Consider the following 56,045-nt stretch of genomic DNA (forward strand, 5'->3'; position numbering starts at 1 on the left):
GCCGCCCCGTTCGCCGGGGCGGTGACCGTGACGGTGGCCGAGGGCGACACCGTGGAGGCGGGCGGCCAGGTGGCCACCATCGAGGCCATGAAGATGGAGGCCTCCATCACCGCCCCCACCGGCGGCACGGTCGCCCGGGTCGCACTGACCGGGGTCACCCAGGTCACCGGTGGGGACCTGCTGCTGGTCCTGCGCCCCACCAACTGAACCCTTCACAACCCCGAACCACCCCGTCCCCTGCCCCCTGCTCTGGGCCCCCTGTCCCGGCAGGAGCTGGTCGGCCCTGACCGCTGATGTTCCTGCGGCCGGCCCGGCGGGCAGAACCGATCTTCAATCCACTGGCACCCCGCCTGGGCGGCGCCCACCGAAGGAGTTCTCCTTGACCTCTGTCCTTCCTTTCACCGACATCGACCTCTCCGACCTCGAGGAGGTCGGCGGCAAGAACGCCTCTTTGGGTGAGCTGATCCGCAACCTCAGCAGCGCCGGGGTGCAGGTCCCCGGTGGCTTCGCCACCACAGCCACCGCGTTCCGCCAGTTCCTGGCCGCCGACGGCCTGGACGACCGGATCGCCCAGACCCTGGAGGGCCTGGACACCGCCGACGTGACCGCCCTGGCCGCCGCCGGTGCGCACATCCGATCGCTGATCCGCAACGCACCGCTGCCGGCCAGGCTGGAGGCCGGGATCCGGGATGCCTACGAGAAGCTGGCCGGAACCCACCCGGCAGGGGTGTCCTGGGCAGTGCGCTCCAGCGCGACCGCCGAAGACCTGCCCGACGCCTCCTTCGCCGGACAGCAGGAGACGTACCTCAACATCCGCGGGGTGGGGAACGTGCTGGCGGCGGTCAAGGACGTCTTCGCCTCCCTCTACAACGACCGGGCGATCGCCTACCGGGTCCACCACGGCTTCACCCACGCCGAGGTCGCGCTCTCGGCCGGGGTACAACGGATGGTGCGCTCCGACGTCGGCGCCTCGGGGGTGATGTTCACCATGGACACCGAGTCCGGGTTCACCGACGCGGTGTTCATCACCTCCTCCTACGGGCTGGGGGAGGCGGTGGTGCAGGGGGCGGTGAACCCGGACGAGTTCTACGTCTACAAACCGGCCCTGGCCGCGGGGCGGCCCGCGGTGCTCAAGCGCGGGCTCGGAGACAAGGCCCTGCAGATGACCTACACCGACTCCCAGGAGCTCGGGGAGACCGTGGGATTCGTGCCCGTGCCGGATGAGCAGCGGGGGCGGTTCAGTCTCACCGATGCGCAGGTGGAGCAGCTGGCCCGCTACGCGGTGGCGATCGAGGAGCACTACGGCCGTCCGATGGACATCGAGTGGGGCCTGGACGGCACCGACGGGAACCTTTATATCCTGCAGGCCCGCCCCGAGACCGTGGTCTCCCGCCGCGGGGCCGGGGCCGTGGCCCGCTACCGGCTCCACGAGACCGGCACGGTCCTGGTCGAGGGGCGGGCCATCGGCCAACGGATCGGCGCCGGACGGGTACGGGTGCTGGAGTCGGTCGAGCAGATGGCCTCCTTCCAGGCCGGGGATGTCCTGGTGGCCTCGATGACGGACCCGGACTGGGAGCCGATCATGAAGAAAGCCGCCGCGATCGTCACCGACCGCGGCGGGCGCACCTGCCACGCGGCGATCATCGCCCGGGAACTGGGCATCCCCGCCGTCGTGGGCGCCGGGGACGCCACGACAGCGCTGGCCGAGGGGGACCCGGTGACGGTCTCCTGCGCCGAAGGCGAGGCGGGCCTGGTCTATGCGGGCCTGCTGGACTACACCGTGGAGGAGACCACCCTGGGCGCGATGCCCGAAGCACCGCTGAAAGTGATGATGAACGTGGGCACCCCCGAGCAGGCGTTCTCCTTCGCTCAACTGCCCCACCACGGGGTGGGCCTGGCCCGGTTGGAGTTCATCATCAACCGCCAGATCGGCATCCACCCCCTGGCCCTGCTGGCCGTGGAAAACGGGTCCCCGGATCTGCCCGCCGAGGTCGCCGGGCAGATCCGGGAGCGGATCGCCGCCTACCCCGGACCCCGCCAGTTCTACATCCAGCGCCTGGCCGAGGGCATCGCCACGATCGCCGCCGCCTTCGCCCCGGAGCCGGTGATCATCCGGCTCTCGGACTTCAAGTCCAACGAGTACGCCAACCTGCTCGGCGGCCCGCAGTTCGAGCCCGACGAGGAGAACCCGATGCTCGGATTCCGGGGCGCCTGCCGGTACCTCTCGGAGAGCTTCCGGGCCGCCTTTGAGCTCGAGTGCGAAGCGGTCGTCCACGCCCGTACCACCATGGGACTGACCAACATCAAGCTCATGGTCCCCTTCGTGCGCACCCTCGACGAAGCCCAAGGTGTGATCGAGCTGCTGGCCGCCAACGGCCTGCACCGCGGGGTGGACGGGCTGGAGATCGTGATGATGTGCGAGCTGCCCGCCAACGCCCTGCTGGCCGGGGCGTTCCTGGAGCACTTCGACGGGTTCTCCATCGGCTCCAACGACCTCACCCAGCTCACCCTGGGCCTGGACCGCGACTCCGCCCTGGTCGCCTCCTCCTTCGACGAACGCGACCCGGCGGTGAAGAAGCTGCTGGAAATGGCCATCACCGCCTGCAAGGAGCGCGGCAAGTACGTCGGGATCTGCGGCCAAGGCCCCAGCGACCACCCCGAGCTGGCCGCCTGGCTGCTGGGCCAGGGCATCGACTCCGTGTCCCTGAACCCCGACGCCGTCGTGGACACCTGGCTGGCCCTGGCCGCCACCACAGCACAGCCGGCCCTGTGAACACCCTGGTCCTGGCGCCGCCGGCGCCAGGACCAGGGCACCAACCCCCACCCGGACCACCGGACATCCCCACGAGAAGACAACGGAGGCACCCGTGACCGATTCCTGCCCGGTGGCGTTCTTCGTCTCCGACAGCACCGGCATCACCGCCGAGACCCTCGGCAACACCCTCATCACCCAGTTCCCGGCCCAGCGCTTCGAACGCCACACCGTGCCCTTCCTCACCACCGCCGAGCACGCCCACCAGGTCGCGGCCCGGATCACCACCGCCGCAGGAACCGGCCGCACCACCGTAGTGTTCTCCACCGTCGTGGACCCGCACCTGCGCGGCATCCTCGAGGCTGGCGCCGGATACTTCGTGGACCTCTTCGGCTCCCACATCCACCAGCTCGAAACCGCCCTGCACACCACCGCGAACCCCCAACCCGGCAGGGCCCACGGGCTCGGCGACGCCATCCGCTACCAGTCGCGGATGACAGCCGTCGAGTACGCCATGGAACACGACGACGGGCAATCCATCCGCGCCCTGGAACGGGCCGATCTGATCCTCATCGCCCCCTCACGCTGCGGCAAGACCCCCACCAGCATGTACCTCGCCCTGCAGCACGGCATCCGCACCGCGAACTTCCCCCTAGTCGACGAAGACTTCGCCCACCGGTCCCTGCCAGCACCCATCGCCGCCTACGCGACCAAGTGCTTCGGACTCACCTCCAAACCCCTGCGACTGAGCCAGGTCCGCCAGGAAAGACGCCCAGGCACCGTCTACGCCTCCCTGCCCCAATGCACCTGGGAACTGCGCAACGCCCAACAGATGTACGCCCTCAACGACATCCCCCACCTCAACTCAGCCTTCATGTCCGTAGAAGAAATTTCCGCCACCATCCTCCAGAGAATGGATCTCCAAGAAACCGGCATCGGCTGAAAACACCGAGGCACCAAGCCGTAGACGCCCCCATGTGTAGGTGCGGCCTTTATGGTGTCTCACGATGTGGACATGTCCCTCGGCTCCTGTATTGATTACTGGTGAGTAAGGTTACTAGTCTGTTTTGCATAGACAAACGTCTAGTGCTCGGCTCCAGGAGGCTCCCATGGCAGGAACGTTAATGAGCGTCGCCACAGGCGCAGGTGGTGTGGCCACTGCGGCGGCCATGATCCAGCTGAGCCTGTCGATCGGCACCAGTGGTGCGCTCGAGCCGGCGGCGATCGCTCTGCTCATGATCGGGGCGGTGGCATTGATCGCTCGTGTCGTCGTGGACTTCGAGTCCCAGTCGCGCCAGCACGTCGATCGGACCAGGGCACAGATCGAGGCCCGCCGACACCACCAGCAACAGCACCTCCTGGACGCACGGTCGTAGCTGCTGCTGCGGCCGTTCGCGTCCCAACATTTAGAGCCACAATGGCAAGTTCCTTTGAGAACTTCTCAACTACGGCTTTACATATGGCCCGGATACCGGCCAACGAGTCGCGGCAGTTACTGCATCTACTCCCACATCCCCTCCGGCTTCCTGAATCCGCCGCGACTGAGAACCGGCCTTGCGTCCCACATCCTGCACGTGGCTGCCGGCGTGGCGCAGCCTGTTGGGCTGGGTGCGCGAACTCCTGGCCGGACCAGCCAGCCCGTGGCGAGGCGCACTCGTTACCTCAAGACCGTGCCGGGCTGCACCAAGGTTGTCGCCACCTCCTTCTTAGGTAGACTGCTCTACCTAAGAAGGAGGCGAGCATGACGACACCACAGCACAGTCCCGCGCAGCGCCGCGGGTCGGCCCGACAGCGGCTGCTGGAGGCGGCCGCGGGCCGGTTCTACGCCGAGGGCATCACGGCCACCGGCATCGACGCGATCACCGCCCAGGCCGGGGTGGCGAAGATGAGCTTGTACAACAACTTCGCCTCCAAGGCCGCGCTGGTGGAGGCCTATCTCCAGGACCGGCACGAGGAGTGGCTGGGCCTGTACCGGGCCCGCCTGGGAGAGGCGTCCACGCCCCAGGAGCGGGTGCTGGCGGTGTTCGACGCCTACCTCGATCACGCTGGTCTCGCCTACGATCACGGTTTCCGCGGCTGCGGGTTGCTCAACGCCGCCGCCGAGCTGCCCGCCGGTGATCCGGGGCGGGCGGTGGTGCGCCGGCACAAGGAGCAGGTCGAGGACCTGTTGGTCGAGCACCTGGGCACGCTGACCGATCCGGCCGCGGCCCGCCAGTTGGCGGAGCACTTCAGCTTCCTGCTGGAGGGGGCGATGGCCCGGGCCGGGCTGGAGGGCGACCCGGCACGCCTGATCCATGCCCGGACGATCGCCGGAGGCCTTCTGGCCGGACTGGGGGCGGGGCGGTGAAGGGCGTGGCCGGGGGGATCGTCGCGGTCCTGATCACCGCGTTCCTGTGGGGCACCACCGGTACGGCGGCGACCTTCGCCCCGGAGGCCGGCCCCTTGGCGATCGGTGCCGCCGCGCTGGGAGTGGGCGGACTGCTGCAAGCAGGGATCGCCGTGCCCGCCCTGCGCCGGGCCCGCCCGATGCTGCGGGCCCACGCGAGGCTGGTGGCCGTCGGGGCCGGTGCGGTGGCGGTCTACCCGTTGGCGTTCTACTCCTCGATGCACCTGGCCGGGGTGGCCATCGGCACGGTCGTCTCCCTGGCCTCGGCCCCGCTGGCCTCAGGGGTGCTGGAACTGATCCTGGAGCGCAAGCCGCTGAGCCGGTGGTGGGTGCTGGCGGCGGTGCTGGGCATCACCGGCAGTGCCCTGCTGTGCCTGTCCAAGACCGGTCAGACGACCGCATCGACCACCGACACCGTCACCGGGATCGGGCTGGGCCTGGTGGCCGGGGCGACCTACGCCCTGTACTCCTGGGTGGTCCACCGGCTCATGGGCCACGGGGTGGGACGGGCGGCGGCGATGGGTGCGGTCTTCGGGACCGGCGGGGTCCTGCTGCTGCCCGTGCTGGCCGCCACGGGGGCGCCCCTACTGGCCTCGAGCCAGTCCTTCGCCGTGGCCGCCTACATGGCCCTGATCCCGATGTTCCTCGGCTATTACCTCTTCGGGATCGGGCTCACCCGGTTGCGCCCGAGCACGGCAACCACCCTGACCCTGACCGAACCGGCCGTGGCGGCACTGCTGGCGGTCCTCGTGGTCGGCGAACAGCTCGCGGTGCTCGGCTGGATCGGGCTGTCAATCCTGGCCGCCGCCCTGATCGTGCTGGCGCTGGCACCGACCAACACCACCGGACCCCGACCAGCCATCGCCGGCGCTTCCGGCGAGAGCATTCCCGCCGGCACGAGCCCAACCACCCAGAAAAGACCGGCCCAGGCCGCCCCGGCACTGCTGCCATGACGGCGGCGCCGGCACGGGACCGATGCCCCTGAGCGAACAGGACGCTGAACCGCACCCGGATGGGCGATGGTCTCCGCAGGCAATGAGGGTCCCATCGCCGCTTTACATATGGCGGACTACCGGGCGGGCTCACGAAGCGGTGGCGCAGTAGGAGTTGCCCTCCGCATCCGTGATCACCCGGACGCCGTCGGGGCGTAGCATCGGCCGGTGACAGCGATCTGACAGGAGAAGTGTGGAGGTGGGCCGCCGTTGGACGTGCTCATGGCGGCCCTGCCCATGGTCCTGACCTTAGGTCTGCTCCTCGTGCCGGCGCCGCCATGGGTGGCTCCCGCGGTCGGACTGGTGTCAGCCGTGGTGATCGGCCTGGCCTGGTTCGGCACCCCTGTGGCGGAGATGTCCTCGGCCTTCGGCGAGGGCTTCTGGATCCTGGTCGAGGTGCTGGCGATCATTGCCGGCGGGATCCTGCTCTCCCGCGTCATGGACCGGACCGGCGCTCAGAAGAAGCTGGCCCGGTGGCTCTCGGACGGCGGCGGCCCCACGGTGCTCTCGGCGCTGCTCATGGTGCACGGGGTGGTGCCGTTCATGGAGACCGTCACCGGGTTCGGCGTCTCCGTGATCATCGGGCTGCCGCTGCTGCTGTCCCTGGGGTTCACGCCGTTGCGAGCGGCCTCGCTCTCGCTGGTGGCGCTCATGGTGGGCCCGTGGGGCTCCATGGGCCCCGGCACGCTCCTGGGCTCCCAGATCGCCGGCGTCACCCTGCAGGACCTCGGGGTGGCCTCCGGCGTCCTGAACGTCATCGCCTTCCTGGGATCCGGTGCCGTGGCCGCGGTCATCGCCGGCCGGGGACTGCCCACTTCCGACGGCCGGCCCCGACCCGCTGACTACGGCGCCTGGATCGGCATGGGACTGGTCTCGGGCGTGGTGCTGTCCGTCCTGGTCCTCGCCGCCAATCTGGCGTTCGGCACGGCCGTGGCCGGTGCGGTGGCCACCCTGGTGATGTCCGCCGGCTGGGCCGGCGTGATCAGCCGCGGGCGGATGGGGCCCGTCCCGGGCCGCGCTCTGGTGCCGTACCTGGTGCTGCTGGGGGGCACCATCATCGGGCAGCTCCTCGAGGGCCTGCTGCCGCCCGGCGGGTTCGGCGCGGTGCTGGGCTCGCCGGCCCTGTGGTCCATCACCGGCGCCCTGGTCGGCGTCGTCGTGCTCTCCTTGGACAGGGAACACCGGCGGCGACTGCCGCGGGAGATCCGCCGGATGTGGCTCCAGGTGGCGGCGCCGACCGGCCTGTACCTGGTGCTGGGCAGCGCGGTCTCCGGGGGCGGGCTGGCCGAGGCGCTGGCCGCGGCGCTGACCGGGCTGGGGCAGGCCTACCTGTTCCTGGTGCCCATGGTTGGTGGTCTGGGGGGATACATCACGGCCTCGGGCACGGGCGCCAACGCCATGTTCGGCGGCACCCAGGACGCAGCCGCGCGTGCCCTTGGCATGGACCCGCTCTGGATGATGGCCTCCCAGAACGTGGCGGCCGGACTGGCCTGCCTGGCCAGCCCGGCGCGCATCGAGCTCGCCTACCGGATCGCCGGCCCACTTCAACGGGCGGACACCCCCGGGCCCGTCCTCACTCGCGGGGCCCTGGTGGCGAGGACCCTGCCCTTCGTGCTGGTGTGCTTGGTGCTGTGGGGCATCGGGAACATGCTCTGGATGCCGGCGGCAGGCTGACTCCCGCTCCGAAGTCCACGCTGTCGACCGCGGGCCGGTGGGGCGCTGCCCCGGACGAGCACGGGCGGCTCGTGCGCGCCATCGCCCGTGAGCACACGGAGACCGCCCCTCGTGCCGCGTCGTCGAGCCGTCCGTCCTGCGGTCGGCATCGGCCGGGCGCGTCGTCGGGTGCCGTCCGGGGTCTTGGCATCGATGAGTCCGGGGCGCATCCTGAACCCAGGCCAGCGGCGGAGCGGGGGAGGGGCGATTCTGGTGACGCGTCCACGGCATCGCAGGATCTCGCATCCTCGTGACCTGTGGGCGGACCCGCTGGGGCGGGCGACCATCCGGGCCCTGCAGGGGCTGGTGCTGCTGAGCGCGACGGCGGTGGTGGTCTACGGGCTGATCCAGCTCAAGCTGGTGGTGATCCCGCTGCTGGTCGCACTGATCCTGGCCGCTGCGCTGAACCCCCTGGTCGCCTCTCTGCGCCGGCACCGTGTGCCCGGGGCGCTGGCGACCTGGATCGTGTTCCTGGCGGCGATCGTGCTCCTGGGCGGGGTGGTCACCGGCATGGTCTTCGCGGTGCGCAACGAATGGAACGAACTGGTGGCCTCCGCGGTGGGCGGGCTGGAACGGCTGCGGGAGTTCATCGTGGCCGGGCCGGTGCCTGTCGGCCAGCAGGCCCTGGACGAGGCCATCACCGCGGTCGTGGACTTCATGGCCAGCCCCCAGTTCGGCGCCGGGGCGCTGCTGGGGATCTCCGCGGCCACCCAGGTGGTCACCGGCGCGGTGCTGGTGGCCGTGATCCTCTACTTCTTCCTCCAGGACGGGGCCCGCATCTGGGCGTTCGTCCTGAGCCGTTTCCACGGTGAGACCCTGGAGAAGCTGCTGACCTCGGGCACCACGACCCTGCACGTGCTGGGCGGCTATGTGCGCGGCACCGCCGTGGTGGCGCTGCTGGAAGCGGTGGTCATCGGCGTCACCCTGCTGGTGCTGCGGGTGCCCCTGGCCCTGCCCCTGTCGGTGCTGATCTTCCTGGGCGGCTTCATCCCCATCGTGGGAGCCGCCCTGATCGGCGGCGTGGCAGTCCTGGTGGCCCTGGTGGCCAACGGCCCGGTCGTGGCGCTGGTGGTGGTGGTGGTGGTGGTGGCCACCAACCAGCTCGACGGGAGGGTGCTCCAGCCGATGGTGCTGGGCCGGGCCCTGAGCCTGCACCCGCTGGTGGTGCTTCTCGCCCTGGCCGCCGGCGGGATCCTCTCCGGCGTCGTCGGGGCCGTGCTGGCCGTCCCGCTGACCGCGGTGGGATGGGCTCTGATCCAGATCTGGTTCCCGAACCCCCGAAACCCCGATGTCCTGTCCCGGCCGGCTGCGCGTCCCGGCGTCCGGCTGAAGCCACCGGCCCCGGACGCGCCCGTCGACGGGTGACGGCCTCGGGGCGCCGCAGGACCGGCAGCGTCACCGGAGGACGGGGGCGGATGGACGCCGCCGACGTGTTCCCTTGCGGACCGATCCACCGCCGGGCGGCGCCTTTCTGCGGTCAGGGCGGCAGCCAACTGGGTTCATGACGGCGTCCTGCCGGTATGAGTCGGTGATCCGGGTGGGGGCCGGACGGATGCACATCCGGATGTTCTACGTTGGCGAGACCTCCTCGGGGAGGTCAGCTCGACACCGCCTCCCATCACCGAGGACCCGCAGCGGGAGAACTCTCATCACCGCGGCGACGGTGAGCCCGAGCGCAGCAGCACCCCCGGGCTGCCACCAGCCACAGTGTGAACGGGGAAGCACCGACCCTGGGGTGCTCTCCCGGTACGCCCTTCACCAGGGACTCCCTGAGCTCTGCCGTTCCTGATGAGGTGGTGCAGTCGCTGATCCGTCGGGTCCTTCCCGCACGCTCGGGCGACTGCGCGGACGGGTCTCCCGCCACGTCCGCCCGATCCGTTCCGCCGCCCCCACCGCACCAGGAGACCCCTTGCTGACCGTCAACGCCTACGCCGCCCCCTCCGCCGACGCACCGCTGGAGCCGACCACGATCACCCGCCGCGAGGTGGGCCCGCACGACGTGCTGATCGAGATCGCCTACGCCGGGATCTGCCACTCCGACATCCACACCGTCAACGGCGACTGGGGGCCCCAGCACTACCCCCTGGTGCCCGGCCACGAGATCGTGGGCACCGTCGCCGAGATCGGCCCCGAGGTCACCGGCCACGCCGTCGGGGACCGCGTCGGGGTGGGGTGCATGGTCAACTCCTGCGGGCAGTGCACCAACTGCCGCAACGGGGACGAGCAGTACTGCGCCGAGGGCATGGTGCCCACCTACGGCGGGGCCGACCGGGACGGCACCATCACCCAGGGCGGCTATTCCACCCACGTGGTCGTCGACGCCGGCTTCGTGCTGTCCGTGCCCGAGTCCCTGGACTTCGCCGCGGTCGCCCCGCTGCTGTGCGCCGGGATCACCACCTACTCCCCGCTGCGCCGCTGGGGCGCCGGCCCGGGCCGGAAGGTCGCCGTCGTGGGCCTGGGCGGACTGGGGCACCTGGCCGTGAAGATCGCCGCCGCGATGGGCGCGGAGGTCACCGTGCTCTCGCAGTCGCTGAAGAAGAAGGAGGACGGGCTGCGGCTGGGTGCCGAGCACTACTACGCCACCTCGGACCGGGCCGCCTTCGAGCAGCTGGCCGGGTCCTTCGACCTGGTCCTCAACACCGTCAGCGCCGTGATCGACGTGGACGCCTACCTCTCCCTGCTCACCGTCGACGGGGCTCTGGTCAACGTCGGGGCCCCGGCGGAGCCGCTGAGCCTCAACGTCTTCTCCCTCATCGGCGGTCGGCGCACCTACGCCGGGTCGATGATCGGCGGCATCGCCGAGACCCAGGAGATGCTCGACTTCTGCGCCGAGCACGGCATCGTCCCGGAGACCGAGCTGATCTCCGCCGACCGGGTCAACGAGGCCTACGAGCGGGTGCTGGCCTCGGACGTGCGCTACCGCTTCGTCATCGACGCCGCCACCCTGGTCTGAGCCCGCGCCCAGGCGCTGGGCCTGCGGATCCCGCCGCCCGGACATCACCGAAAGGACACCATGGAACTGACCGATCTTCTGGAGGCGCTCGACGCCGGGCGCACCATCACGGGGGACTCGCCCCTGCACGAGGTCATGCACCGGGTCAGCCAGGAGGCCCTGCGCATCACCGGGGAGCTCAACGGCGGATACCGGGAACCGGCCCGGGTGCGGGAGCTGCTGGCCCAGCTCACCGGCAGGCCGGTGGACGCATCGGTGACGGTGTTCCCGCCCTTCCACTCCGACTTCGGGAAGAACATCACCCTGGGCAAGCGGGTCTTCATCAACTCCGGGTGCACGTTCCAGGACCAGGGCGGGGTGGTCATCGGCGACGACTGCCTGATCGGGCACAACACGGTGCTGGCCACCCTCAACCACGACCTCGCCCCCAGCCGCCGGGCGGACATGCACCCGGCCCCCATCGTGATCGGCCGCAACGTCTGGATCGGGTCCAACGCCACGGTTCTGCCGGGCGTGACGATCGGCGACGACGCCGTCGTGGCGGCGGCGTCGGTGGTGACCAAGGACGTCCCGGAGAGGTCCGTGGTGGTGGGCTCCCCGGCACGGGTCGTGCGCTCCGTGAGCGACTGAACCGCGCCGGGTGGGTGTCCTTCGGTGGACCCCGGCCCGCCCCCCAGCGCGGCTGGGCGGTCACGACATGCCGTCTAGGAGCCGCTGGTGAACGCTTCCGCTCCGTTCATCGCCGAGGCGACGAGGTTGCTGCGGACCGGCGACTCGCCGCCGGCGACCGCCCCGATCCAGGCGTCCGTGGTGGTGACCGCGGCGAAGTTCGACTGCAGCAGCACCATCAGGGTGCGGTGCAGATCCTCGGCCGAGACCTGACCGGCCTCGTTGGCGAGGTGGATCGCGCCGGTGGCGTCGGAGAGGATCTCGGCGGCGAAGCCGAGCCCCTCGGCCTCGACCGCCGTCGCCAGGTCGCAGTTGTTGGTCATGTAGCCGACGACCGTGATCGTGTCGACGCCGCGCTCGCGCAGCCACTCGGCCACGTCGGTGCCGGCGAAGACGCTGCCGTACCCCTTCACGACCTGCTTCCACTGCCGGTTGTCGAGCTGCTCGAGATCAGGGTGGAGCGGATATCCCGCCGAGCCGGGCGCGAAGATGGGTGCGCCCTCGTCCGTCTCGTGCTGGACCATGACGACCGGCATATCCTGCTCGGCGGCGACCTCGAGGACGCGGCTGATGTTGGCGAGCGACTCCTCGCGGGGCGGGTACTGGATGGACATGGGGCCGTCGAAGTACTCCATCTGGGCGTCGACGACGATCAGGGCGCGGCGGGGAATGGTCACGGGATCTCCTCTGAAGAAAGCGGTGGGCCAGCGGTGGTGCATGGCCTGCAGTCCATGTTCGGATCCGACCGGGTTCCACCGCGACTGGCCCGCGGGCATAATGACGATGAGATCGGGCCATTCTTGCTGCGCAGCGGCCCCGGGGGGAGGAACGAGGTCTGGTGCGGATCGCGATCCATGCGTTCGACGGTGTGACGATGTTCCACCTGGCCGTGCCGCAGCTGGTGTTCGGCGAGGTCACCCGGCTGGGCCTGGCCGAGGGCTGGGACACGGTGCTGTGGAGCACGGGCACGGACATGGTCACGACGGCGGAGGGCTACTCGCTGGGCCGTCTCGCCGGGCCAGAGGCTGCCGAGGACGCCGACCTGGTGGTGATCCCCTCCTGGCCCTATCCGCCGGTGGCCGTCGACGAGCCGCTGCGCGCCGTGCTCACCCGCGCCCATGCGCATGGGTCCGGTGTGGTGGGTCTGTGCATGGGGGCCTTCGCCGTCGCCGAGGCCGGTCTGCTGGGCGGGCGGCCCGCCGTGACCCACTGGGAGGGGATGGACGAACTCGCGTCCCGTCACCCGGAGCTGGCTGTCGAGGACTCGGTGCTCTACATCGACCACGACGACGTCATGACCTCCGCCGGCACGGCCTCCTCCCTGGACGCCTGCCTGCACCTGGTCCGCAAGCACCTGGGTGCCGCGGCCGCCAACCGGGTCGCCCGCAGCCTGGTCGTGGCCCCGCACCGGGAAGGCGGCCAGGCGCAGTACATCCAGCGCCCGGTCGCCCGGCCCGACAGCGGGGATCCCCTGGCCGCCACACTGGACTGGGCGATGGCCCGGCTGCACGAGCCCCTGTCCATCGACGAGCTCGCCGCCCACGCCCGGATGAGCCGCCGGACCCTGGTGCGCCGCTTCCGCGACACCACCGGCACCACCCCCGCCCGCTGGGTCCTCGCGCGACGCCTCGACGAGGCCCGCAGCCTGCTCGAGACCACGCGCTGGGGTGTCGACCGCATCGCGCTGGCCTGCGGCTTCGGCAGCGCGGTCACCCTCCGGCAGAACTTCGTCTCGGCCTACGCGACCACGCCGTCCGCCTACCGGCGGAGCTTCGCCCTCCGAGAGGCTGGCGGGGATTCCCGTTAGGTGCAGGCTCCGGAACGTCCGGAGCACCCCTTAGCCTGGGAGCACCACGACCGGCGCCGCGGACGTCCGGTGCGGGAGACGGGGCGGGGAGCACGAGATGGATGCAGGACGTGGGCACCCCGACAGCGACGAGCGGAGCCCGCAGCCCAGGGGCGGTGCCCGGCGGGCCACCGTGGTGCTGTGGGCGCACCGGTTCGGCTTCCTCGTCACCAGCGTGCTGGCCGGCTGGGGCGTCTACCACCTCGTCCTCGAGGAGATCGACGACGACGGGCGTCTGCCCTGGTTGTTCCTGCCCCTCTGGGTGCTGTCGGCCTATGTGCTCCTGCCGCGGTTGAACCGTCTGCTCACCGGCATCTACGTCCCCAGCTACTTCATCGGGCGGGCCCGCACCTCCGACGGCCTGCTGGGGGACCCGGTCAACCTGGCGGTGGTCGGCACCCCCGCGCAGCTGTCCGCCGCGATGGTCGGGGCCGGCTGGACCGCCGCGGACACCGACCGCGAGCGTGATCTCGTCGTCTCGTCCCTGCAGGCCGTCGGCGCCACGGTCCACGTCGTCGAGCAGTACTCCACCGGCTATCACGCCCGCAACGGAGGCGGGGACGCCATCGAGACGGACGGGGACCTGCCCATCATCGATGTCCGCCCGATTCGGTGGAGCGGGTGATCAGCGTTCCGGGTTGGGGGTGAAGGTGTGGCCCAGGGCGGTGGAGACCTCGGCGAAGATCCGTGTGGCCGGGGTGGCGCACGGCAGGGTCCTGGGGTCGTCGGCCAGCACCGGGGACTCCGGGCAGTGCCCGGAGGGGATGTCGCTGGTGGCCTGCACGACCACGGTGGTGTCGGTGGTGGTGTCGTAGTAGACGGTGGTGTTGTACCCGGGCTGCGTCCCGGTGTGCCCGACCCAGCCGTCGATGCACCCGAAGCCCAGCCCGTAGCCGGACTCGGGGGGCTGGAACGAGGTGAGGCGTTCTCGCTGGGCCTCCGGCTCCAGCAGTCCGTGCCCGGTGCCCAGGGCCCGGCCGTAGACCAGCAGGTCGTCCACGTCCGAGATCAGGGCCCCGGCGGTGGCTCCCCAGCTTGGGTTCCAGTGCGTGGCGTCGGCCGGCGCCTCCGGCGTCGCGGTGTCGCCCTGGAGCGTGAAGCCCCGCGCGTAGGGTTCCGGCATCTCGGTGGAGTCACCGGGCCAGACGGTCTCGTCGAGTTCCAGCGGGTCGAAGATCTGCTCCTCCAGGACCTCCCCGATCGGCTGGCCGGTGACCTGTTCGACGACGAGGCCCAGCAGGATGTAGTTGGTGTTGGAGTAGTCGAACTGCGCGCCGGGGGCGAACAGGGGGGATTCCGAGACGCCGACGGCGACCAGCTCCTCCGGGGTGAAGACCTGCTGCGGATCCGCGAAGAAGCGGTCCGTGAACTGGGTGCTGCGGGTGTAGCTGGCCACCCCGCTGGTCATGTCCGCCAGCCGGCGCAGGGTGATCTGTTCTCCGTTGGGGATGCCGTCGACGTAGTCGGCGATGGGGTCCTCCAGGGAGAGCTCACCCTCCTCGGCCAGCTGCAGGACCAGGGTGGCGGTGAAGGGCTTGGTGACCGATCCGACGCGGGTGTGCACCCCCACCTCCATGGGCTCCCCGGTGGCCGGGTCGGCCACCCCGTAGGCGGCCGTCCAGGTGCCCTCCGGGGAGGAGACCCCCACCACCGCACCGGGGGTGGAGGCCTGCGCGAACGAGGCCCGGGCGGCGGCGTCCAACGTCGTCGCCAGTTCCTCGGGCAGCGGCTCGGACATCTGCGCGGAGGGTTCTCGGGTGACGACGTCGTCGACATCGGAGACACAGGCCTCGGGGCCCGTGGCCGGAGCCGACGGTGCCGCCGCGGCGACCGGAGTGGCCGCCGGCCCGGCCGGGGAGGGCGGCGCGGCGGTTGCCCCGCCGGTCCCGAGGAGGAGCGCCGCCGCCGTGGCGGCGGCGAACGTGCGGCGCGTGGAGCGTGCAGGTGCGGACATCTTCGTTTCCTTCTCGATCGGCGCAGGCCGCTTCCGGGAAGGGCCTGCACCCGGAGAGCAGTGCTTCTGGCGCAGTCGCCATGGGCGACGATGTCGACCCCTGCGCCGCACTCCACCGCGAAGGCACATCCCGACAGCACGCACGGGCCGTGGAATCGATGAGATGACGGGCCGGTCCACGGCCCCGGATCACGCACCGGCCCCGGCGAACGCGTGGGACAGGCGGTGCCCCCAGCGTAGGACGGCCCTCCGGGCCGGCCGGCCGACCTGCCCCGGATCGTTACCCAACCGCCGAAGATGTCACGCCCCTTCGCCGGCCGGCAGCGAACCGTGGCCGAGCACGAACTCGGCGAAGCGCTCGCCGATCCGCAGGTGCGTGGTCGCGTCGGGGTGGAGGGCGTCGGGCAGGGGGAGCTCCCGGGCGTCGGACTCCCCGTAGAGCTCGCGTCCGTCGAGGTGGAACAGGTGCGGATCGTCGTGCGCCCGCTCCGTCACGATCCGTGCCAGTTCGGCACGGATGACCGTCAGGGTGAGCTTGCCGGCGGCGACCTCGCCGGGGTCGCCGGTCGCCCGGAACCGCAGCTCACCCCGGGCGAGGGCGTCCGGGTCGAAGGCGCCGGGTCCCGGGGTGTTCTCGTGGATCGGGCACAGGAGGGGGGAGATCACCAGCAGCGGGGTGTGGGGATGGCCGTCGCGGATCGTGTCGAGGAAGCCGTGCACTGCGGGGCCTAAGGCCCGCAGCCGCATCAGATCGAGGTTGACCAGGTTGATGCCGAGCTTGACGCTGATCAGCTCGGCTGGGGTGTCCCGGATGGTGCGTGCGGTGAACGGGTCGAGCAGCGCGCTGCCCCCGAAGCCGAGGTTGAGCAGATTGAGGTCGGCCCGCCTCGCGGCGACCGCCGGCCAGGTGCCGGTGGGATGCACCGCGTTCGAGCCGTGGCTGATCGAACTGCCGTGGTGCACCCACCTCGGGCGCGGGTCCTGCACCGGTCGGAGGGGGGCGTCGGAGCGGAGCTCGGCCAGTTCCACGGTCTCGTTGTGCGGCATCCAGAGCTCGACCGTCTTGGGGCCCCGGGGCAGATCGTCGAAGACGACGCCGCCGAGCCCGGCCTGCGTGATCTGCCGGTCGCCGGTGGTCATGTCGATGCTCACCACGGTCGCGGCCTCGAGGCCGGCCTGCCGGGTGCGCCGGCCGTCGACCAGCAGGTCGAAGATGCCCGCCGGGCGCGGTGGTGCGCCCTCGTACCGGAAGCGTGTGGCGCGCCCGCGGAGCTCGACGCGGCTCGCCTCGGTCGCGAAGAGCAGCCGCGCGCCCGAGGGCTGGGACTCGGCCATGGCCAGCTGCGGGTCGCGGGCCTGGTTCCTGGCCCACGCGGGGAGGCGGTGCGGGATCACTCCGTCGTCCGTGTGCTCCAGCTCCACGACGCCGTGGAGGAGCTCGTCGGTGACGGGCGTGGTGCAGTGTCGGTCGGGGATCGGCATGGTCCTCCCAGGGGGTGTCGGGCCCGGCAGCGGTGGTTCAGGGTGCGGGGTCGGGCGGGATCAGGGCGAACTTGCCCACGTGCGTCTTCTCGAGGAACTCCCGTTGGGCGGCCGCGATCTGCTCGAGCGGGAAGACCCTCGCCAGCAGCGGCCGGATCTCTCCGCGCTCGATGTAGGAGACGAGGTCGGGGAACACCTCTTCGTCCCACGCCGTGCAGCCGATCAGGGTGAGGTCCTTCAGGTAGAGGGTGCGCATGTCGAGTGCGACCAGGGGGCCGCCGATGGCCCCGGAGGAGACGTACGTCCCGCCCCTCCTGAGGAGGTCCAGCACGGCCGGGAAGCCGGGGCCGGCGACGTTGTCGACCACGACGTCGACGCTGTCCGCGCCCAGCACGTCCCGCGGGTCGTCCCGCCCGACGACCTCGTCGGCGCCGAGGGCGCGGACCTGGTCCCGCTTGGCGTCACCGGCCATGCCGACGACGTGGGCACCGCGCCGCTTGGCCAGCTGCACCACGGCCGATCCGACGCCGCCGGAGGCGCCGGTCACCAGGACCCGTGCCCCCGTGGTGACGCCGGCGCGGCGGACCATGTTCTCCGCCGTCCCGTAGGCGCACGGGACGGTCGCCAGCTCCGCGTCGCTCCAGTCGCAGTCCACCGGGAAGACCTCGTGCGCCGGGACGACGACGAACTGCGCAAATGCTCCGTCGAGATCGGAGCCCAGCCAGGTCGTGTCCCACGAGGAGAAACCCTTGGTGCGCATGCAGGCGCGGACCAGCACCCGCGCCCCGAGGGCGGACTCGTCGCCCCCACGGCCGACGGCCGCGATCCGCCCGCAGCAGTCCGCGCCCTGGATCAGCGGGAACGGGGTTGCCGCGTTCCAGCCCCCGTCCGGTCTCGTCGAGGCGTCTCCGACGGCGTCCTCGGACACATCGTTCGTTCCTGCCGTCACCGACGACGAGTACCAGCCGAGCCTGGTGTTGATCTCGGTGTTGTTCATGCCGGCCGCCAGGACGCGGACCAGCACCTCGCCCTCGCCCGGCTCAGGGATGGGCACTCGGGAGAGCACGAGACGGTCGTAGCCGCCGACACCGGTGGTGACGACCGCCGTCATGGTCCCGCCGGCGACGCGCGTCCGCGGGAGGGGTGGAGTCGTGGTCATCCCTCATCCTGGATCACGGTCGGTGCTGATGCCAACGGGCTGACGGTCGCGGTGTGCGTGCGGGCGGGCCGAGGCCGCGCTACCGGTTCGTGTTCACGAGGACGTCCGCGGCGTCCCCGCCGAAGCAGTTCCAGGTGGCCGGCAGGGGCCCGTTCTCCTCGACGTTCCAGTTGTTCGTGATGGTCAGGCACTCGAGGACCAGGTTCTCCGCCGTGACGTTCTTGTTGCGCTCCCGGTCCGCCTCGGCATCGATCCTGGCCTGCTCGAGACGGGACTGGGCGCGGTCCACGTTCGCCTCGGCCTCCACGACCCGGTTCAGCGCGTCCTGGGCGGTCTGGTCGAGCGCCGCCGGCGGCAGCGCCACGGAGTCCAGCTGCACCCCGTAGGGGGACAGGCGTTCGGTCAGGGCCTTCTCCACGGCCTCCCGCACCTCTTCCACCTTGCCCTCGGCGCGGGCCTCCGCGGGGGTGTAGGACGCCAGGACGGTCGCGACCGCCTCCCTGGCCGCGGGCTGGACGAGCATGCCGTCGACGTTCTCGAACTGCCGGTACCGGGACCACAGCTCCTGGGCCTGTTCTCCTGTGATGGTCCACTGCACGGTCATGTGCTGGGTGCCGGAGCCGCCGCCGGCGAAGGCGATCGGGGCGTCCATCTCCGAGCGCTGCAACTGGGTCGAGAAGGTCTCCACCTCGGCCCACGGCGCCTTGATCTGCCATCCCGCCTGCAGGGTCCGGGAGTACTTGCCGAGGCTGGTCTCGATCCCCACTTCACGTGCGCCCACTCGGGCGAGAGCCGTCCCGGCCGTGACGAGCAGCAGGAGCACCAGGGCGCTGACAGCGGTGAGGCCGGCCGCCTTCCTCATGGCGCTGGGGTGGATGTGCTCGCCGTTCGCGTCCTTCCGGACGGTCTCCTTCGGGGACATCATCCAGCCGACGATCGAGATCACGGTGACAAAGGCCAGGACGATGGCCGTGACGATGTAGAACATGGCTTCCTGCTCTCCACTCCTCGGACTTCTCGCCGCCCACCGCCCTCGGCGCGGCAGTTCACTGATGTGAACGATTCCATGCCGCGACATCGTGGCGGCCGCGGATCCCGGGTGTCGCCGTCCCACTCTTTGGGGGACCGGGGTGCCTGCCGGAGCGCCACCGCCTCCGCGCAGGCCGCGGTGCAGGGCTGACGGGCGAGATGCGTCCGGTCACGGACTGGGAGCAGGCACAGCGGCCTGGTTCCAGAGCGGTCAGTGGGCAACCCGGATCAGAGTCGGCTGTTGGTGCGCCGCCTCCTCTGAGCGTGCGTCATCGAGGTGGCCGTGGGCGACGCCTCCGCCGGTCAGGGGCATCGGATGCGGCAGCCGCCGGACTCGCGACCGGGGCGGCTCAGGTGCTCGACCGGGTGAAGGTCACGTGGGTGACTCCACGGGGCGAGGAGGTGGCCTCGACCCGGTAGTCCGCCTCCAGGCCCTCGAGCCCCTCCCACAGGCGCACGCCGCGGCCCAGCAGGATCGGGACCACCACCACGTGCAGGTGGTCGACGAGCCCGGCCGCCAGGAAGTCGCGGACCGTGGTGGGGCCCCCGCCGATGCGCACGTCCTGGCCGTCGGCGGCCGTGCGCGCGGTCTCGAGCGCCTCCGCGGGTGAGGCGTCGATGAAGTGGAACACGGTGCCGCCCTCCATCTCGATCGAGGGGCGCGGGGAATGGGTGAGGACGAAGACGGGCGTGTGGAACGGCGGGTTGGGGCCCCACCAGCCCTCCCATCCCGGGTCCTCGTGCCACCCGGGAGGACCGAACTTCCCCGCCCCCATGATCTCGGCGCCGATCCCCACACCGTGCAGCTGGGCGAAGGCGTCGTCCACGCCGCCGCTGCCGCCGGGATCCCACCACCGGGTGGCGATCATCCATTCGTGCAGCCTCTGTCCGGCGTGCCCGAAGGGGGCGTCCTGGCTCAGACCTGCACCGGTGCCGAAGCCGTCGAGGGAGATGGAGAAGTTGTGGACGCGGGCCCGTGACATGGCTGGTGCTCCTTCGCACTCGGCGACTCCGTCGTCCCCCGATGATGACTGCTCGGCGCGCCCGGGGAAAGAGCCGCCTGTGGCCGCCGCCGGTGCTCATCGCCTGACGGCGGACCCTTGCGTGCTGTCCCTCGTGCCCCGACCGGTCAGGCCTGCTGTCCACGCCGCGGCCCGCGACGGGCCCGGAGCCGGACGGTTCCCGCCAGCAGCAGGCATGCGCCCGCCAGGGTGCCCGCGAACCAGTGGACGGAGGAGGGGACGCCCACCGCGCCGGCCAGGACCCCGAGGCCCAGGACCGGCACGGCACTGCCCAGATAGGTCACGACGTAGACCGCGCTGACCACCCGGGCGTTGTCGGCGGCCGGAACGGCCACGGACAGCGCGTTGAACGCCGTGCGGAACGCGACACCCTGGGCCGCCCCGGCGAACAGGGCGCCGAGGAGCAGCAGCGGCAGGCTGGACAGCGCGCCCGCCACCCCGATCAGCGCCGTGCCCAGGGCCATCCCCACCAGCGCCCCGGGCAGGGCCCGGACGCGGGGGCGTCCCACCAGCTGCGCCGCGGCGGACCCGATGAGCACGAGGGCCGCCAGCGCCCCGATCCCGGCCGGGGAGCTCACCCCGAGCGTTCGTGCGAAGTAGCCCGGAGCCAGCGAGAGGCTGAAGCCGAAGAGCGCAAAGCTGAGGAAACCGACCGCGGCCGCCTGCTGGAACCGCGTGCGGACCCCGGGCGGCAGGCAGAGACGGCGCGGCCGCAGGGCCTTGAAGGCCGCCGATCCCGGGGCCGGGGCGATGGCCGGCCTGGCGTGCAGCGTCCACAGCGGCACCAGGACGGCGATCAGCATGGTGCAGTGGACGGCGAAGGGAGTCGTCGTCGGGTGGGGCAGCTGGCCCAGGGCCCCGCCCAGGAGGGGGCCCGCCGCCACTCCGCCCGCCGACGCCAGGAGGGTGAAGCGGCCGGCCCACTCCGGGCGGTGGGGCAGGAGCTCCCGGAGCGCCGCGCTGCTGGCGCCGGTCACCATCGCGACGGCTGCGCCCTGCAGGACCCGACCGGTCACGAGACCGGCGAGACCCCCGGCGGTCGCGAAGACGATCTCACCGGCCAGTCCCACGAGGACCGACAGCACCAGGGCAGTGCGCCGCCCGATGTGGTCCGACCAGTGCCCGTAGAGAACGAGCCCGGCAATGAGGGCCAGGACGTAGGAGGAGAACGCCACCGTCACCGCGAAGGGGCCGAGCCCCAGGCGCTCCTGCAGCGCGGGGTACAGCGGGGTGGCCAGGTTGGCGCCCACCAGCAGCAGTGCCGTCGTGGACATGGTCAGCACCAGGCGGGAGCGCGATCCCGCGTTCCATCCCCGGCCTGCGTCGCCGGCGCCGGAGCGCATGGTCAGCTCGTTGAACACGGTCATCGCGGGCCTTCCGGTGGGATCGGCGATTGCGGGCTGTGCCATGGGCGGCCGGCGCAGTGTGCTCACGCAGTCTGCCGGAGACTGAGTCCGGCACCACCGAGATGCTTGCGGAACTGATCACGCTGATCAAAAGTTGGAGGCGGACCACTGACAGGGAGACCACCGTGACCACACTGGACGCCGTCGACATCGGGCTGCTGCTGCACCTCCTGCGGTACCCCCGGGCGCAGATCGGGGAGGTGGCGGCCGCACTCGGGGTCGCCCGCAACACCGTGGTCTCGCGGATGCGCCGGCTCGAGCGCCGGGAGGTGCTGCGCTCCGGCGGTCGAGACGTCGACCTGGCCTCCGTGGGCTTCGACGTCCTGGCGTTCCTCACCCTCGAGGTCACCCACCGGGAGCTCGACGCCGTCGTCACCGCCCTGCGCGGCATCGACAACGTCCTGGAGGTGCACGAGATCTCGGGGCGCGGGGACGTCTGGTGCCGGGTGGCGGCACGGGAGACCCGTGATCTGCACGCCGTCCTGCGTTCGATCCTGCGGATCCGGGGAGTCCTCCGCGCCGAGACGTCCCTGGCCCTCAGCGAGCAGATCCCCTACCGCGTCCAGCCCCTCCTGCGAACGCTGACGAAGGGCGACTCCACGTCAGCGTGAGGGCCGCTCCCCGGCGCGCTCTCGCGCTTCGCGCGCCCCGATGCGTCGACATATTTCGCCGGGCGGTTCCGGTCCGTGGTCCGGGTCGCTAGTCTCAGGTCCACCTGCGGGCAGAGGCGAATCCCCCACCAGCGCGCCGTCTGCGACTCCCGGACTCCTCGGCGTCCACCGGCGCGCCCGGTTCCATCGGGCAGCCGGGATCCGCGGGCCCCGCGACGGTCCTGGGGGTCCGGGAAGCGGGGCACTCCACCGGAAGCGTCACGCCCCGCGGGGGCGGACACCGACCGGGCACGGCACGACACCACCGAGCACACCACTACGACGAAGTAGGGAAGCGCGATGACCACCACGACCAGCATCCACTCCGGGGCGACACCGCCCGCACGGCCGGCACCGCAGACGATCGGTACCGGCGTCCGAGGGTTCCAGGTCCTGCCCCGGGAGCAGACCCGGCCCGGCGCCGCACCGGCCGGAAGCGCCGGGCGACCCCCCGGCCGCGGGAGTTCCGAGTGGGAACGCCCCGAGGACGACGAGGAGGTCATCACCGCGGTGCTGGCCGCCGTCAGCCACCGCTCCTCCCGGGAACGCCCCGAGGACGACGAGGTGGTCCTCACCTACACGAGCGAGCCCGCCTGCCGGCACGTGGGGTGAGCCCTCGGACCGGGCGCAGCGACCGGTGGGTGCTCAGGCGGTGCGCCGGAGCGCGAGGATCGTCGTGTCGTCATCGGCGCCGGAGGTGCCGGCGTAGTCGCTGCACAGCATCACGAGCTCTTCGGCGGTGCCGGCCAGCGTGTTGAGGGCTGCGGCGGTCGCGACGGCCGCCTCGAGGTCGTCGAAGAAGTCCAGGTAGCCGTCGGAGACCACCAGCAGGGTCTGTCCGGGCAGCAGCGTGGTGGTGTGCACGTCCCAGATCCACTCGGCCACGACCCCCAGGGGCGGGCCCGAGGAGATCAGCCGGCGGTGGGCGCCGTCCGGGGACAGGATCAGCGCCAGGCCGTGGCCGGCGTCGATGTAGCTCATCTCCCCGGTCCCGGTGTGCACCCGGGCGATGAAGGCGGTGATGAACGCCCCCGCCTCCTCCAGCAGCGGGGTCAGCGCCCCGGCCGCGCGCTTCATGGCCTCCGCAGGGGGGTTGTACTGGAACGTCCCGCGCAGCACGGCGCGCGCGGAGGCGGACAGCAGGGCCGCGGGGATGCCCTTGCCCATCACGTCGGTGACCATCGCCTGCACCTCGTCGCCCAGGACCATCCAGTCGTAGAAGTCCCCGCCGATGGACCGCGCCGGCAGGCACCGGCCGGCGGCCTCGACCGCGGGGGTGACCAGCCCGGTGCGGGGCATGAGCATCTGCTGGATCTGTTCGGCCCGGTCCAGCTCCATCTGGGCCGCGAGCTCGCGCTCCACCCACCCGGCCATCTCCGCGAGGATGCGCCGCTCCCGCTCGTCCAGCTCGCGCGGGACGCTGTCGACCAGGCACAGGGACCCGACCGGCTCACCGCCGGGGGCGTGCAGCGGGTGGCCGGCGTAGAAGCGCACCGGGTCGTCCCCGGTGACGAACGAACTGCCGGTGAAGCGCTGCTCGGTCATCGCGTCGGCGACGATCAGCGGGGCGTCCCGGTCGACGGTGCGCGCGCACAGCGAGTCGGTGCGGGTGGCGTGGACGAGTCCGTCCAGTCCCGCCTCGGCCTTGGTGAACTGCCGGTCGGCGTCGATGAGGTTCACGGCCGCGGCCTTCACCCCGAAGACGTCCTGGGCGAGGCGCACCACACGGTCGTAGCGCTCCTCCCGGGGGGTGTCCAGGATCTTCAGGGCGTGCAGGGCATCGACCCGGGCGGCCTCCGTGCGGGCCGTGTGCGTTTGCATTCCACCAGGCTATCGGGGTGCGGACCGGCGACGGCCGCCGGCACCCCCCGGAGGGTCTGCCCCTAGGCTGGGCGGGTGAACGCACCGACAGTCGCCGCACGGGCCGAGCGCCACCAGGTGGCCGTGTACCTGGTGGCCATCGCGGCCGCGGTCCTCGTGGGCTGGACGGTGCCCGGTGCGCCGGCGCTCGCCCCGGCCATCACGCCGGTCCTGGGGCTGCTGCTGTTCGCCACGTTCCTGGCCGTCCCGTTCGCCGCACTGGGCCGGGCCTTCGCGGACCTCCGCTTCCTCGCGGCGCTGCTGGTGGTGAACTTCGTGGTCGTCCCGGTCGTGGTCCTCGGGCTGTCCCGGCCGGTCGCCGGGCACGAGGCCCTGCTGCTGGGCGTGCTGCTCGTGCTGCTGGCCCCCTGCGTGGACTACGTCATCGTCTTCGCCGGCCTCGCCGGGGGCGCCGCCGACCGGCTGCTGGCGGCCGCCCCGCTGCTGATGCTCGCGCAGATGCTGCTCCTGCCTGCCTACCTGCTGCTCCTCGCCGGCCCGGAGGCGGTGGCCCTGGTGGAGCTGGGCCCCTTCGTGGAGGCGTTCGTGCTCCTGATCCTGCTGCCCCTGGCCGCGGCGGCGGCCGTGCAGCGGGCGGCGTCCCGCTCCGCCGCGGCCCGGCGGCTGGAGTCCGCGACGGGCGCGGCGATGGTGCCGCTCATGGCGCTGACCCTGTTCACCGTGATCGCCTCGCAGGTGCGCGGGGTGGGGGAGCAGCTGGCCGACCTCGCGGCGGTCGTGCCGCTCTACGCCGGCTTCCTGGTGCTCATGGTCCCGATCGGGATCCTGGCCGCCCGCCTCGCCCGCCTGGACGTGCCGGTCTCCCGGGCCCTGGTCTTCGGCGGGGTCACCCGCAACTCCCTCGTGGTGCTCCCCCTGGCCCTGGCGCTGCCGGAGCGGCTCGCGCTGACGCCGTTCGTCGTCGTCACCCAGACCCTGGTCGAGCTGGTGGGGATGGTGGTGCTGGTGCGGCTGGTCCCCGCGCTGGTGCGGGACCGCGATCCACGACACAGTGGGGGCACCACCCCGTCCCACCGAAAGGCACCCCGCCCATGACGCAGCGCCTCCGCCCCGCCACCCAGGCCCTCCGACTGTGGGGTCCGCGCCAGTGGGGCGTCGCGGTGCTCGCGGGGCTCGCCACCGCCCTGGTCCTGGGGCTCGCCACCGTGCTCATCCCCAACGGCGTCTTCAGCCGCGAGATCCCGCCCGTGTGGTGGAACTACCCCGTCTGGATCGCCACCTCGGCGCTCACCGGTGTCCTCGTGGCCTCCTACGTGTCCCCCGTGGCCGGCGGCACCCCGCTTCCCGGGGACGACGACGTCGCCGCGGCCACCGTGGCCCGGGCCGTCGAGTCCGGCGAGCGCCGCAGCGCCCGGCTGGGCGCGGTCGGCACGTTCGCCGCCTGGTTCGCCGTGGGCTGCCCGGTCTGCAACAAGCTCGCGCTGCTGGCCCTCGGCTCCACCGGGGCCCTGACGTGGTTCGCGCCCGTCCAGCCCTGGCTGGGGGTGCTGGCGCTCGCCCTGAGCGCGTTCGCCGTGGTCCACCGCCTCGCCGGGCAGATGGCGTGCCCCGTGAACCTGCCGGTCTCCACCGCGCGCAACGCGGTGGTCCCGGCCGCCGCCGAGGCGCCGGAGGGCCGGTAGGAAGGGTCGCCGCGGCGGTCCTCCCCGCGGCCTGGCCGGGGCCGTTCGCCGGCCCACCCCTCGTGCGACGCGCTCGGGGTTCATAGACTGGCCCTCCGCGCCGCGGACCGCAGTTCAGCAGTCGAACACCGTCAGCAGTCCACCGAAGAAGGGACCTCCCCATGACCGACCAGGACAACGGCACCGCCAAGGTGCGCCAGCTCATCAAGGACACCCGGATCGCCATGCTCACCCACGCGGACGAGCACGGGAACCTGATCTCCAAGCCGATGGCCACGCAGGACGTGGAATTCGACGGCACCGTGTACTTCATCGCCGAGCGCACCTCGGACCAGGTCCAGGACCTGCAGCAGCGGCCGGCCGTGAACGTCGCCTACGCCGGGGACGGCGCCTGGGTCTCGCTGACCGGGACGGCGCTGGTGCTCAACGACGAGGCCAAGCTCAAGGAGCTGTGGGACAGCTTCACCGGCTCCTGGCTCGAGGGCGGGCCGGAGAACCCGAACAACATCCTCATCGAGGTCACCGGCCGCTCCGCCGAGTACTGGGACACCCCCGGCGGCGGCAAGGTCACCCAGGTGGCCAACCTCGTGAAGTCCAAGGTCACCGGCGACACGATCAAGGGCGACAAGGGCGTCGTCGACCTCTGACGCCGGCCGGGGCCGTCCGCTCCGCCCGGACCGGACGGTCCCGCCCCCGGGCGTGTCCCGGGGCGCGTTGGTAGGATCCGGGCATGAACACTTCTCTGGTCCGCCCCCGCAACGGCAAGCTCATCGCCGGCGTCTGCGCGGCCCTGGCGGCCCGCTTCGGACTGCCGAAGTTCCTCCTGCGGCTGGGCTTCATCGTCTTCGGCCTGGTGGGCGTGGGGGAGCTGGTCTACATCGCCCTGTGGATCATCATCCCCAAGGAGGCCTGAGCCTCACCCCTGCTCCTCCGGCCCCGCGTGCGGGTCGGTGATCTCGCGCAGTGCTGTAAGCGCCTCGCGCAGGTGGCGCATCCTCCGTTCGCCCAGGTGCGCACTCCACTCCGCCTCGATCCGGGCCTCCTCCGTGCGGGCGATCGGCACGAGCTCCATTCCCCGGCCCGCGATCCGCACCAGCCGCGCCCGGGCGTCGCGAGGGTCGACCGTGCGCTCCACATAGCCCGCGCGCTCGAGCCGGTCCACCAGCACCGTGGCCGTCTGCTTGGCCACCTGCGCCTGCTCGGCCAGCTCGGACAGGCGGGTCCCGTCCGGGCCGATCCGCGCCAGGATGCGCGCCTGCGGCACGGTGAGGTCCGAGTAGCCGGCCCGACGCACCGCCTCCACGATCCGGTTCTCCGCCGAGCGGTGCGCGATGAACATGAGCACCCCGATGTTGAGCTGTTCTGTCATGCCGCCCCTCGAAATAGTCCTATGAACGAACTATAATAGGGTCACCCGGAGGACACGAGGGGCCCGGTGACGGCCCCGTCCGCGGGCGAGGAGGCAGGACCATGAGCACGGTCCGGAAGGACAGCACGACCGGCCCGATGGGCGACGACGACGTCTGGGCCGTGATCGACCTTCAGCGCCGGCGCACGGCGGACCTGCTCGCCGGGCTCTCCGGGGAGCAGTGGGACCACCCGTCGCTGTGCGAGGGATGGACGGTGCGGGACGTCGCCGCCCACCTGACGCTGCAGCAGCTGGGCCTCGGCGCCGCGCTGCTGTCCGCGCTGCGGCACCCGGGCGGCCTCAACCACGTCATCCTCGAGTCCGCCCGTGACCGCGCCCGCCGTCCGGCGGACCGCCTGGTCGCAGGAATCCGCGCCACGGTGGGCTCCCGGCGGCACAACGTGGGTGTGACGAGCCTCGAGACGCTGACCGACATCCTGGTGCACGGCCAGGACATCGCCGTGCCGCTGGGCCTCGAGCTCGAGATGCCCCCGGAGGCCGCGGCCGTCGCCGCGGAGCGCGTGCGGTCCACCGGGGGCACGCGCACGGCGCGGGTGTTCCGGCACCTGCCGCTGGAGGGCTTCCGGCTCGTCGCCACCGACGTCTCCTGGGTCGCGGGCGAGGGCCCCGAGATCCGGGGACCGGCCGCCGCGCTGCTGCTCCTGCTCACGGGGCGCCGCGCCGGGCTGGACCGGCTGGCGGGAGAGGGGGCCGAGATGCTGCGGCACCGGCTCGCGCCCGCGTGACTCCTGGGCCCACGCAGCCCCAGGGGCCCGGGCGAGGCGCTCGGCGGCTCAGGCCGCGGGGCGGGTGGAGTCCCGGACGACGAGCTCGGGCTGGAAGCTCACGTGACGGTGGTGGTGGCCGGGGTCGGTGATCTCGTCCTCCAGCAGCTCCACGGCCGTGCGCCCGATCAGCCGCGCGGGCTGGCGGATCGAGGAGAGCGGGACGATCGCCGAGGTCGCGAAGTCGATGTCGTCGTAGCCGATGAGCGCGATGTCCTCGGGCACCCGGACGCGGTGGGTGAACGCGAAGGCCTGCAGCAGCCCGAGCGCCAGCAGGTCGTTGGCGGCGAACACGGCCTCGGGGCGTCGCCCCGGGGGGAGTTCGAGGATCTGCTCGCCGACCCGGCGTCCCTCCAGCACCGTCAGGGCGGTGGTGCCGAAGGACTCCAGGGACGCACCGGGCACGGCCTCGACCGCCCGCTGCGCCCCCGCCCGGCGGTCGCGGACCTGGTGCAGGGAGTCGGGGCCGCCCACGTAGGCGATCCGCCGACGGCTCGTCCCCAGGAGGTGCGCCACGGCCGCGCGGCCGCCCTCGACGTCGTCCACGGCCAGCGAGCAGTACTCGCTGGGAGCCGCGTGCTCGTCCACCAGCACCACCGGGGTGCCGCGGGAGCGCAGGACGTCGACGCGGGCCCGCTCCGGGGTCTGGGGGGTGACGAGCACGCCCCGGACCCGCTGCTCCTCGAACAGGTCCAGGTACAGGCTCTCCCGCTCGGGGGAGAGCCCCGCGTTGCCGATGATCACTGCCTGGCCCAGCCGCTCGGCGGCCGTCTCCGCGCCCAGGGCGATCTCGTTGTAGAACGGGTTGGCCGAGTCCTGCACCACGAGCCCCACGGTGCGCGAGCGGCCGGCCTTGAGCTGGCGCGCGACGTCGTTGCGGACGTAGCCCAGGTCCTCGATGACCCGGAGCACACGGCGGCGGCGGTCCTCGGAGACCACCTCGGGGCGGTTGAGGACATTGGAGACGGTGCCGATGGACACCCCGGCCTCCCGGGCCACCTCCTTGATGCTCACCGCCGGTCGCGCAGGGGTCACGTCGTCACTTTCCCTCGGAACTGTCCAGGTCCTCGATTCTAACGATCCGGCCGCCCGACGTGCCCGGCGCGCGGGCGGGCCGCGGTCCCCTCGACGCGCCGGGCCGCGGCTCCTCGGCCGGCGCGCCGAGGAGCCGCGGCCCGGTGGTCTCGCTGCGGTCCGCCGCGCTCAGCCCACCGGCTGGGCCGGCCGGGAGGCGGGCGTCCCGTAGCGGTCCTCCTCGATCTGCTCCAGGCTCTTGCCGCGGGTGTCCGGGGCGCCGATCACGCCGACGAGCAGTGCGACCAGGAGGGCGCCGATCATGATCATGCCCACGAAGGGCACGCCGTGCTCGGCGAGCAGGGTGGGGAACCAGTAGCTGAGCAGGCCCACGACGATGCGGGCGACGAAGAACAGCACGCCCTGCGCGCTGGCACGGTAGCGGGTCGCGAACATCTCCGCGGCCCACAGGGCGTAGAACGCCTGGGCGCCGATGCCGGCGGACACGCCCCAGAGCACGGCGAAGAGGATCAGCACCGGCATGGTGACGTGGGCGAAGACCAGCAGCACCCAGGCGGCGATCCCCAGGAGCGCCCCGATGCCGTAGAGCAGGCGCCGGTCGACCCGGTCGCCGTAGCGCATGAAGCCGAACCAGGTGGCCAGCACCGTGAAGCTCCACAGCAGCACCTGGAGCAGGTTCTGCTGGGTGGCCGACTCGACGCCGGCGGTCTCGTACACCCGCGGCATGAAGATGCCCATCTGCCCCGCGACGAGGTTCCACAGCGCGTACACGCCCACGAGGAAGAGCAGCGCCTTGAGGTTGGTGCGGTTGGTGAGCAGCTCGCGGTAGTTGCGCCGCTTGATCCCGGTGGCCTCCGAGGCGCGCCGCTCCTCGTCGGACTTCTTCCAGGTGTGGGACTCGGAGAGGCCCCGGCGGACCCACCAGGTGACGAAGGCGACCACGAACAGGTGGGCGAAGACGATGCGGGTGCCCAGCAGCCCCAGCGGCACCACGAAGGTGGCGAACAGGAACACCAGCGCCGGGGCCAGGGACCACGCGAACTGGGCGGTGCCCACGTGCTTCGCCCGGGCCTCGGACGGCGCCTCCTCGGCGATGTAGGTCCAGGCCACGGGGACGCCGGCGCCCACGGCGATGCCGGTCAGGACCACGCCGAGCACCAGCATCCACGGCGCCACGGCGAAGATCACGAAGGCGGTGCCGATCATGTACAGGATCAGGTCGTAGGTGTAGATGAACTTGCGCCCGTACCGGTCGCCGAGCGGCCCGCCGATCAGCGCGCCGAGGGCCGCGCCGAAGGCGTTGGCGCTGAGCGCGGCCACGAGGCCCACGGCGAGGTTCGTGAAGCCGAAGTACTCCTGCCACAGGCTCAGGCTGGTGGCCAGCGCGATGATGGACCCGGCTTCGATGTAGTTGGACATGGAGACCGCGATGGTGGCCTTCCAGCCCCCGAGCTTGGTGGTGGTCATGGGTGATCCTTCGGTGACGGTGACGGTGACGGTGACGGTGGTGCCGTGCGGGTGGTGGTCCCGGCTCAGGCCAGGTGGAAGTACTGGAGGAGCGGTTCGGGGTGCGACCCCTCGACGAAGTACTGGGCCATCTCGGCCTGCCAGCGCGCGTTGACCGGGTGGTCGTCCATGAGCGCCTGGGTGGCCGCGACGTCGTCGGCCTCGAAGCAGCCCACGACCAGCCCGTCCTCCGGGTGCAGGAACAGGGAGTAGTTTCGCCAGCCGGTCTCCCGGAGGGCGGCGAGCATCGCGGGCCAGACCTGCTGGTGCACCTCGACGTATTCGGCGAGCTTCTCGGGGCGGACGTGGAGGAGGAAGCACCGGCGGGTGCGGGTGATCTCCTCGGGCAGCTCGATCAGCTCCTGCAGCGTCGCGGCGGACGGATGGGCGCCCATGCGGGACTCCTTCGTGGTGGGGCCGTCGGAACGACCGGCCGGGGACGAGAGGCGGTGATGCTCCGCGGGGGCGGTCCGGACGTCCCGCCGACCGCGGCATGTGAGGTGCCTCTCAGTACCGGGCCATCGTAGTCACACTTTGAGTCGTTTCAATACCCCCGCCACAGTTTTGTCCGACGGGATCTCCGGCGAGGACGGAGGGCCTCGCCATAGGCGCCCGGATCGGGTCTTGACGTGACCCGGATCACCGCGTATCGTCATGAAACGATTCAATCGCTGATCACGCCGCCGTCCCGGTCGCGTCCCCGATCCCCGCACGGAAGATGTGAAGCCCATGACTGCATTCGACGACATCGCGCCCCAACTGGCCGCCCAGGCCATCGAGCTGCCCTCGTGGGCGTTCGGCAACTCGGGGACCCGGTTCAAGGTCTTTTCCACCCCGGGCACCCCGCGCACGGTCGAGGAGAAGATCGCCGACGCCGCCACGGTGCACCGGTTCACCGGACTGGCCCCGAGCGTCGCCCTGCACATCCCGTGGGACCAGGTGGACGACTATGGGGCCCTGGCCCGGTACGCGGCCGACCAGGGGGTGGCGCTGGGCACGATCAACTCCAACACCTTCCAGGACGAGGCCTACAAGTTCGGCTCCCTCACCCACTCGGACCCCGCAGTGCGCCGGAAGGCCGTCGACCACCACCTGCGGTGCCTCGAGATCATGAACGGGACCGGCTCGCGGGACCTGAAGATCTGGCTGGCCGACGGCTCCAACTACGCCGGCCAGCAGGACCTGCGTGGACGCCAGGACCGGCTGGCGGAGTCGCTGGCCGAGATCTACGCCCAGGTCGGGGCGGAGCAGCGGCTGGTGCTGGAGTACAAGTTCTTCGAGCCGGCGTTCTACCACACCGACGTCCCGGACTGGGGGACGGCCTGCGCCCAGGTCACCGCCCTCGGGGAGCGGGCGCTCGTCTGCCTGGACACCGGCCACCACGCCCTGGGCACCAACATCGAGTTCATCGTGATGCAGCTGCTGCGGCTCGGGAAGCTCGGCTCCTTCGACTTCAACTCCCGCAACTACGCCGACGACGACCTCATCGTGGGCGCGGCGGACCCCTTCCAGCTCTTCCGCATCATGGTCGAGGTCATCCGCGGCGGGGCCCTGGACCCGGACTCCGGCGTGGCCTTCATGCTCGACCAGTGCCACAACGTGGAGGAGAAGATCCCCGGCCAGATCCGCTCGGTGCTCAACGTCCAGGAGATGACCGCCCGCGCCCTCCTGCTGGACCGGGTGGCCCTGACCGCCGCCCAGGAGGCCGGCGACGTGCTCGGCGCACACCAGGTCCTGATGGACGCCTTCTACACCGACGTCCGCCCCGCCCTGGCGGACTGGCGCGAGGCCCGCGGCCTGCCGGCGGACCCGATGGCCGCCTACGCCGCCTCCGGGCACCAGCAGCGCCTGGCCGCCGAGCGCGTCGGCGGCACCCAGGCCTCCTGGGCCTCCTGACCTCACCCCCCTGCACACCACCTCGCAGAGAGACACCTGATCATGCAGACCACCACGCACTCCGTCGTCGCCGACCTGATCGCCCGCTCCAACCGGCTCGGCGCGGACCCCAAGAACACCAACTACGCCGGCGGGAACACCTCCGCCAAGGGCACCGCGACCGACCCCGTCACGGGCGAGGGCGTCGAGCTGCTGTGGGTCAAGGGCTCCGGCGGGGACCTCGGCACCCTCACCGAGAAGGGCCTCGCCGCGCTGCGGCTGGACCGGGTCCGCGCACTGACCGGCGTCTACCGCGGGGCCGAGCACGAGGACGAGATGGTCGCGGCCTTCGACTACTGCCGGCACGGGGCGGGCGGGGCGGCGCCGTCCATCGACACCGCCATGCACGGGCTGGTCGACGCCGCCCACGTGGACCACCTGCACCCCGATTCCGGCATCGCGGTCGCCACCGCCGCCGACGGGGAGCGGCTCACCGGTGAGATCTTCGGCGGGAAGGCCGTGTGGGTGCCCTGGCGCCGCCCCGGCTTCCAGCTGGGCCTGGACATCGCGGCGATCAAGGAGGCGAACCCGGAGGCGATCGGGTGCATCCTCGGCGGGCACGGCATCACCGCCTGGGGCGAGACCTCGGAGGAGGCCGAGGCGAACTCCCGGTGGATCATCGACACCGCCGAGGCCTACATCGACGCCCACTCCCCGGCCGAGCCCTTCGGCCCGGTCCTGGACGGCTACGGGGCGCTGCCGGAGGAGCAGCGCCGGGCCAAGGCCGCGGCCCTGGCCCCCGTGATCCGCGGACTGGCCTCCGCAGACCGCCCGCAGGTGGGCCACTTCACCGACGACGCCCGGGTGCTGGAGTTTCTCGCCGGCACCACACACCCGCGCCTGGCCGCACTGGGCACCTCCTGCCCGGACCACTTCCTGCGCACCAAGGTCAAGCCCCTGGTCCTGGACCTGCCCGCCGGCGCCCCGGTCGAGGACTGCGTCGCGCGGCTGAAGGAGCTGCACGAGGCCTACCGCGCGGACTACCAGGCCTACTACGACCGCCACGCCGGCCCGGACTCGCCCGCGATCCGCGGGGCGGACCCGGCGATCGTGCTCGTCCCCGGGGTGGGCATGTTCTCCTTCGGCAAGGACAAGCAGACGGCCCGGGTGGCCGGGGAGTTCTACCTCAACGCGATCAACGTCATGCGCGGGGCCGAGGGCATCTCCGCCTACGCCCCGATCGACGAGGCCGAGAAGTTCCGCATCGAGTACTGGGCCCTGGAGGAGGCCAAGCTCCGGCGCATGCCCGAGCCCCAGCCGCTGGCCACCCGGATCGCCCTGGTCACCGGGGCGGCCTCGGGCATCGGCAGGGCCATCGCCGCCCGCCTGGCCGCCGAGGGCGCCTGCGTGGTCATCGCCGACCTGGACGCCGAGAAGGCCCGCGCCGCGGCCGCGGAGCTCGGCGGGACCGACGTGGCCGTCGGCGTCGCCGTCGACGTCTCGGACGAGGCCGCCGTGCAGGCCGCGATCGCCGACGCCGTGCTGGCCTTCGGCGGGCTGGACCTGGTGGTCAACAACGCCGGCCTGTCGCTGTCCAAGCCGCTGCTGGAGACCACCGAGAAGGACTGGGACCTGCAGCACGACGTGATGGCCAAGGGCTCCTTCCTGGTCTCCAAGAACGCGGCCCGCGTGCTCATCGCCCAGGGGCTGGGCGGGGACATCGTCTACATCTCCTCGAAGAACTCGATCTTCGCCGGGCCCAACAACATCGCCTACTCCGCCACCAAGGCCGACCAGGCCCACCAGGTCCGGCTGCTCGCCGCCGAGCTGGGCGAGCACGGGATCAAGGTCAACGGCATCAACCCGGACGGCGTGGTGCGCGGCTCCGGGATCTTCGCCGGCGGCTGGGGCGCCAAGCGCGCCGCGGTCTACGGCGTGCCGGAGGAGGAGCTGGGCGCGTACTACGCCCAGCGCACCCTGCTCAAGCGGGAGGTCCTGCCCGAGAACGTCGCCAACGCGGTCTTCGCCCTGTGCACCGCCGACTTCTCCCACACCACCGGCCTGCACGTGCCCGTCGACGCCGGCGTGGCCGCCGCCTTCCTCCGGTGAGCCCGGTGCGCACCACCGCGGCGGTCGCCGCGGTCGACCTCGGGGCCACCAGCGGGCGTGTGATCCTCGGCGGCCTCGTGGACGGGAGGCTCCGGATGCGCCACGTGGCCCGCTTCCCCAACCAGCCCGTGCGCCTGCACGAGGGGGACCGGGCCGGTCTGCACTGGAACATCACCGAGCTCCACCGGTCCGTGACCGCCGGGCTGGCCCAGGCCCTCCGCCAGGAGGACGACGTCGTCTCCGTCGGCGTCGACTCCTGGGCGGTGGACTACGCGCTGCTGCGCCACGGGCGGATGCTCGGGGTGCCCTACCACTACCGGGACGAGCGCACCGCCGCCGGGGTGGCGGCGGTCCACGCACGGGTGGGGCGGGAGGAGCTGTACCGGCGCAACGGGCTGCAGCACCTGCCGTTCAACACGGTCTTCCAGCTCGCCGCCGACCGGCTCGCCGGGGACCTGGCCGTGGCCGACCGGGCCCTGCTGATCCCCGACCTCGTCGCCTACTGGCTCACCGGGCAGCAGGTCGCCGAGGCCACCAACGCCTCCACCACCGGCCTGCTCGACGCCCGCACCGGGCAGTGGGACACCCGGCTGCTGGACGAGCTCGGGTTCGCCCGGGAGCTGCTCGCCCCCGTCGTCGCCCCCGGCACCACGATCGGCGAGCTGCTGCCGGCGGTGGCGGCCGAGCTCGGCGCCGGCCCAGGCCTGCCGGTCACCGCCGTCGGCTCCCACGACACCGCCTCCGCCGTGGCCGCCGTGCCGAGCACCGCCGAGGACGCGGCCTTCATCTCCTCCGGGACCTGGTCGCTGGTCGGCATCGAGCTGGAGGCCCCGGTGCTCGGCGAGGAGAGCCGGGCGGCGAACTTCACCAACGAGGGCGGGGTGGACGGGCGGGTCCGCTACCTGAAGAACGTCTCGGGACTGTGGCTGCTCACCGAGTCCATGCGCAGCTGGGACGGGCCCGGCGCCACCGACGCCCAGCGCAGCAGCGACCTCTCGGCCCTGCTCGCCGAGGCCGCCGCCGTGACCCGCCCCGTGGCCGTCTTCGACGCCACCGACGACCGCTTCACCGCCCCGGGGGACATGCCCGCCCGCATCACCGCCTGGTGCCGGGAGCACGACGTCGAGCCCCCGCGCGGCCGCGCCGAGGTGGTGCGCTCGATCCTGGAGTCCCTGGCCGCGGCCTACGCCTCCACGATCGAGCAGGCCGAGCGGCTGTCCGGGCGGAGCATCCGCACCGTGCACGTGGTGGGCGGTGGGTCGCAGAACGCCCTGCTGTGCCAGCTCACCGCCGACCGCACCGGCCGCACCGTGCACGCCGGCCCCGTGGAGGCCACCGCGATCGGCAACGTCCTGGTCCAGCTGCGGGCCGCCGGCGTCCTCTCCGGCACCCTGGAGGCCCTGCGGGAGCTCGTGGCCCGGACGTTCGAACCCGTCCGCTACGAGCCGCGGGTGCTCAGCCCCGCCCGCCGGTCGTAGCGGGCAGGTCCGGGCCCGCCCCACCCATCCGATGCCTCCCCGGCGCCGAACATCCTCACGAGAGCACCCCATCGAGGAGGAGAAAGAGGCGTCATGGCCTTCGACATCGACCGGTTCGCCGAGGAGTCCACCAGTCTGCACTGGGAGGACCTGGGGCTCGAGGCCCTGCGCGAGGACCCCCTGCCCCCGGAGACGCTGCGCACGCTGCGGTACATGTGCGACGTCGAGTTCCACACCGTCTGCTACCTGCGGGACATGCTCGTCAGCCCCTCCCGCAAGGACCCCGAGGTCAGCACCTTCATGACCATGTGGAACCGGGAGGAGTTCTGGCACGGGGAGGCCCTCGCCCACGTGCTGTCCCTGCACGGGATCACCGTGGCCTTCGACGAGCTCAAGGCCAAGCGGGTCAAGCTCGGCTGGCGCGACCGCATCAACCCGGTGAAGCAGTCGCTGCTGTCCAACATCGTGGGCACCGACTTCGTCGCCGTGCACATGCTCTGGGGCGCGGTGAACGAGCGGTCCGCGGCCGCCGCCTACCGGCGCCTGGCCGCGCTCGAGGACCACCCCGTGCTCGCCCCGCTGCTGCGGCGCATCGCCGCGCAGGAGACCAAGCACATCGCGTTCTACACCACCCAGGCCCGGGCCCGGCTGCAGGACAGCCCGAAGGCGCAGAAGCTCGCCCGCCTGGCCCTGCGCACCGCCTGGCAGCCGGTCGGCTCCGGGGTCTCGCCCGAGGAGGAGGTCACCCACGTCATGGGCCACCTCTTCGCCGGGGCCGAGGGCCGCCGGGAGGTCGAGGCCATCGACCGCCAGATCGCGAAGCTGCCCGGCATGGAGGGACTGACGGTGGTGGCCGACGCCCTGGACGCCCGGGGCGTGGCCGCGTGAGCGCGAGCAGCACCTCCGCGGTGGGCGGCCCCCGGTCCGACGTGCGCGCACCCGGGTTCGACGTGCGCGCCTACGCGCGCGACCCGCACGCGCTGCGCCCGGCCGACCTCGACCTCCAGGCCCTGAACGACCTCGCCCCCGGGACCCTGGAGGTGCTGGCGCACCTGTGGTGCGTCGAGCGCGGCCTGCTGGACCGGCTGCGGGACCTGCTGGTCACCCCCACCCACGCCGAGGCCCGGGTGACGGCCTTCCTCACCGCGTGGGCCTACGAGCAGCACTGGCTCGCCGAGACCCTGGGAGCTGTCCTGGCCGCCAACGGCCGCACGGCCCGGGAGCCCGCCGACACGCACCTCGGCCGGGCCCGGCGGACCTGGGACGAACGGGCCCGGCCCGCGCTCGGCGCGGTCTCCAGCAATCTGCTGGGCGCCGAGACCACCGGCGCCCAGATGGTCACCGGAGGACTCGACACCGCCGTGCTCGCCGCGGTCTACCGGCGGCTGGGGGCAGTCGAGCCCCGGCTGGCCGGTACGGCCCGGGAGATCGTGGGACTGAAGGAGCGGCACCTGGCGTTCTTCGCCGAGGAGGCCGGAGCGCGACTGGACCGCAGTGCGAGCGCGCGCCGGCTCGCCCGCTCCGGGGCGGCCCGGTGGCGGTGGCCCGGCACCCGCTACGGCGACCCCGGTCCGCACCGGGCGTGGGTCAGCCGGCTGTTCGCGGACCCGGCCGCCCGTGCCGACCTGCTGGCGGTCGACGAGGACCTCGCCGCGCTGCCCGGTCTGGCCGGCGCCCGCCCGGTCGCCGCGGCGCTGGGACGCCTCGACCGGGGCTGAGGCGCCCCGGCAGGGGAGCTACATCTCCTCCTTCGGGGTCATCAGCACGAAGACCTCCTGGTCGGGTCCCGCGACGGCTGCCATCCGCCCGTACTCGAAGTCGGAGGGCTCCTGGACGACCGACCCCCCGGCCTCGCGCACGCGGCGCACGGCGGCGTCGACGTCCTCGACCTGGAACGCGACCGACCAGCCGGGCCGGGCGTCACCGGCCGCGGGGTCGAGACCGCCGATGCCGCCGGCGGGCATCTGCCCGCCGGGAACGGTGAACAGGGCGTAGGGCATCCGGTCGTCGCCGATGTCCTGGTAGGCGTAGCCGAAGACCGCGGCGTAGAAGCCCTGGGCGGCGGCGGGATCACCGGTCATGAGATCGCACCAGACCACCGCGCCAGGCTCCCCGTACGCCTCGAAGCCGGTGTGCTCGTGGGCCTGCCACATGCCGAAGGCCGCCCCGGTGCGGTCGACCCACATCCCCATGGAGCCGAAGGCCCCGACCTCCATGGGCTCGAACACCGGGGTGGCCCCGGCCTCGACCGCCCGGGCGGCATGGGCGGAGATGTCCTCGGTGGCCAGGTAGACCGACCAGACGTGCGGGGCGTCGGCCATGCCCTCCATGGTGGGGGAGAGCCCGGCGACGGCCCGACCGCCGAGCAGCGCGTTGCAGTAGCCGCCGTACTCGGGCTGGGACTCGGAGTAGGTCCAGCCGAGCACGTCGCGGTAGAAGGCCTGGGTGCGGCCCAGGTCAGAAGCCATCAGGTCCACCCAGCAGGGCGTGCCGGCCGGCCAGGGTTCGGTGTGCGTGGTCATGGCGAAGGTCCTTCCGGGAAGCGGGTGCAGCGGTGCCGCCGGGGGTCCGCCACGGCGTCCGGGACCCGGACACGATGCGGTGTGACCTCCGACACGTTCCAGGCTAGGCGCCCGCTCGGACGCGCTACCGGGTCCGCTCAGCCGGCCGAGCGGCCCAGCTGCTCCCCGTGGTGGAGGTGGCCGGGGACCGTGCCGGTCAGCACGGTCCCGGCGAGCGCCTCGCCGAGCGCGGGGGCCTGCTTGAACAGGTTGTGCCCGGCGAGGGCGGTGAGCCCGTCCTCGGACCAGATCCCCACGCCGTCGTCGCCCCAGGGCAGCCGGGTGACCCAGCAGTGCACGTGGTCCACCGGGCGCGGGTCCAGGCCGGGCAGGGCGCGCCGCACGTAGGCCACGGTCCGGTCGGCCAGGGCGGCGAGCGCCGCGGGATCGGCGAGGCCGCCGTCCGGGTGGGCGGGCGTGTCGGCGCTGAGGCCCACCGAGAAGTGGCGGCCGTCCGGATACGGCGCGGCGTACACGCCGGTCTCGCCGAAGGCCCCGCTGCCGTCCTGGAAGGTCGGCAGGCCCCGGGCGGCACCGGGGGACGCTCCGTCCGGGACCGGACCGTGACGGGCCGGTCCGTCCGGGGCCAGGGCGAACGTGATGCGGACGTGGGCGCCCACCGCCACGGGCAGGTCGAGCCCGGCGCCGCGGGCCAGCGGGGCGGTGCCCCGGCCGGCGCACAGCACCACGTGGTCGTAGGTCTCGCAGGTGGTCCCGGTCCGCACCTCCACCGCTCCCGTGCCCGTGCGCCGGACCGCGAGCACGTGCTCGCGCAGCATCGACCCCTCGAGCCGGCGCGACAGCGCCGCGACGGCGGCGAGGGTGCGGATGGCGCCGCCGCGGACGTCGAGCATCGCCGGGCCGGTCCAGTCGGCGAGCAGCGGCAGCCGCTCGTGCAGCTCCGCGGGCGACAGGCGCCGCACGGGGACGTCCTCGAACGGCTCCAGGGTGCGGAGCTTGCCCTCCACGCCGTCCCCGATCGCCACGGCGCCGTCGGGGGAGACCAGCTCGACGCCGAACTCCTGCTCCCACTCCCGCCACAGGGCCCGGCTGCGGGCGACCAGCGCCACCAGCCGGGGGTCCTCGTGGGCGTGCCGGAAGATCCGGCCCTGCCCGGCGGACTGCCCGCCGCCGGGCGGCCCGAACTCGTACAGGGTCACGTCGGCGCCGCGCGCCCGCAGGGCGTGGGCGGCGGCCAGGCCCACGATGCCCGCGCCGACCACGGCCGTGCGGGTCACCGGAGGACTCCGGGGACGCTCGTCACGCCGGTCGGGCGCGCTGCCGTCCGGGCGCTCAGCCGTCCTGCCCGGGGTCGGTGCTCTCGCCGAGAATGTCGTCGAAGGCCTCTCGCACGGCCTGCCGGGTGGCCAGGCGCACGCTCGCCGCGCCCTGCTTGTCCGCGGTGTCGGCGTTCTCGATGTTGCTGCGCTCCTCGCGCTCCTGCTCCAGGGCGTGGTCCCGGGCGGAGCGGATGCGGTCCATGATCTCGTTGGCTTCCATGGTCTCCATCCCATCACGGCCGTCCGACATTGAACAGGGGACTGATCAGTTTTCGCGGGCCGCCGGGTCCGCCGCGGCGTCCGCGGCGAGCTCGGGGGAGCTCCCGCCCACCATGATCACGGCGCTCGCGGCCACGACCAGGCCCATGCCCACGAGCTGCGGGCCCGTGAGCGCCTGCCCGAGCACCAGCAGCCCGGCGAGGGCCGCGACCGCGGGCTCCAGGCTCAGCAGGATCCCGAAGACCTTGGGCGGGATGGCCCGCAGCGCGAGCAGCTCGAGGGAGTAGGGGACCACGGAGGAGAGCATCGCGATCCCCACCCCCGCGCCCAGCACGCCCCACGTCAGGGCGGGGACGTGCGCCGTGAGGACACCCACCGGGGTGACCAGGACCGCCGCCACGACCAGGGCCACGGCGAGACCGTCCAGCTGGTCGAAGTGCCGGCCCGCGGACCGGCTGCCCAGGATGTAGGCGGCCCAGCCCGCCCCGGCCAGCGCGGCCCAAGCGATGCCGGCGAGGTCGAGCTCCGCCCACGGCACGGTGAGGGCCTGGGAGATGAGCACGATCCCGCCCAGGGCCGCCGCCACGGCGAGGACGTCCCGGCCGCGGCGGGAGAGCACGGCGGACAGGGCGAGCGGGCCCAGGAACTCGATGGTCACGGCCACGCCCAGCGGGAGGGTGGCCAGGGACTGGTAGAACGCGAAGTTCATGCCGGCCAGGGCCGCCCCGAAGAACAGGCCGGACCGCCACGCCTCCCGGCTCCGGCCGCGCAGCCGCGGCCGGATGACGGCCAGCATGATCGCGGCGCTGATGAGCAGCCGCATGGTCACCGTGGCGGACGCCCCGATCAGGGGCACCAGGACGGCGGCGAGGGCCCCGCCGAACTGGACGGAGACGACGGCGGCCAGCACGTAGAGGGTCGGGCGCAGCCGGGGGCCGCGGGCGGGAGCGAGGGTGGTCACCCGTTCAGGGTAGGGCTCCCCGGCGGCTCTGCCGTCACCGGCGCTCGCCGAGACGCAGGGCGCCGTGCACGGGATCGCGCTCGAGCACCCGCAGCTCCCCGAGACCGCGGGCCGCGGCGGCCTGCTGCAGCCGGTCCCGCAGCAGCGGCTGGTGCCGTGCCAGGCCACCGCCCACCACCACCGGGCCGGTCAGCTCCAGCCGCCGGGACACGGTGCCGGCGAGGTCGGCCAGCGCCCCGGCCGCGCGCTCCACCAGCTGCAGGGCGTCGTCGTCGTGCGCCGCGGCCTCGAAGGCGACCCGGGAGAGCCCGGCCCAGAACCCGCGGTCCGCGCCGCTGTGGAAGCGCTCGATGAGCTGACCGGGCTCGGGAATCCCGCAGTGCGCCAGCACCGCCCGGTCCAGGGCGTCGGGCCGCAGCCCGTCGTCGAGCCGGGCGAGGGCGCGGCGCACGAGCTCCCGGCCCAGCCAGTAGCCGCTGCCCTCGTCGCCCAGCAGGTGCCCCCAGCCGCCGGCGCGCGCCTCCCGGCCGTCCGGGGCGGCGCCCCAGGCGGCGGAGCCGGTGCCGGCGATGACCGCGATGCCGGTGCTGCACCCGCCGGCGGCCAGGACCAGCCGGGTGTCGTGCACGACGACGATCCGCGCCGCCCCCGTGTGCGGGGCGATGAGCGCGCGCAGCGCCTCGGCGTCCGCGGGCGTGTCGACGCCGCCCGCCCCTGCCACGACCACGTCCGCGGCGGAGGCGCCCAGCTCACCGAGGACGCCGGCCAGGGCGCGGGAGGCCTGGGCGGGACTGACGTTCTGCACGTTGGCGCTGCCGCCGACGACCTCCTGCACCGGGCGGCCGTCCTCGGCCCGCAGGCCGTGGGTCGTGGTGCCGCCGATGTCCAGGCCGATGAGGATGCTCATGGGTCCATCCTGCCGTGCGCGGCCGGGCGGGCCCAGGGTACGACGACGCCCGACCGGGCGCCGGTGCGTACCGGCCCGATCGGGCGTCGTGGACCGTGTCCGGTCAGGCCGCGAGGGCCAGGGGCGCGGGGCGCAGGCGGCAGTCCTCGAAGGAGAACAGCCGGCGGACGCCGGTGCCGGCCTCCAGGACCCACAGGACGCCCAGGGGGTGCGAGACCTGCCCCACGGTGCCGACGCAGCTCTCGTAGAACTCGTCCCAGATCTCGAGCCGGTCGCCGGGCTGGATCTGGCTCAGGTCGGTCATCCACTTCTCAGCAGCGGTCATTCCGCCACCTCCCATCAAGTCTTCGTTCGTGTGTGCTTCCATGGTGCACTGTCCGCGGTGACCTGCGCAGCGACCCCGATTTGACAAACGGCCCGTGGGTCTTGAGCTTCGTCACACCCCCGTCCGGTCGGCAACCTGCAACGGTTGCCAGGAGGGTGCCGAGGGCGGCGTTCTGTGACGGCCGTCCCGGCCGGGCGCGTGAACAACAACACGTCACGAATTCGTCGTCGCACACCGTCATCCGTGTCGTGCGCGCCCTCGCCCCCGGGGGCTCAGCCCTCGGAGTCCTGCGCTCCGTCCGGACCGGCCGGCTCCCGCAGGTGCCGGTCGAAGAACGCGACGATCCGGCGCCGGGCGTCCTGGGTGGCCGGGTCGTCGTAGGCCGTGCGGCTGAACCGGCCGAGCACCCGCAGCATCGGGGAGAGGTCCTCGGGGTCGTGGTCGTTCATGAAGCCGTGACCCACCCCGGGGTAGATCCTGATGTCGTGCGCCACCTCGGTCTCGGTGAGGATGCCCTCCAGGCGGCGGCCGGCGTCGGCGCCCAGGGGAGTGGTGTCCGCCCCGCCGTAGCTGCCCACGATGGGGCAGGCGTCCGGGAGCCACTGCTCGGCGCCCTCGGGGCACCCGCCGTAGTTCGTGCTCGCGGCCGAGAACCCGTGCTCCACGGCGAGGGCGAGCGCGTAGCCGCCGCCCATGCAGAAGCCGACGACCCCGATCCGGCCCGTGCAGTCGGGGCGCGCGGCGAGCCAGGACCGCGCCGCCTCGACGTCGTCGAACGTGCGTCCCCGGCGGGCGCCGATGTCCTTCATGATCGTGCGCAGGCAGCGGAGCCGGCCGCCCCAGTGGAAGAGGTCCGGGGCCGCGGCGAGGAACCCCGCGCCCGCCAGCCAGTCCGCCTGGTGGCGCAGGTCCTGGCTCATCCCGGTGAAGTCGTGCACGAGCACCACCCCGGGCCAGGGCCCCGGGCTGTCGGGCACCGCCACGTGGACGGGCATCTGCCCGTGACCGGTGGCCACGAGGACGTCGCTCATGGCCCGTCAGGCCTGCCGGGCATGCACGGCGTCGGCGGAGCCGGCCGCCACGAGCCGCTTGCGGTAGGACATGCCGCCGACCAGCGCCACCACGAACAGCACCGACATGACGACGAGCAGCGGCCACGGGCCGAACTGGTAGATCAGCGGCACCGAGGCGGCGGTGATCAGCCCGCCGCCGAAGAACGGCTCGAAGAACAGCTGCTTGTAGCCGAAGGCCTCCATCGCCGGGCTCTCGTCGTGCGGGTCGGCGATGCGCATCAGGATGAGGCCGGTGGCGGTGACACCCATGGACTGGCCGAAGTCCGCGATGCCGCGCTCGAGCCAGTAGTCGGGGATGACCTTGGGCACGAAGAGGAGCAGGAAGCCGGTGCAGAAGACGACGCCGGCGACGGACAGGACCAGGAAGACCTCCCAGTTCGCGGCGATCGCGGTGAGGGACAGGGTCGCGATCGCGGCGAGGATCAGGAAGTCGAGGGCGAGCCCCTGGATGCGCAGCATCATCTGGTGGTCCAGCAGGTGGCCGATGCCCCGCCAGTCCATGACCAGCTGCACCACCACGCCGCCCAGCATGGCGAGCGGGAACAGGGGCACGAACGCGAGCAGCTCCACGGTGTCCGCCCACAGGGCCTGCTCGACCCACTGCAGGGCCGTGAGGATGAGGTAGCCGATGAGGATCGCGATGCCCACCACGGCCACGTGCAGGGTCAGCGGCTCGATCGAGGCCGGCCGGGAGGTCATCATGGCCGCGGGGATGTTCTCGTCCCGGCGGTAGAGGCCCTTCTGCTCCTCGACGGACTGCTCCACGTTGCCCTTGAGCACCTTGGTGCGCCCGGTGCGCACACCCCAGTTGATGACGGCGATCCCGATGACGATGCCGCCCACCAGGCCGATCGTGGCCATGCCCAGGGCCAGGTCCGCGCCCTCCTCGAAGCCGAGCTCCTCCATCACGGGGCGCATCCCGGCCGCGGTGCCGTGGCCGCCCTCGAAGCCGATCTCGATGAGGGCTCCGGCCATGGGGGAGATCCCGAACAGGGGACCGAGGACCGCGATCACCAGCAGCAGGCCGACGACGTACTGGCCGGAGCCGAAGGCGAGCCCCACCGACAGCTGCGGGCCGGCGAGCCGGGCGACGCGCCGCGGACCGGGGATGGACGCCCCGAGGAAGAGCGTCGCGAAGACCACGCTGATGAGCAGGCTGGGCAGGGTGGCCCAGACCTCGAGGATCTCCGGGGTGAACACGCCCCCGTCCGCGAGCCAGCCGACCCCGGCGGCCTCTCCGACCCGGCCCAGGACCTGGGGGCCGGCGAGCAGGGCGAGGAAGCCCGCGATGATGGAGCTGGGCAGGAAGATCTTCTGGATCCACCGCACCCGGACCCGCAACCACTTCCCCACGAGGAACAGCGCTGCCAGCAGGATCAGGGCGAAACCGACGTGGTTGGGGCTCATGGCGGGCTCCTGGGTCGAAGGCTCGTGCGGTCGGGCCAGTCTACGCACGCGTGTCCGGCGGCACACCCGGGGCCGCCGGGGCGGGCGCCCGCCCCGGTACCCTGGCAGGCGTCCCCTCTTCCCCTGCCCAGGAGCACCTGTGACGCCCTCGTCGCCCCCGGACCGTCCCTCGACACCGCCGGCCACCACGACCACCGCCACGACCACCGCCACGACCACTCCCGGCGGGGAGGTCCGCCGCAGCATCCCGGGCAACGTGGTACGCGGCGCGCTCATCGGCGTGGTCGAGACCGTCCCCGGGGTCAGCGGCGGCACCGTGGCCCTCGTGGTCGGCATCTACGACGAGCTCATCAACTCCGCCGGGCACGTGGTCTCCGCCGGCAGGCGGGCGCTGCTCGGGCCCGACCGCGCCGCCGGGGTGCGGCATCACCTGGCCCGGGTGCACTGGCGGATCGTGGTGCCCGTGGTGATCGGCATGGTCGCGGCCCTGCTCACCGTGGCCGGGCCCATGAGCCACCTCGTCGAGGAGTACCCCGTCACCATGCGGGCGCTGTTCTTCGGCATGGTCCTGGCCTCCATCGGGGTGCCCCTCCGTCTGGCGGGCGGGGCCCTGCGGGCCCGGGACGCGGCCGTCATGGCGCTCGCGGCCGTGCTCGCGTTCGTGCTCGTGTCCGTGCCGCCCACCACGGTGGCCCCCGCGCCGCTGCTCATCGTGCTCGCGGCCATGGTCGCGGTGTCCGCGCTGCTGCTCCCCGGGCTCTCCGGCTCCTTCCTGCTCCTGACGATCGGGCTCTACCAGCCGACGCTGCGGGCCGTCGACGAGCTCGACCTCGGCTACCTGTCCCTGTTCTTCCTCGGGGCGGCCCTGGGCATGGTGGTCATCGTCAAGGGCCTGCAGTGGCTCCTCGACCACCACCACCGCGTCACCATGCTGGCGCTCACCGGGCTCATGCTCGGCGCCCTGCGCACGCTGTGGCCCTGGCAGCTCGAGGACCGCACGCTGCTCTCCCCCGAGGGGGATTTGTGGGTGCAGCTGCTCGCGGCGGCGGCCGGCTGCGTCGTCATCCTCGCCCTGCTGGCCGTCGACGCCCGCACGCGGGCGCGCACCGGCCACGGCTCCCAGGAGGAGCTCGCCGGCGTCGAGTCCGGCGACGACGCCGACAGCACCCGGTAGACGGCCCAGGGCCGGCCGCGACAGACTGGCGGGAGACACCCCGCCCGAGGCTCCCCCGGAGGAGGTCCGGCAGCGCCCATGGAGCACCTCACGCACTTCTCCCGGGAGTTCCTGAAGGCCCTGCGGAGTCTGCTGCCCATCGTGGTGGTGGTCGTGGTGTTCCAGCTGGCCGTGTTCCGGGAGGTCCCGGAGCAGCCCCTGCGGCTCGTCGCCGGGCTGCTGGTCGTGGGCGTCGGCATCGCCCTGTTTCTGCAGGGCCTCGACCTCAGCGTGTTCCCGGTCGGCAAGAACCTGGCCAACCAGTTCGCCCGCCGCGGCGCCCTGGGGCTGCTGCTCCCGTTCGGCTTCGCCATCGGCTTCGCCGCCGTGGTCGCCGAGCCCGCGCTGATCGCCGTGGCCGAGCAGGCCGAGCTCGTCAGCGAGGGGCGGATCAGCGCCCTCGTGCTGCGCCTCGTCATCGCCGTGTCCGTGGGCGCGGTGCTCGTCCTCGGCATCCTGCGCATCCTGCGGGGCTGGGCGGTGCAGAGGCTGCTGCTGCCCGGCTACGTGCTCGTCCTCGTCGCCACGTACGTCGCCCCGCCCGAGATCGTGGGCCTCGCCTACGACTCCGGCGGGGTCACCACGAACATCGTCACCGTGCCCCTCATCGCCGCCATCGGGATCGGTCTCGCCAACTCGATCCGGGGCCGCAGCGCGCTCTCGGACGGCTTCGGCCTCGTGGCCCTGTGCGTCATGGTGCCGATGATCGGGGTGCAGCTGTACGGGATCTGGGTCTACACGTTCGGCGACGCCGCGGCCGTCGGCGCCGCCGCGTCCGGGGGCGCCCCGGTGCACTGGGCCCTGGAGCACGTGCTGGGGCTCGCGGAGATGGTCCGGGACGTGCTGCCCATGGTGCTCGTGGTCCTGTTCTTCCAGTACGTGGTGCTGCGGCGCGGCGTGGCCCACCCGCTGCGCGTGGCCGTGGGATTCGTGATGGTCCTCGTGGGGCTGTACGCGTTCGTCGTCGGGCTCAAGCTGGGGCTCTTCCCCATCGGGACGATCATGGCGGAGCAGCTGATCGAGCGCGGGGCGCCCGCCCTCATCCTGCTCTTCGCGCTGCTCATCGGCTTCGCCACGACCATGGCCGAGCCGGCCCTGGTGGCCATCGGCGAGCAGGCCGAGGCGGCCTCGCCGGGCCGGATCAGCGGTTCCGCCATCCGGCTCGTCGTGGCCGTCGGCGTGGCGGTCGGCATCACCCTGGGCGTGTACCGCATCCTCGTGGGAGCACCGCTGCACTACGTGATCATGGCGGCCTACGCCGTGGTCATCGTCCTGGTCCTGCTGGCGCCGAAGCACATCGTGGCCCTCGCCTTCGACCTCGGGGGCGTCACCACCTCGGAGGTCACCGTGCCCCTCGTGACAGCCCTCGGCATCGGGCTCGCGGGTGCGATCGAGGGCCGGGACGTGCTGATCGACGGGTTCGGCCTGATCGCCTTCGCGTCCATCTTCCCGATCATCTCGGTGCTCGGGTACGCCATGATCCTGGAGAGGGTCCCCCGCCTGCAGAAGGAGCCGACATGAAGTTCACCGCCGTGGTGGTCATCGCCCCCGACGAGCTCGAGGACACCGTCATCGAGCAGGCCCAGCGCGCCGGGGCCACGGGGGTGACCATCCTCCCGGGCAAGGGCATCGGTGGCGAGACCAAGCGGACCTTCTTCGGCCTGATGTTCGAAGGCGCCCAGACCGTGCTCCTGATGGTCGTGGGCACGCACCTGGCCACGCCCATCCTCAAGGTGATGCACGACCTGCTCGTCGACGACGACGGCGGCTCCCGCGGCATCGCCTTCAGCATCCCCATCGACCACCTCACGGGCATCGACATGCAGCAGGTCGCCCGGTTCGAGGAGCACATGCGCCGCGAGGGCGCCTGACCCGACGCCCGTCCGAGCCCCGATCGAGCCCCGTCCGAGATCCCCAGGAGGACCCCCGTGCTGACCGTCAAGGACGTCATGGTGCGCGACGTCATCACCATCTCCCCCTACAGCACCCTGCGGGAGGCGCTGTCGACCATGAGCGCCCGTCAGGTCAAGAGCCTGGTGGTGGAGCCGCAGCACCCGCACGACGGCTACGGGCTGCTCAGCTACAGCGAGCTGCTGCAGGCCATCGTGGCGGAGGAGGGGGACGTGGACCTCCTCAACGTCTACGACGCCGCCGTCAAGCCGGTGGTCACGGTCGGCGAGGACCTGTCCGTGAACCAGGCCGCGGCCCTGATGACCCGCTTCCGGCTCAACCGCCTCGTGGTGGTCCAGGGCAACGAGCTCATCGGGCTGCTGGCGATGAACGACATCCTGGCGCGGCTGATCAGCGACCTCACCTGACCTCCGGCAGGGGCGGCTGCGGGTCAGCCCGCGGGCGGGCGCCATGCCTCGCCCGCGTCGAGCGCGGCCATCAGGTGCGGGCCGGCGGCCTCCTCCACGACCTCGCGGGGGCCGACGACGACGAGCAGCGACCTCGCGCGGGACATGCCCACGTAGACCATGTGCTGGGCCCGGGCCATGTCCTGGAAGCCGTTGACCGCCAGGACCACGGCCGAGCGTTCGAGGCCCTTGAAGCCCAGGACGTGCCCGTAGAAGACGTCCTCCTCCGCGAAGTGCCCGTCCCAGTAGGCCCCGAAGCCCTCCGTGTCCACGATCTCCCGCTGCACCGGGTGGCGCCTGCCGGTGGTCAGCAGAGCGATGCGGCCCGGGTCCCACCCCTCGTCCTGGAGGGCGACCACGGCGTCGTCGGCAAGCTCCAGGACCGCCGCCGGTTCGACGTCGACGAACCGCACCGCCGGGCCCTCCCCGTTCCGGCACCGCTGCGGCTCACGGGCGAGCGGGGCGAAGGCCCGGGCGATGGTGGCGGTGTTGCGCAGGTTGTCGTCCAGCGGGAACGGGTTGAGGTCGATGGGGGCGTGCCCGTCCCGGTCGAAGATGCGCTGGTGCTCGTCGGTGAACACGAACAGCACGCCCCGGTCCGGGTCCTCGAGGCACTGGACCAGCGCCTCCCACCACAGCTCCCCGAAGTCCTGTCCCTCGTCCACGACGATCGCGTCGAACCGGTCCCCGTCCGGACGGGCGGCGGCCAGCTCCCGCAGCCGCTGGGGGAGCCGGTGCTCCCAGTAGTCGGGGTCGTCGTCCTCGCCGGGCTCCGCGCCCCATTCGACGGGCAGCCGGTGGAACAGCCCGATGTACGCCGGGCGCTCCTCCTCCGGCCACGCCCGGGACATCAGCTCGAAGTACCGCGCGAGCCCCCGGGAGTAGCACACGAGCGCTGTGCGATGCCCGTCGCGGGTCAAACGGCGGGCCTTGAGCATGGCCAGGTGGGTCTTGCCGGAACCGGCGCCTCCGGTGATCTGCGCGCGGTGCTGCCACCGCAGCAGGGACAGGGTGCGCTCCTGCTCCCGGGTGAGCTGGTTGCCGGAGTCCTCGAGCTCCCGGGCGAGGTCCTGCACGTTGCACAGGGACAGGTGGGTGCGGCGCAGGTTCTTGACGATCAGCTCCACGGTGGTCGCATCCGGTGGGCGGTAGGCCTGCGTGCTGCGGCGCAGCACCTGGTTCAGCCGTCCGGCGATGCCGTCCAGGTCGGTGCGGTCGAACAACCGGTCCCGCGGGGCGTCGGGGACGTCCCAGTCCCCGGGCAGGCGCGTGTAGGGCAGGGCCGCGAAGAACGTGGTCCGCCCGCCCCCACGGGACAGCCGCGGCGCCAGGTAGTCCAGGAGGGCGTGCATCCCGGACCGGGCCTGCTCCAGCGGCGACCGCTTCAGCCGGTGCGCCCCACCCCGGCCGGACTGGTGCCACTGCCCGTTCCGGACCGAGACCTCCCCGCCCTTCACCTCGATCACCGCGTTGCCCACACCCGGCCACAGCACGAGAAGGTCCAGCTCCGCCTCGACCTCGTCCCCCGTGATGCGCTGCCCCGAGATCAGCACCGCGTCCTCGGGGAGCTGCGCCCGCAGCGCCTCCCAGACGCACTGCTCCGCCTCGAAGCCGGGCGGGAACTCCGGGGACTCCGGGAAGGTCTGTGGCATGGCCCCAGGCTACCCATCATGTGCCATCGCAACCGGGAGGCCGTGCGCCGTCGCGTGACGAGGCGCGATCCGCGACCCCCTCGTGCCGGCGGGTCGGCATCTGCCGGTACGAGCAGTGCAATCCGACGGAACGCGACCCCTCGCGGTGGCAGGCAGCAGGACGCGACCCCTCGCAGTGGAGGGAGGTGGAACGCGACCCCTCACGGCGGCGGGGGAGGCGGAGCACGGCGAAGGGCCCCGGTGTCGACTGCGACACCGGGGCCCTCCGGGTGGTTCGACGGCTGAACCGTGCTGCTACATTCCGTCCTTGAAGTTCTTGCCCGCGTCCTTGACGTTCTCGCCGGCCTGCTTGGCGCTGCCGGACAGCTTGTCCGCCTGGCCCTCGGCCTGGAGGTCGCGGTTGTCGGTGGCGTCGCCGACCTTTTCCTTAGCGGTGCCGCCCGCCTTCTCCGCGGCGTTGCTGATCTTGTCTCCGAGTCCCATGGGCTCTCCCTCCGGTCGGTGAACAGGTGCTACCAGCGTAGACCCCTCAGCATGCTGAGGGAACAGGCGGGGCGCCCCGGAAGGGGTCATTCCCCCCAGGGCGAACAGCGGCCGCTCAGCGCTCCGGGACGTCGAGGCCGGCCGCGGTCAGGCGCTGGCGCAGCCAGGCCGGGATCCTGCGGTCCATCCTCCGGTAGCGCCCGAGGTGCCGGCGCCAGTCCTCCGCGGCGACCGGGTGCGGGGCGTGCGCCGGGAGGGCGGGGTCGTCGTCGTAGTTGAGCACGAGCTCCACGCCGGGACGCTGCCAGCGCCGCCCGGCCACGGTGACGATCAGGGTGGCGGACAGCCACGACCCGTCCACGAGGTCGGCGTAGTCCTCCTGGAGGGTCCGGGCCAGCCGGCGCGGGGTGCTGCGCAGGCCCTCGGCGTCCACGGGCCGGCGGGTCGTGCGGTCGCCACGGACCTCCCGCACCTGCAGGCGCAGGTCCCGGCCCACGCTCAGGACGTCCAGCACGAGCGCGTCCCATCCCGGCTCGGTGCCGTGGGCGCGAACGAGCCACCGGGCCAGCCGGTCGATGGTCTTCCGCTGCCGGGGGCTCTGGAGTCTGTCGGTCCGCACGGCCACACGCTAGCAAGCGCCGGGCCGGCTGCTCAGTCCGCCGTGATGACCACCTTCACCGCCCGGTGCTGCGCGGCGTTGCCGAACAGCTCGTAGGCCTCCTCCATCTGGGACATGGTGAAGCGGTGGGTGGCCATCGCCTTCGCGTCCAGCCGGCCGGACCGGACCATGTTGAGCAGGCTGCCCACGGTCCGGCAGTCCACGAGCCCCATGTTGATGCGGACGTTGGAGATCCACATCCGGTCCAGGGGCAGCTCCACCGGCTTGCCGTGCACGCCCGCGTTGGCCACCGTGCCGTAGGGCCGGACCACGTCCAGGCAGGTCCGGAAGGTCTGGGGCACGCCCACGGCCTCGATCGCCACGTCCACGCCGAGACCGTCCGGGGACAGGGCCCTGATCCGCTCGACGGCGTCCGGGTCCCCGGCGTTGACCTTGTCCGTGGCCCCGAGCTCGAGGGCCTTGTCCATCCGGTTCTCGTCGAGGTCCACGGTGATGACGCGCCCGGCGCCGCAGAGGTTCGCCGTCATGACCGCGCCCAGGCCCACGGGCCCCGCGCCCACGATCGCGACCGTGTCGCCGGGCTTCGTGTTGCCGTTGAGGATGCCGATCTCGAAGCCCGTGGGCAGGGCGTCGGTCAGGAACAGGACGTCCTCGTCGTCGAGGCCCTCCGGGACCTTGTGCACGGAGGTCTCCGCGAACGGCACGCGCACGTACTCGGCCTGCGTGCCGTCGATGAGGTGCCCGAACACCCATCCGACGCCGCCCAGGGTCTGGCAGTGGGAGGGCTGGTTGTTCCTGCAGTAGGAGCACTTCCCGCAGTTGGTGACCGCGGGGATGATGATCCGGTCGCCGGGCTCCAGCCCGGTCACGGCGTTCCCGACCTCGGTGACCGTGCCGACCGCCTCGTGGCCGAGGACCCGGCCGTCGACGACCGCGGGGACGTCGCCCTTGAGGATGTGCAGGTCGGTGCCGCAGATGGTGGTCGTGTCGACCTTCGCGATGACGTCGGCGGGGTCCTGGAGGATCGGGTCCGGGACCTCCTCCCAGGCCTTGCGGCCCGGTCCGTGGTAGACGAGCGCCTTCATGGGGTCCTCCTCGGTCGCCGGTCCGGCGGGCTGCCGGGCCGCCCGTCCTCATCGTAGGCGCGCGGATCCCCGGCCGGCAGGGCTCACTGGTAGGAGACGAACCACGGCTGCGGCTCGATCGCGGACGTCTCCTCCGGCGTGAAGGTGGGTGTGTCCTCGTCGTAGAAGTTCTTCCACGCCATCCGGATCCCCTCCGGCAGGCCCTGCTGCAGCCGCTCCCACGTCCCCTTCTTCAGCTCCGGGGTGCCGTGGCCGTCGGCGTGCAGGAGCAGCGCGAGCTCCGGGCGGGAGGTGTCCACGAGGTGGCGGTCCGTGATCATCGACTCCGCGAACTGGTGCAGGACCACCACCTTCTGCGGCAGGTCGTGGTCCCGGGTCAGGTCGGCGAGCCACGCCGTGGTCGCGTTGATCTCCGTGGCGTCCACCGAGCCGATCTGCACCATGTGCACCTGGTCCGGTCCCAGCCGCCACTCCGGGTCCAGGGCCAGACCCACGTTGGGGAGCTCGAGCAGCTCCTCGTACTGCTGCGCCTGGCTCAGGAAGTCCTGCCGGCCGGGCTGGAGGTCCAGCACCACGTAGACGTCCTGCTCCGCCGCGGCCTCCACGTACGGGCGCAGCTCCTCGACCGGGAGCTCCTCGGAGTAGTCCCCGTCCTCGCCGGGGCCCGCGGAGGCCGTGGTCGCGATGATCTCGAACGCGGGCACCACCGGCACCTCGCTGAAGGGCTCGTACTGGGCGGCGAGCTCCTTCGCCCGGACGGCGGACTCCTCGGGGCCCTGCTCCCCGAGCACGCCCAGCGCCGGCGTCCCGGGGCGGCCGTACAGGGCGACCATCCGCCGGTCGGGGAACACCTCGGTGCCCCCGCCGATCAGCTCCGCGGGCTCCTCGGGCACGGGGGTCGGGGAGGGGGCGGCCGACGACGGCGACGCGTCCGCCGCCGGTGTCGCCGCCGAGCCGCTGCCGGCGCCCTGGGCGCAGCCGGTCAGGAGGAGCGCGGCGCACAGGGCCGGGACGAGGGGGCGGGGCAGCGGCGAGCGGGTCATGGTCTGTCCTGGGGCCGAGGGGCAGGGGGGTCCGCCCAGCCTACGCACCGGCCGGTGCGCCCGGCCGGAACGGGCCCGCAACGGTGCCGGCCGCGGCGCGGGTGCGTCACACGGCGACCCGGGCGGGCCGGGGGCGGGCGGGCCGCGGGTGGGTGGCCCGGGCGGTCCGGGACCCGGAGGCCCGCCGGACCTCAGGCGGTGCCGGGCGCCCCGGACCTCAGGCGGTGCCGGGCTCCCCGGACCCGCCCGCCTCGCCGGGCGCCCCGGTTCCGTTCAGCTCGCCCAGCTCGTCGAGCAGCCGCAGGCCGCGCTCGGCCCAGGCGATCTCCTGGTCGGCGCGGGCCACCTGGCCCTCGTAGGCGAAGACCTTGAACCGGGTGATCCGCTCCCACTGCTCCTCGGGATTGGCCGCCAGCCGGCGCGCCAGCGTGGGGCTCGTGCGGTCCTGGAGCGCCCTGATCTGCTGGAGGGCCTGCGCGCGCTGGTCCCGGTAGTGCTCGATGTGGGCGTGCAGCTGCGCGGCCGCGGCGCCGGGGGAGGCCCACTCGAAGTAGGCGGCCCGCAGGTGGGCGGGATCCCGCTCCCGGACGTAGCCGAGCGGCTGGTCCTGCCACTGCCGCAGGGCGCGCTCGCCCTCGGGCGTGATCGAGTACTCCGTCTTGGTGGCCCCGCGCGATCCCCAGGGGACGGGCCGGCTCGTGAGCAGCCCCTCCGCGTGCATCTTGCGCAGCTCCGGGTAGATCTGCGAGTCGGGGGCGTGCCACACGTGGCCCACGGAGGAGCTGAACTGCTTGACCACGTCGTAGCCGGTCAGCGGCCCCGAGGAGAGCAGTGCCAACAGGGCCGAGCGGAGGCTCACGGGCGGTTCCTTCCGTCGCAGCAGGGGTCGTCCTGCTGAGCCTAGCCGGGAGCCGGCCCCGTGACCCTTGTCACTCACTATGGACATAGATATTGTGTGTCCTGCGCCACGACTATCTATCGAGATAGTGAGTGGATCGTGCTCGCCCCGGACCGCCCAGCAGAGGACCGCACCATGACCGTCGCCGCCACGAGGACCACCTCCACCGCCAAGCTCCTGTCCCACCCGCTCGACGCCTGGTACGTGGCCGGGTGGGACCACGAGATCACCGCCAAGGGCATCCTCTCCCGCACCGTGGCGGGACGCCCGCTGGCCCTGTACCGCACCGAGGACGGCCGTCCCGTGGCCCTGGCGGACGCCTGCTGGCACCGGCTCGCCCCGCTCTCCCAGGGCCGGCTCGTGGGCCGCGACGAGATCCAGTGCCCGTACCACGGGCTGCGCTACAACGCCGCGGGGCGGTGCACCTCGATGCCCGCCCAGGAGACGCTGAACCCCTCCGCCACCGTGCCGTCCTACCCGGTGCTCGAGCGCCACCGCTACGTGTGGGTGTGGCTGGGCGACCCCACGCGGGCGGACCCCGCCCTGCTGCCCGACATGCACCAGATGGACAGCCCCGAGTGGGCCGGCGACGGCGAGACCATCCACGCCCCCTGCAACTACCAGCTGGTCCTCGACAACCTCATGGACCTCACGCACGAGGAGTTCGTGCACTCCTCCAGCATCGGCCAGGAGGAGCTGTCCGAGTCGGAGTTCGAGACCACCCACGACGAGCGCTCCGTGACCGTGACCCGCTGGATGCGCAACATCGACCCCCCGCCCTTCTGGCTCAAGAACATGCGGGACCGGTTCCCGGGCTTCGAGGGCAAGGTGGACCGCTGGCAGATCATCCACTACACCTTTCCCTCCACCATCTGCATCGACGTCGGCGTCGCCGAGGCCGGCACCGGGGCGCCCGAGGGGGACCGCTCCCGCGGGGTCAACGGCTACGTGATGAACACGATCACCCCGGAGACGGACCGCTCCTGCCACTACTTCTGGGCCTTCATGCGCAACTACCGCCTGGAGAGCCAGCTCATCACCACCCAGCTGCGCAACGGCGTGCACGGGGTGTTCGGGGAGGACGAGGCCATGCTGCAGGCCCAGCAGGCGGCCATCGACGCCAACCCCGAGCACGAGTTCTACAACCTCAACATCGACATGGGCGGGATGTGGGTGCGCCGGCTCCTCGAGCGCGCGCTCGAGGCCGAGGGCCGCCCCGCCGCCGCCCCGGCCGCTCCCGCCGGGGCCTGAGGAGGGGTCGTGGCCGATTCCCAGCACGAGGTCTGGCAGCGCGCCGCCGTCGTCGCCGTCGAGGACGTCGCCGCCGGCATCCGGCGCGTCGTCCTGCGTCCCGACCGGCCCTGCCCGGTGCGGCCGGGCGAGCACGTGGACGTCCGCGTCCTCGTCCACGGCGAGCAGCAGGTGCGCTCCTACTCCGTGGTCGACGCCGACGCTGACGGCGCGCAGCTCGCCGTCAGCGTCTTCCGCACCCCCACCTCCCGCGGCGGCTCGATCTTCATGCACGGTCTCGAGCCCGGGCAGGTCCTCGAGATCACCCAGCCGCTGCAGAACTTCCCGCTGCGCGTGGGGGCCCCGTCCTACGTCCTGCTGGCCGGCGGCATCGGCATCACCGCGATCGCCGGGATGGCGGCGCTGCTGCGCCGGCTCGGCGCGGACTACCGCCTCGTCTACGTTGCCCGCTCCCGGCCCGCCATGGCCTACCTCGACGACCTGGCCGCCCTGCACGGGGACCGGCTCGAGGCGCACGTCGACGACGAGGGCGGCTCGCTCGACGTCCCGGCCCTCGTGGCCGGCGTGCCTGCGGGCGCCGAGCTCTACATGTGCGGCCCCATCCGGCTCATGGACGCGGTGCGCCGCGCCTGGGCCGAGCGCGGGCTGGACCCGACCGGCCTGCGCTACGAGACCTTCGGCAACAGCGGCTGGTTCGAGGCCGAGCCGTTCGTGGTCCGCGTCCCCCGGCTGGGCGCCGAGACCGTCGTCGGCCCCGACGAGTCCCTGCTCGAGGCCCTCGAGCGGGAGGGACTCGACATGATGTCCGACTGCCGCAAGGGCGAGTGCGGGCTCTGCCAGGTCAAGGTCCTCGGCCTGGCCGGGCGGATCGACCACCGCGACGTGTTCTACTCGGACCGGCAGAAGCAGACCGGCACGTCCATGTGCTGCTGCGTCTCGCGGGTGGTCTCCGCCGCACCGGCGGCCGATCCCGGCGAGCGCCCGGCCGCCGTCCTCACC

Annotated in this window: 56 protein-coding genes (1 of these 56 running past the window's edge); 30 read left to right on the top strand and 26 right to left on the bottom strand. The window is 72.5% G+C overall.

The features are described from left to right. The 10 genes from ACP7CD_RS15975 to ACP7CD_RS16020 all read left to right on the top strand — a co-directional run. On the top strand, nt 1-207 hold a 207-nt coding region (locus ACP7CD_RS15975), incomplete at its 5' end, for a biotin/lipoyl-containing protein (protein ID WP_426120614.1). 172 nt (nt 208-379) lie between these two features. Next, nucleotides 380-2,773, top strand: coding sequence for a phosphoenolpyruvate synthase (gene ppsA / locus ACP7CD_RS15980; RefSeq protein ID WP_095651863.1), 2,394 nt, complete (start codon nt 380-382; stop codon nt 2,771-2,773). 94 nt (nt 2,774-2,867) lie between these two features. Next, nucleotides 2,868-3,695: a pyruvate, water dikinase regulatory protein gene (locus tag ACP7CD_RS15985; protein ID WP_109244636.1), complete on the top strand. Its 828-nt coding sequence runs from the start codon at nt 2,868-2,870 to the stop codon at nt 3,693-3,695. Nucleotides 3,696-3,876: 181 nt separating this feature from the next. Then, nucleotides 3,877-4,128 carry a hypothetical protein gene (locus ACP7CD_RS15990; protein WP_109221892.1) on the top strand — a complete coding sequence of 84 codons (252 nt, stop codon included), beginning with the start codon at nt 3,877-3,879 and terminating at the stop codon, nt 4,126-4,128. A 365-nt stretch (nt 4,129-4,493) separates the two neighbouring features. After that, complete coding sequence (locus tag ACP7CD_RS15995; protein ID WP_426120615.1) at nt 4,494-5,099, top strand: TetR/AcrR family transcriptional regulator; 606 nt, start codon at nt 4,494-4,496, stop codon at nt 5,097-5,099. Between the two features lie 5 nt (nt 5,100-5,104). Further along, nucleotides 5,105-6,091 carry a DMT family transporter gene (locus ACP7CD_RS16000; protein WP_249033735.1) on the top strand — a complete coding sequence of 329 codons (987 nt, stop codon included), beginning with the start codon at nt 5,105-5,107 and terminating at the stop codon, nt 6,089-6,091. Between the two features lie 261 nt (nt 6,092-6,352). Next, nucleotides 6,353-7,804 (top strand): L-lactate permease, encoded by a 1,452-nt coding sequence (locus ACP7CD_RS16005; RefSeq protein WP_426120616.1) that lies wholly within the window; start codon nt 6,353-6,355, stop codon nt 7,802-7,804. Nucleotides 7,805-8,056: 252 nt separating this feature from the next. Next, nucleotides 8,057-9,208, top strand: coding sequence for an AI-2E family transporter (locus ACP7CD_RS16010; RefSeq protein WP_426120617.1), 1,152 nt, complete (start codon nt 8,057-8,059; stop codon nt 9,206-9,208). Nucleotides 9,209-9,752: 544 nt separating this feature from the next. After that, the gene (locus tag ACP7CD_RS16015; RefSeq protein WP_426120618.1) at nt 9,753-10,796 is read left to right on the top strand and encodes an NAD(P)-dependent alcohol dehydrogenase; all 1,044 of its coding nucleotides are present in this window, start codon (nt 9,753-9,755) and stop codon (nt 10,794-10,796) included. A 60-nt stretch (nt 10,797-10,856) separates the two neighbouring features. After that, the gene (locus ACP7CD_RS16020) at nt 10,857-11,426 is read left to right on the top strand and encodes a DapH/DapD/GlmU-related protein (protein WP_095649936.1); all 570 of its coding nucleotides are present in this window, start codon (nt 10,857-10,859) and stop codon (nt 11,424-11,426) included. Between the two features lie 74 nt (nt 11,427-11,500). Here ACP7CD_RS16020 and ACP7CD_RS16025 read toward each other — a convergent pair whose 3' ends face one another. Next, a complete protein-coding gene (locus tag ACP7CD_RS16025) occupies nt 11,501-12,142 on the bottom strand; it encodes an isochorismatase family protein (RefSeq protein ID WP_426120619.1) in 642 nt (213 codons plus the stop codon). A 161-nt stretch (nt 12,143-12,303) separates the two neighbouring features. Here ACP7CD_RS16025 and ACP7CD_RS16030 point away from each other — a divergent pair, with 161 nt between their 5' ends. Beyond that, nucleotides 12,304-13,272 (top strand): GlxA family transcriptional regulator, encoded by a 969-nt coding sequence (locus ACP7CD_RS16030; RefSeq protein WP_426120620.1) that lies wholly within the window; start codon nt 12,304-12,306, stop codon nt 13,270-13,272. Nucleotides 13,273-13,369: 97 nt separating this feature from the next. Continuing rightward, on the top strand, nt 13,370-13,936 hold the full coding sequence (locus tag ACP7CD_RS16035; protein WP_095649933.1) for an LssY C-terminal domain-containing protein: 567 nt from the start codon (nt 13,370-13,372) through the stop codon (nt 13,934-13,936). Here the strand turns inward: ACP7CD_RS16035 and ACP7CD_RS16040 are convergent, their stop codons facing one another. The 6 genes from ACP7CD_RS16040 to ACP7CD_RS16065 all read right to left on the bottom strand — a co-directional run bounded on the left by ACP7CD_RS16040 (nt 13,937) and on the right by ACP7CD_RS16065 (nt 21,366). Further along, a complete protein-coding gene (locus tag ACP7CD_RS16040) occupies nt 13,937-15,265 on the bottom strand; it encodes a serine hydrolase domain-containing protein (protein ID WP_426120621.1) in 1,329 nt (442 codons plus the stop codon). Between the two features lie 300 nt (nt 15,266-15,565). Further along, nucleotides 15,566-16,747, bottom strand: a complete 1,182-nt coding sequence (locus ACP7CD_RS16045; protein ID WP_109221868.1) for an SGNH/GDSL hydrolase family protein — start codon at nt 16,745-16,747, stop codon at nt 15,566-15,568. A gap of 37 nt (nt 16,748-16,784) precedes the next feature. Continuing rightward, entirely contained in the window at nt 16,785-17,906 is a 1,122-nt protein-coding gene (locus tag ACP7CD_RS16050) for a zinc-binding dehydrogenase (protein ID WP_426120622.1), read from the bottom strand. A 79-nt stretch (nt 17,907-17,985) separates the two neighbouring features. Then, nucleotides 17,986-18,894: an SPFH domain-containing protein gene (locus tag ACP7CD_RS16055; protein ID WP_176475254.1), complete on the bottom strand. Its 909-nt coding sequence runs from the start codon at nt 18,892-18,894 to the stop codon at nt 17,986-17,988. 391 nt (nt 18,895-19,285) lie between these two features. Continuing rightward, nucleotides 19,286-19,918, bottom strand: a complete 633-nt coding sequence (locus tag ACP7CD_RS16060) for a dihydrofolate reductase family protein (RefSeq protein WP_426120623.1) — start codon at nt 19,916-19,918, stop codon at nt 19,286-19,288. A gap of 146 nt (nt 19,919-20,064) precedes the next feature. Beyond that, nucleotides 20,065-21,366, bottom strand: a complete 1,302-nt coding sequence (locus ACP7CD_RS16065; protein WP_426120624.1) for an MFS transporter — start codon at nt 21,364-21,366, stop codon at nt 20,065-20,067. Between the two features lie 122 nt (nt 21,367-21,488). Between ACP7CD_RS16065 and ACP7CD_RS16070 the strand changes: the two genes are divergently transcribed. Together ACP7CD_RS16070 and ACP7CD_RS16075 are read left to right on the top strand one after the other, a co-directional pair. Continuing rightward, the gene (locus ACP7CD_RS16070) at nt 21,489-21,974 is read left to right on the top strand and encodes an Lrp/AsnC family transcriptional regulator (protein WP_035925279.1); all 486 of its coding nucleotides are present in this window, start codon (nt 21,489-21,491) and stop codon (nt 21,972-21,974) included. A 339-nt stretch (nt 21,975-22,313) separates the two neighbouring features. After that, nucleotides 22,314-22,625, top strand: a complete 312-nt coding sequence (locus ACP7CD_RS16075; RefSeq protein ID WP_035925281.1) for a hypothetical protein — start codon at nt 22,314-22,316, stop codon at nt 22,623-22,625. A gap of 33 nt (nt 22,626-22,658) precedes the next feature. On the opposite strand, the gene ACP7CD_RS16080 is transcribed toward ACP7CD_RS16075, so the two are convergent. Next, a complete protein-coding gene (locus ACP7CD_RS16080; RefSeq protein WP_115163149.1) occupies nt 22,659-23,834 on the bottom strand; it encodes a PP2C family protein-serine/threonine phosphatase in 1,176 nt (391 codons plus the stop codon). 75 nt (nt 23,835-23,909) lie between these two features. On the opposite strand from ACP7CD_RS16080, the gene ACP7CD_RS16085 reads away from it, so the two are divergent. From ACP7CD_RS16085 to ACP7CD_RS16100, 4 genes are all read left to right on the top strand, one after another. Continuing rightward, nucleotides 23,910-24,929 (top strand): arsenic resistance protein, encoded by a 1,020-nt coding sequence (locus ACP7CD_RS16085; protein WP_426120625.1) that lies wholly within the window; start codon nt 23,910-23,912, stop codon nt 24,927-24,929. Beyond that, nucleotides 24,926-25,516 carry a hypothetical protein gene (locus ACP7CD_RS16090; RefSeq protein ID WP_035925287.1) on the top strand — a complete coding sequence of 197 codons (591 nt, stop codon included), beginning with the start codon at nt 24,926-24,928 and terminating at the stop codon, nt 25,514-25,516. The genes ACP7CD_RS16085 and ACP7CD_RS16090 overlap by 4 nt, the downstream gene beginning before the upstream one ends. Nucleotides 25,517-25,677: 161 nt before the next feature. Continuing rightward, nucleotides 25,678-26,163, top strand: coding sequence for a pyridoxamine 5'-phosphate oxidase family protein (locus ACP7CD_RS16095; protein WP_426120626.1), 486 nt, complete (start codon nt 25,678-25,680; stop codon nt 26,161-26,163). 83 nt (nt 26,164-26,246) lie between these two features. Then, complete coding sequence (locus ACP7CD_RS16100) at nt 26,247-26,429, top strand: PspC domain-containing protein (RefSeq protein WP_017834030.1); 183 nt, start codon at nt 26,247-26,249, stop codon at nt 26,427-26,429. 3 nt (nt 26,430-26,432) lie between these two features. Here ACP7CD_RS16100 and ACP7CD_RS16105 read toward each other — a convergent pair whose 3' ends face one another. Further along, nucleotides 26,433-26,885 (bottom strand): MarR family winged helix-turn-helix transcriptional regulator, encoded by a 453-nt coding sequence (locus ACP7CD_RS16105; protein ID WP_426120627.1) that lies wholly within the window; start codon nt 26,883-26,885, stop codon nt 26,433-26,435. 101 nt (nt 26,886-26,986) lie between these two features. Between ACP7CD_RS16105 and ACP7CD_RS16110 the strand changes: the two genes are divergently transcribed. Then, on the top strand, nt 26,987-27,670 hold the full coding sequence (locus tag ACP7CD_RS16110) for a maleylpyruvate isomerase family mycothiol-dependent enzyme (protein WP_426120628.1): 684 nt from the start codon (nt 26,987-26,989) through the stop codon (nt 27,668-27,670). Between the two features lie 48 nt (nt 27,671-27,718). Here ACP7CD_RS16110 and ACP7CD_RS16115 read toward each other — a convergent pair whose 3' ends face one another. The 3 genes from ACP7CD_RS16115 to ACP7CD_RS16125 all read right to left on the bottom strand — a co-directional run bounded on the left by ACP7CD_RS16115 (nt 27,719) and on the right by ACP7CD_RS16125 (nt 30,645). After that, on the bottom strand, nt 27,719-28,744 hold the full coding sequence (locus ACP7CD_RS16115) for a LacI family DNA-binding transcriptional regulator (RefSeq protein ID WP_229587110.1): 1,026 nt from the start codon (nt 28,742-28,744) through the stop codon (nt 27,719-27,721). A 168-nt stretch (nt 28,745-28,912) separates the two neighbouring features. Further along, nucleotides 28,913-30,211: an MFS transporter gene (locus ACP7CD_RS16120; protein ID WP_017834026.1), complete on the bottom strand. Its 1,299-nt coding sequence runs from the start codon at nt 30,209-30,211 to the stop codon at nt 28,913-28,915. Between the two features lie 65 nt (nt 30,212-30,276). Next, nucleotides 30,277-30,645 carry an L-rhamnose mutarotase gene (locus ACP7CD_RS16125; protein WP_017834025.1) on the bottom strand — a complete coding sequence of 123 codons (369 nt, stop codon included), beginning with the start codon at nt 30,643-30,645 and terminating at the stop codon, nt 30,277-30,279. Between the two features lie 334 nt (nt 30,646-30,979). Between ACP7CD_RS16125 and rhaI the strand changes: the two genes are divergently transcribed. The 5 genes from rhaI to ACP7CD_RS16150 all read left to right on the top strand — a co-directional run bounded on the left by rhaI (nt 30,980) and on the right by ACP7CD_RS16150 (nt 37,430). After that, nucleotides 30,980-32,146 carry an L-rhamnose isomerase gene (rhaI, locus tag ACP7CD_RS16130; protein ID WP_426120629.1) on the top strand — a complete coding sequence of 389 codons (1,167 nt, stop codon included), beginning with the start codon at nt 30,980-30,982 and terminating at the stop codon, nt 32,144-32,146. Between the two features lie 42 nt (nt 32,147-32,188). Continuing rightward, nucleotides 32,189-34,234, top strand: a complete 2,046-nt coding sequence (locus tag ACP7CD_RS16135; protein WP_426120630.1) for a bifunctional aldolase/short-chain dehydrogenase — start codon at nt 32,189-32,191, stop codon at nt 34,232-34,234. Between the two features lie 5 nt (nt 34,235-34,239). After that, nucleotides 34,240-35,712, top strand: a complete 1,473-nt coding sequence (locus tag ACP7CD_RS16140; RefSeq protein WP_426120631.1) for a rhamnulokinase — start codon at nt 34,240-34,242, stop codon at nt 35,710-35,712. Nucleotides 35,713-35,805: 93 nt separating this feature from the next. After that, the gene (locus tag ACP7CD_RS16145) at nt 35,806-36,600 is read left to right on the top strand and encodes a hypothetical protein (RefSeq protein ID WP_017834019.1); all 795 of its coding nucleotides are present in this window, start codon (nt 35,806-35,808) and stop codon (nt 36,598-36,600) included. Then, nucleotides 36,597-37,430 (top strand): hypothetical protein, encoded by an 834-nt coding sequence (locus ACP7CD_RS16150; RefSeq protein ID WP_017834018.1) that lies wholly within the window; start codon nt 36,597-36,599, stop codon nt 37,428-37,430. Before ACP7CD_RS16145 ends, ACP7CD_RS16150 begins: the two co-directional genes overlap by 4 nt. Nucleotides 37,431-37,448: 18 nt before the next feature. Here the strand turns inward: ACP7CD_RS16150 and ACP7CD_RS16155 are convergent, their stop codons facing one another. From ACP7CD_RS16155 to ACP7CD_RS16190, 8 genes are all read right to left on the bottom strand, one after another. Continuing rightward, nucleotides 37,449-38,234, bottom strand: coding sequence for a VOC family protein (locus tag ACP7CD_RS16155; RefSeq protein WP_017834017.1), 786 nt, complete (start codon nt 38,232-38,234; stop codon nt 37,449-37,451). Nucleotides 38,235-38,371: 137 nt separating this feature from the next. Continuing rightward, the gene (locus ACP7CD_RS16160; RefSeq protein WP_126346880.1) at nt 38,372-39,511 is read right to left on the bottom strand and encodes an NAD(P)/FAD-dependent oxidoreductase; all 1,140 of its coding nucleotides are present in this window, start codon (nt 39,509-39,511) and stop codon (nt 38,372-38,374) included. Between the two features lie 55 nt (nt 39,512-39,566). Continuing rightward, nucleotides 39,567-39,773, bottom strand: a complete 207-nt coding sequence (locus ACP7CD_RS16165; protein WP_017834015.1) for a hypothetical protein — start codon at nt 39,771-39,773, stop codon at nt 39,567-39,569. A 45-nt stretch (nt 39,774-39,818) separates the two neighbouring features. Next, the gene (locus ACP7CD_RS16170) at nt 39,819-40,733 is read right to left on the bottom strand and encodes an EamA family transporter (protein WP_126346881.1); all 915 of its coding nucleotides are present in this window, start codon (nt 40,731-40,733) and stop codon (nt 39,819-39,821) included. 34 nt (nt 40,734-40,767) lie between these two features. Then, entirely contained in the window at nt 40,768-41,640 is an 873-nt protein-coding gene (locus tag ACP7CD_RS16175) for an N-acetylglucosamine kinase (protein ID WP_426120632.1), read from the bottom strand. A 103-nt stretch (nt 41,641-41,743) separates the two neighbouring features. Further along, nucleotides 41,744-41,965, bottom strand: coding sequence for a hypothetical protein (locus ACP7CD_RS16180; RefSeq protein ID WP_035925329.1), 222 nt, complete (start codon nt 41,963-41,965; stop codon nt 41,744-41,746). A gap of 272 nt (nt 41,966-42,237) precedes the next feature. After that, a complete protein-coding gene (locus ACP7CD_RS16185) occupies nt 42,238-42,996 on the bottom strand; it encodes a dienelactone hydrolase family protein (protein WP_126346882.1) in 759 nt (252 codons plus the stop codon). Between the two features lie 6 nt (nt 42,997-43,002). Then, a complete protein-coding gene (locus tag ACP7CD_RS16190) occupies nt 43,003-44,445 on the bottom strand; it encodes a sodium/glutamate symporter (RefSeq protein WP_017834010.1) in 1,443 nt (480 codons plus the stop codon). Between the two features lie 139 nt (nt 44,446-44,584). Here ACP7CD_RS16190 and ACP7CD_RS16195 point away from each other — a divergent pair, with 139 nt between their 5' ends. The 4 genes from ACP7CD_RS16195 (at nt 44,585) to ACP7CD_RS16210 (ending at nt 47,976) form a co-directional block, all read left to right on the top strand. Beyond that, nucleotides 44,585-45,619: a DUF368 domain-containing protein gene (locus ACP7CD_RS16195; RefSeq protein WP_426120633.1), complete on the top strand. Its 1,035-nt coding sequence runs from the start codon at nt 44,585-44,587 to the stop codon at nt 45,617-45,619. A 78-nt stretch (nt 45,620-45,697) separates the two neighbouring features. After that, nucleotides 45,698-47,179: a DUF1538 domain-containing protein gene (locus tag ACP7CD_RS16200; RefSeq protein ID WP_426120634.1), complete on the top strand. Its 1,482-nt coding sequence runs from the start codon at nt 45,698-45,700 to the stop codon at nt 47,177-47,179. Continuing rightward, nucleotides 47,176-47,529: a P-II family nitrogen regulator gene (locus ACP7CD_RS16205; RefSeq protein WP_426120635.1), complete on the top strand. Its 354-nt coding sequence runs from the start codon at nt 47,176-47,178 to the stop codon at nt 47,527-47,529. Before ACP7CD_RS16200 ends, ACP7CD_RS16205 begins: the two co-directional genes overlap by 4 nt. A 57-nt stretch (nt 47,530-47,586) precedes the next feature. After that, on the top strand, nt 47,587-47,976 hold the full coding sequence (locus ACP7CD_RS16210; protein WP_426120636.1) for a CBS domain-containing protein: 390 nt from the start codon (nt 47,587-47,589) through the stop codon (nt 47,974-47,976). Between the two features lie 23 nt (nt 47,977-47,999). On the opposite strand, the gene ACP7CD_RS16215 is transcribed toward ACP7CD_RS16210, so the two are convergent. The 6 genes from ACP7CD_RS16215 to ACP7CD_RS16240 all read right to left on the bottom strand — a co-directional run bounded on the left by ACP7CD_RS16215 (nt 48,000) and on the right by ACP7CD_RS16240 (nt 53,756). Then, nucleotides 48,000-49,667, bottom strand: a complete 1,668-nt coding sequence (locus ACP7CD_RS16215; RefSeq protein WP_426120637.1) for an NERD domain-containing protein — start codon at nt 49,665-49,667, stop codon at nt 48,000-48,002. Nucleotides 49,668-49,961: 294 nt separating this feature from the next. Next, entirely contained in the window at nt 49,962-50,150 is a 189-nt protein-coding gene (locus tag ACP7CD_RS16220; RefSeq protein WP_017834007.1) for a CsbD family protein, read from the bottom strand. A 115-nt stretch (nt 50,151-50,265) separates the two neighbouring features. After that, entirely contained in the window at nt 50,266-50,769 is a 504-nt protein-coding gene (locus ACP7CD_RS16225; RefSeq protein WP_336649521.1) for a hypothetical protein, read from the bottom strand. A 32-nt stretch (nt 50,770-50,801) separates the two neighbouring features. Then, nucleotides 50,802-51,854 carry an alcohol dehydrogenase catalytic domain-containing protein gene (locus tag ACP7CD_RS16230; RefSeq protein WP_336649522.1) on the bottom strand — a complete coding sequence of 351 codons (1,053 nt, stop codon included), beginning with the start codon at nt 51,852-51,854 and terminating at the stop codon, nt 50,802-50,804. 83 nt (nt 51,855-51,937) lie between these two features. Then, a complete protein-coding gene (locus ACP7CD_RS16235; protein WP_336649523.1) occupies nt 51,938-52,897 on the bottom strand; it encodes a hypothetical protein in 960 nt (319 codons plus the stop codon). A gap of 217 nt (nt 52,898-53,114) precedes the next feature. Next, nucleotides 53,115-53,756: a PadR family transcriptional regulator gene (locus ACP7CD_RS16240; RefSeq protein ID WP_426120638.1), complete on the bottom strand. Its 642-nt coding sequence runs from the start codon at nt 53,754-53,756 to the stop codon at nt 53,115-53,117. A gap of 174 nt (nt 53,757-53,930) precedes the next feature. Here ACP7CD_RS16240 and ACP7CD_RS16245 point away from each other — a divergent pair, with 174 nt between their 5' ends. Together ACP7CD_RS16245 and ACP7CD_RS16250 are read left to right on the top strand one after the other, a co-directional pair. After that, nucleotides 53,931-55,046 carry an aromatic ring-hydroxylating oxygenase subunit alpha gene (locus tag ACP7CD_RS16245; protein WP_017834002.1) on the top strand — a complete coding sequence of 372 codons (1,116 nt, stop codon included), beginning with the start codon at nt 53,931-53,933 and terminating at the stop codon, nt 55,044-55,046. Nucleotides 55,047-55,055: 9 nt separating this feature from the next. Next, a protein-coding gene (locus ACP7CD_RS16250) for a PDR/VanB family oxidoreductase (RefSeq protein WP_426120640.1) crosses the window boundary here: on the top strand, nt 55,056-56,045 show its 5' portion. It continues 15 nt past the right edge of the window; 990 of the gene's 1,005 nt are visible here — the first part of the coding sequence; its start codon is at nt 55,056-55,058; its stop codon lies off the right edge, out of view.

The sequence above is a fragment of the Kocuria sp. LHG3120 genome (assembly GCF_049897445.1).
Taxonomy (GTDB): Bacteria; Actinomycetota; Actinomycetes; order Actinomycetales; family Micrococcaceae; genus Kocuria; species Kocuria rosea.

Bases quoted from the DNA above. Each gene is read 5' to 3' on its own strand.
- ACP7CD_RS16055 (WP_176475254.1), bottom strand. From the start codon at position 18,894: ATGTTCTACATCGTCACGGCCATCGTCCTGGCCTTTGTCACCGTGATC.
- ACP7CD_RS16235 (WP_336649523.1), bottom strand. From the start codon at position 52,897: ATGACCCGCTCGCCGCTGCCCCGCCCCCTCGTCCCGGCCCTGTGCGCC.
- ACP7CD_RS16145 (WP_017834019.1), top strand. From the start codon at position 35,806: ATGGCCTTCGACATCGACCGGTTCGCCGAGGAGTCCACCAGTCTGCAC.
- ACP7CD_RS16075 (WP_035925281.1), top strand. From the start codon at position 22,314: ATGACCACCACGACCAGCATCCACTCCGGGGCGACACCGCCCGCACGG.
- ACP7CD_RS16205 (WP_426120635.1), top strand. From the start codon at position 47,176: ATGAAGTTCACCGCCGTGGTGGTCATCGCCCCCGACGAGCTCGAGGAC.
- ACP7CD_RS16120 (WP_017834026.1), bottom strand. From the start codon at position 30,211: ATGACCACCACCAAGCTCGGGGGCTGGAAGGCCACCATCGCGGTCTCC.
- ACP7CD_RS16175 (WP_426120632.1), bottom strand. From the start codon at position 41,640: ATGAGCATCCTCATCGGCCTGGACATCGGCGGCACCACGACCCACGGC.
- ACP7CD_RS16180 (WP_035925329.1), bottom strand. From the start codon at position 41,965: ATGACCGCTGCTGAGAAGTGGATGACCGACCTGAGCCAGATCCAGCCC.
- ACP7CD_RS16135 (WP_426120630.1), top strand. From the start codon at position 32,189: ATGCAGACCACCACGCACTCCGTCGTCGCCGACCTGATCGCCCGCTCC.
- ACP7CD_RS16125 (WP_017834025.1), bottom strand. From the start codon at position 30,645: ATGGGCGCCCATCCGTCCGCCGCGACGCTGCAGGAGCTGATCGAGCTG.
- ACP7CD_RS16065 (WP_426120624.1), bottom strand. From the start codon at position 21,366: ATGGCACAGCCCGCAATCGCCGATCCCACCGGAAGGCCCGCGATGACC.
- ACP7CD_RS16080 (WP_115163149.1), bottom strand. From the start codon at position 23,834: ATGCAAACGCACACGGCCCGCACGGAGGCCGCCCGGGTCGATGCCCTG.
- ACP7CD_RS16215 (WP_426120637.1), bottom strand. From the start codon at position 49,667: ATGCCACAGACCTTCCCGGAGTCCCCGGAGTTCCCGCCCGGCTTCGAG.
- ACP7CD_RS16100 (WP_017834030.1), top strand. From the start codon at position 26,247: ATGAACACTTCTCTGGTCCGCCCCCGCAACGGCAAGCTCATCGCCGGC.
- ACP7CD_RS16190 (WP_017834010.1), bottom strand. From the start codon at position 44,445: ATGAGCCCCAACCACGTCGGTTTCGCCCTGATCCTGCTGGCAGCGCTG.
- ACP7CD_RS16095 (WP_426120626.1), top strand. From the start codon at position 25,678: ATGACCGACCAGGACAACGGCACCGCCAAGGTGCGCCAGCTCATCAAG.
- ACP7CD_RS16230 (WP_336649522.1), bottom strand. From the start codon at position 51,854: ATGAAGGCGCTCGTCTACCACGGACCGGGCCGCAAGGCCTGGGAGGAG.
- ACP7CD_RS16040 (WP_426120621.1), bottom strand. From the start codon at position 15,265: ATGTCCGCACCTGCACGCTCCACGCGCCGCACGTTCGCCGCCGCCACG.
- ACP7CD_RS16165 (WP_017834015.1), bottom strand. From the start codon at position 39,773: ATGGAAGCCAACGAGATCATGGACCGCATCCGCTCCGCCCGGGACCAC.
- ACP7CD_RS16005 (WP_426120616.1), top strand. From the start codon at position 6,353: ATGGCGGCCCTGCCCATGGTCCTGACCTTAGGTCTGCTCCTCGTGCCG.
- ACP7CD_RS16035 (WP_095649933.1), top strand. From the start codon at position 13,370: ATGGATGCAGGACGTGGGCACCCCGACAGCGACGAGCGGAGCCCGCAG.
- ACP7CD_RS16045 (WP_109221868.1), bottom strand. From the start codon at position 16,747: ATGCCGATCCCCGACCGACACTGCACCACGCCCGTCACCGACGAGCTC.
- ACP7CD_RS16090 (WP_035925287.1), top strand. From the start codon at position 24,926: ATGACGCAGCGCCTCCGCCCCGCCACCCAGGCCCTCCGACTGTGGGGT.
- ACP7CD_RS16200 (WP_426120634.1), top strand. From the start codon at position 45,698: ATGGAGCACCTCACGCACTTCTCCCGGGAGTTCCTGAAGGCCCTGCGG.
- ACP7CD_RS16110 (WP_426120628.1), top strand. From the start codon at position 26,987: ATGAGCACGGTCCGGAAGGACAGCACGACCGGCCCGATGGGCGACGAC.
- ACP7CD_RS15995 (WP_426120615.1), top strand. From the start codon at position 4,494: ATGACGACACCACAGCACAGTCCCGCGCAGCGCCGCGGGTCGGCCCGA.
- ACP7CD_RS16020 (WP_095649936.1), top strand. From the start codon at position 10,857: ATGGAACTGACCGATCTTCTGGAGGCGCTCGACGCCGGGCGCACCATC.
- rhaI (WP_426120629.1), top strand. From the start codon at position 30,980: ATGACTGCATTCGACGACATCGCGCCCCAACTGGCCGCCCAGGCCATC.
- ACP7CD_RS16060 (WP_426120623.1), bottom strand. From the start codon at position 19,918: ATGTCACGGGCCCGCGTCCACAACTTCTCCATCTCCCTCGACGGCTTC.
- ACP7CD_RS16185 (WP_126346882.1), bottom strand. From the start codon at position 42,996: ATGAGCGACGTCCTCGTGGCCACCGGTCACGGGCAGATGCCCGTCCAC.
- ACP7CD_RS16245 (WP_017834002.1), top strand. From the start codon at position 53,931: ATGACCGTCGCCGCCACGAGGACCACCTCCACCGCCAAGCTCCTGTCC.
- ACP7CD_RS15990 (WP_109221892.1), top strand. From the start codon at position 3,877: ATGAGCGTCGCCACAGGCGCAGGTGGTGTGGCCACTGCGGCGGCCATG.
- ACP7CD_RS16155 (WP_017834017.1), bottom strand. From the start codon at position 38,234: ATGACCACGCACACCGAACCCTGGCCGGCCGGCACGCCCTGCTGGGTG.
- ACP7CD_RS16220 (WP_017834007.1), bottom strand. From the start codon at position 50,150: ATGGGACTCGGAGACAAGATCAGCAACGCCGCGGAGAAGGCGGGCGGC.
- ACP7CD_RS16105 (WP_426120627.1), bottom strand. From the start codon at position 26,885: ATGACAGAACAGCTCAACATCGGGGTGCTCATGTTCATCGCGCACCGC.
- ACP7CD_RS16050 (WP_426120622.1), bottom strand. From the start codon at position 17,906: ATGACCACGACTCCACCCCTCCCGCGGACGCGCGTCGCCGGCGGGACC.